We start from the raw sequence: 57,671 nt of genomic DNA, 5'->3' as shown, positions 1-57,671 counted from the left end.
GCGAGGTGGAATGGCGTGGGGGGAATTTGTACTTCAATCAGTGGCGGTACAATATGGAGGTAGAGTTTGTAGAAGAATGACTGTTGTCAGTGTTGAAATCTCTTCTGCTCATGATAGCTAAATTTTAAGGGTTTTATAAATTAAGCTGCCTGTCTAGTCATTTTGGGAACTCCATCACTATAATGCTGCCAAGTAATACAACTTCTGGCGTTTATTACTTGGTATTAGATTTGGATGGCGAGGTTATTGGTTCTATTCTAATAAAGCTGTAACGCATGAATATTCAAAAGTTTTTTCTGACGGTCATTGTGGTAACTTTGGTTATTACAGTCATCACTGCTACTACAGCCTATTGCCAACAAAATACAAGGTTTCAGGTCGCCTTATATTTTGAAGATGCTGCTGGGAATAACGATTCGCTATTAATCGGTTTCGATGCAAATGCTTCTAATGGCTTCGACCCTGAATTTGGAGAAATCATGGATGATTCTCCTATGAATGCTATATTCGATGTTCGGGCAGTTGACCCTGATAATTATTCTCCTTTTTCACAAGAGCCTTTATACCAAAGCTTAGTTACCCAATCAACAAATGGTGCCCCGGACGCTAATCATTGCCTAACCGGAGGTGGAGCATATATTTTCATACATGCCGTTCACCAGCCTGTCAGAGTATGGTGGGATCAAAGCCGATTCCTGGATACAATCTGCTACCGGGGAGCTTTCCTGACCAATCAAATAACTTGGGAACTTACGGAGGTATCTGCCGATGATTTCCCGGGCATCACCTACTGTATGGCCGAAACGCCCGAAGGTGTTTTTGAACTCACTACAGAAGCATTTAATGAGGACCCTGCGTTGACAAGGCTTCAAATAGAGCACGAAATAGAAGGGCAGGGGGTACAGCCTATTTATGGATTATCGATGGCTGTGGGTACCGCTGCTTTTCAGCAGGATCCCTGTTACTGGGTGACTGAAACCTCAGATGTTTCTTTCGTTTCTTCTGTGCGCCTTTATCCCAATCCATGCCGGGATTTTTTAACGCTTCATGGTCAGGGTGTGGAAAAAATAAATCGGGTTTTACTATTCAATAATACTGGGCAGCAGCTTGAAGCTCATGCCTTTGAGGCTAACCGTTATTTAGATTTTAGCCATCTGCCAGGAGGAAGTTATCACTTGTTTGGCGAGGTGGATAATAAGGCTATTGCCTACCTGGGGCTTTTTGTAAAAATATAATAGCTACTCTTTAAACCAGCTACTGTACATCACATAATTATTGGCAATCCGCTCTATGGAATCGCTGAAGGCTTCCGCACTTAGGGCTTTAACTTTGCGTGCCGGGACTCCAGCGTAGATGTAGCCGGATTCCAGGTGGCTATTTTCCAGGACCACCGCACCCGCCGCGATCAGCACGTTTTCTTCCACCACCGCGTGGTCCATGACGATAGCGCCCATGCCTACGAGCACATTGTCTTTGAGGGTGCAGCCGTGTACCAGCGCCCGGTGCCCGATGGAGACGTTGTTGCCGATTGTAGTTGGCGCTTTTTGGTAAGTGCAATGGATAACGGCGCCGTCCTGCACATTCACTTTGTTGCCCATGCGGATGCGGTGCACATCGCCCCGGATGACGGCCTGAAACCAAACGCTACAGTCGTCACCCATCTGCACATCGCCAACGATGGTGGCATTTTCAGCCAGGTAACAGTTGTCGCCAAATTGTGGAAGGATGCCTTTTACAGGTTTGATCAGTGCCATAAGGATTAGATTGCGGATTCGATAAGCTGCCCGAAGAAGAAAGCGTAGAACATCAGGAGCAAAACGCCTTCCCAGCGGGTGATTTTTTTATTGTTAGACATGATACCGAACAGGATCGTCATGGCCACCATAAGGGGCAGGAACAGCTCGTTGATATTGGTGGGGATGACCAGCTTCCCAAAGAAGGAAGAGACGCCCATCACGATATACGTATTGAAAATATTGGAGCCCAGCACATTGCCCACCGCGATAGAAGCTTTGCCCCGGCGGGCAGCATTGAGGCTCACGATGACTTCCGGCAGGGAAGTGCCCAGGGCTACAGCAGACAGCGCGATGATTTCCGGATCAATACCGGCAAAGGTAGATAGTTTGCGGATGGCCAGGATGGTGTAATCGGCACCGAGGTACACAAAAGCCCCGCCTATGGCCAGCATGGTGTAGGTTTTCCAGTTTACAGTAGGCCGCTCGATTTCTTCGGGTTCCTGCTCGCTTTTGAAGCTGTAGGCCAGAAAGACCACAATGCCCATGATGAAGAGAATGGCTTCAAAGAGCGAAAAATGGAGGTCCCTGAGCACAAACCATAGCAAAAAGGCGGAGCCCCAGAGGAAGGGCATATCCACGTGCCAGATGTTGTATTCCAGTTCGATTTTATCGACGACTAAAGCCGCCAGCCCCAGCACCAGGGCTATATTGGTGATATTGGAGCCCACGACATTGCCGGTAACGATTTCCGATTCCCCACTCAGCACAGAGGCGATAGAGGTGGCCAGTTCCGGCAGGGAAGTGCCAAAGGCCACAATGGTGACCCCGATGATAAAGGGTGAAACCCCCAGCGATAAGCCAATCTGCTCCGCGGAGTCAATAAACCAGTCTGATGCCTTCAACAACACACCCAGGCTAACAATAAACAGCCCGGCATACATTAATATCTCCATAATCTTTCTTCTGCGGCGGGGCACAGTTCTTTCCTGCGCCCCTTACGCTTATTTTTAAGCGTGCCGCAAAAGTAACAACTAGAATGGACTTTTGTGCTCTGGCCAACAAATATCAATAAGACCAAAGGTCATGCTCAAAATTGAAGATTTCCTGTTCCAGCTTTTGCGATTGCTGCAGGAGGTCCACACCGGTATAGGTGCCTTCCAGGCGCTCATCGTGTATGTTGGAGGCCTTCATGATGTAGCTGGAGAATTTGCGCATGTCAAAAATATCAGCCCAGCTCATGGGGCTGTGGGCGAGGCCATCGGTTGGCGCCTCTGCATGAGCGAGCAGTTCGCGCGCATCCGGGTAGTAAATCCAGAACAGGGGGCGCTCGTACCGGAAGTTGCCGTTGTCATCGTACTCCTCGATGAGGGGGGGCAATACCGAGGATGCGCACCTGAAGGGTAGAGGTCCGGGTATCAAAAAACCAGTGTTCTTTAATGCGGAAGCGCTTGACATCTTCTGGATTGAGCTCATCCTTAACCACCTGATAAATTTCCGTATCGGTGTCAAAGTCATAGACAGGAACGGTGTCAATACGGTAGAGCATGCCGGTGACTTCCTGTTGAGAAAGCGGCAGGCTGAACTCGTCGTTAGCGGTGCTAAACGCCTGCAGCCTGCCGGACTCCACTGCTTCGGTCAAAAGGGTCACAAAAGGTTGTTTGGGATAGCGGAAAGGCAGGTTGATTTTCTCCCGCGTGTCAATGACCCGCCACACGCGTTTTTCCCAGAGGATGTCGGCTTCCCGTATTGGCGGGTAGGGCAGCGGACGCTCTTCGTGGGTGAGGGTGCGGTGGGTGATGTCATTTAGCGGCAGCCGGGTGCTTTCGGTCTGCGCAAAGAGGGGCGCGAGCAGCAGGCTCAGCACCGGAATCAGATAATACTTCATTTTCCTTCAGTTTTGAGTTAACGAATTTTGAATATGAGGCTGTTCAGTTCGCGGGCCGGGCCGGTATCACCCGGGCAACGCACTTTTACTTCATTGAAGTAGTAGGTATCTCCATGCTCCGCCGCGTCGATGAGGCGCCGGGCAGTGCCGGCAAAGCGGGCGCCAGAATTGCGGGCTACTGCGATATCTGCCTGTTCGGGTTTGCGGACGACCTCAAAGCCGGTGATTTCACAACGCGCCTGGAAGTCGAAGTTGTCCAGCACCGGGATGATACCCTGTTGTGCCCGGAAAGTACCAGCAGGCAGGGTGCCGCCGCGCTTTTGAGCAATTTCCAGGACGGGGTCAGGTATTTTCTTAACCCGGTATTCGAAGTTAACTGGAGCCAGGCCTTCGCCGGATACCGTGATGACAGCTTTGCCAGGCTGATCAGGCCGGGCGATATAGGCACTACCACCGAGCGGCTGCAGGTCCGTGCCACTGGCATTGACCCTCATCGTCGCGCTTGGTATACCCGCTGCTGAGATGGTGACCGGATTGTCCACCCCGGCATAAAGCACATTCATTTTATCGGCAGCCACTGCCACCGCCTGTTCGCCTACCTGGAACCGGAACGGCCGCTCAAAACGCTGCACGGTGCCCGTCACAGGATCTTCCAGCTCGATCCGGGCGATGTGCTCATGTTGCCCGGGGCGGGCGGGCGAAGTGGTGAACGTGGCTTTCCCACCCTCTACCCGCAGCGGCTGCCCATCCACACTAATGCGGATATTGTCAGCGGTGCTGCTGTAGGCCGACAGGAAAATCTCACTTTGATAGGTGTCCCCGCGGATGATATAGCTCTCGGGGGCGGCGACCACGGCTTCGTAGGCATCCATGACGATCTGCGCGCCCATTTTGCTGAGGAAGTAGTTGAGGATAGCGGCTTCGGCCACTTCTGCATCGTTCTCAAACTTGCGCAGGATAGGCAGGACTGCAGCTACGGGCATTTGCTGAAAAGTATGCGCTTCCCAGGTAGGTTGAGTGGCATCTGAGGGCAGAGCGGGTATGCTTAGCGGAATACTAGCTTCCAGCCGGCGCCTTTGTTCTTCGTTTTCAATGAGGGAAAGGAGATCTTGCCGGGCCTGCAGGATAGCCGTTTTGAGTGCTTTGCCATGCCCCTCATTGATGAGAATGCGGGTGGGGATATCCTTGTCGGTTTCCCGTACGGGAATACCCTGCTGATCGAGCCCGCCGGCGGCCTTCACAATATCCGCCCTGACCTGCCGGAGCTGCTCTTGCAGCTGCCCGGTAATTTGACCCAGCTTTTCGGCCTTAGCCACATAGGGCCGGTACTGTTCGTAAGCCTCCGCTTCTTCCCGTATAGCCTGAAGCATCTGCTCATTGGAATACTGTACCACGGCGCTGCTCTCGCCCAGGCTGCGGTCAATAGTGAAAAAGGCCTCCAAAATTTCGGCAGATACATTGAGGGCCAGCAGAGCGGTCAGCACAATATACATCAGATTGATCATTAGCTGCCGCGGATCTTTAGGTATGGACATGATCGTTTGGTTGTGGGCAGACCAATACCAGGGCAAGCGCGGTGCAAGCCAAAAGCAGGCATAGGGCGGTCAGTCAGGTGCAGCGTGCCAAATAGCGGTGCTTACCAGGCCCGGTTAAATAATAAGACTAAACGATGATCCTAAAAAACTAGTTAATAATTTGACAGAGGAGCGAAGGTTTTACCCTTGGTTTTTCCGATGTTGTGCCCTCATAATGCTGTGGTTAGCATCCGTTACAGGGGCTAAATGTTAAAATTGCCGGGGACCGGTTTTTTGTTACTTTTGCAGATGAAAATTAGCAGACGCATATGCCACTCGACCAAATAGACGTAGACAAGCTCGGTACCGGGGAAGAGACTCAGGAAATGACCTTCCTGGAGCACCTCGAAGAGCTGCGCTGGCACATCATCCGGTCTCTTATAGCCGTGGTGGGCCTGGGTATTGTATTGTTCTTTTTTCAGGGGTGGCTGTTTGATACGGTCATCTTCGGGCCGACCAAAGCGGATTTCTTTTCCTACCGCGCCATTTGCAGCCTCTCGAACTCGGTAGGCCTGGGGGATATGATGTGCTTTGTGCCACCGGATTTCCCAAAAATTGCTACGGGATTCGGTGAGCCGTTCATCATGAGCATCAAGGTCTGCTTCGTCATGGGGCTGATTATAGCCTTCCCCTACGTGCTGTGGGAGTTTTGGAAATTCATTAAGCCCGGCTTGTATTCCAAAGAGCGGAGAGCGGCTCGTGGCATGGTGGGCATCTGCTCAGGCTTGTTTATGCTCGGTGTGCTGTTTGGGTACTACATCATTTCGCCATTCGCTGTGAATTTTCTCGCAGGCTACCAGATTCCGGGCGTGCAGAATACGCCTACGATGTCGTCCTTCATCAACTACATGATCATGTTTACGGCACCGGCCGGGCTGATCTTTGAGCTGCCCATCATTGTGTACTTCCTGTCTAAGGTAGGGCTGGTCACACCGGAGGGCATGAAAAAATACCGACGTCATTCCATCATCGGCACCCTGATGCTGGCCGCGATGATCACCCCGCCGGATGTGGTCACGCAGTTTCTGATCGGCATTCCACTCTATATCCTGTACGAGGTCAGTATTGTAGTTTCCGCCCGTGTTAACCGAGAAAACGAAGAATTTTAATGCACCGACTATCAAGTAATGCGACTTTACTGCTGAAGTTTTTCATTCCGGTTTTCTGGATTGTCTTTTTTGGGGCCAGCACCCTTGCTGCCCTGTTCTATCAATACGACTATGTGGGCAATACGCCTGCCATTTATTTCAAAGGGGGCATGGTCTTCTTCTATGTTACCGGTGTGCTCCTGTTTGTCTTCACCCTACTGCGCCTCAAGCGGGTGGAAGCGGATGGCGACTTCCTGTACGTCACTAACTACTTTAAAACAGCCCGCTACCCTTTCCACAACGTTTCCAGCTTCCGGTTGAGCCGGTTCCTGTTCCTGCAGCTCGCCACCGTTCAATTCCGGGAGTCCGGCATTTTCGGCAAGCGTATCTTTTTCCTGGCCAGCCGCCACCTTGTGGATGGCTACTTCGCTGCTTACCCTGAGCTTAAGGCGCAGCTATTAAATGAGGAGGAAAGGTAATCTTCCCCCGCAGGGTATCTGTGAGGATGTGCCCGGAGAGCAGCAGTACTATGCTTTTGGGTGGTAGCCTAAGCTTCTGAAGTACGCATCTTGCCTGCACCTATTGGATTGAGTCGTGATTTTTGACCGTTGAAGGCCAGGCAGCCATCAGGGCTTTAGCGTGAAAATATTATCAAATGATTCGGTCTGGTCTCATCAATGTTTCCATCGCCAAAGCCCACAAGTGCTCGTAGGGCATATTTTCCACCTCATGTGGCGTATCTGCAAACTGCAGCGGTTGCTGTCCCATTTCCCGGAGCAGGTCTGCTGCTGCTTGCTGTGCTGCCTCCGGGTTATAGTCAGCATCCGGGATTTTAGAGAGGGCTTTGATGAAACAGTAGGACCGGTAGTTGTCATCAGTCACTGTGAGGTGGCGGCCAGCGTATTTTTCCAGCGCCTGCATACGGTCGTGTGCCTCCTCGTACCGGCGCAGGTGGAGTAGGTAAATGGCGTGGACGATTAGAATGGGAATGTTCAGTCCCCGCTTGTCCTTAGAAAATAACGGCACCTGATTAAGCAACCGGGCGGGGCGGAGTTTCAAACGCTTTTCCTCGGCCTCTGACCGCTCAATCTTACCCATCGCAATCAGCAGGTGGACATAAGCTTCAAAGAGGTACCATTGCTCCTGATTGGATGCCGAAAGATGAGAGAACCGCTTGTGGTTCCGCGCTTGTTTGAAGACCCGGTAAGCCTCCTGATAATTTTGCTGGTGCAGGCGGAAGAAGACGAGCACCTCCATGCCTTTGTACCAGTTGTGAGAACCGGGTAAATTCAAGCCTTCGAGTTGGGCAGCAGCAGCTTCTGCTTTTTCAAATTGGCCGAGCATAGTGGCGGCAACTAGTGTAGGATGAAGGAATGCAGCAATAGCAGGAGGAGTAGCCGCTTTCCTTTTTTCCAAATCGGCGATTGCTTCTTTACAGACTTTCAAGGAGCCGCGGTAGTCATGACGGGTAGTGTAGGCTAGTTTGGCAATAGTAAAATAAAAAAACCTGAATCTATAAGACTCACTTTTCGGTAATTCCTTCTCAAGCTTTATTTTGTATTTTTCTGCAAGTGCCGCCACTTCTGGTTTTGTACTTCTTGAGGTATTATAATATCTGATTATATCATAATACAAGCTTTCTGCTTTTACCGAAAGGTTAAGGTCTAGAAGGCTCTTATCAATGATAGCTTTAGCTTCCAAAAGTTTTTTAGGATTATCGGTAAGTAGTATATATTTGGATTTGATAATCCTAGCCAGTTCCAGTATTTCTGAAGTCGCCTCATACTGTATTGCCGGTTTTATAGTCTTCTCTGCTAATTCAACGGCGGCATGTGTAGCACCTTTGGCAGCTAAGATTCTTGCGGCAACTGCATTCTTCCGAATATTATACATAGCAGTTTGCGATTCACTAAACATCGGCTTCTTGACATCCAGCAAAAAGACAGCGTTAACCAGTCTCCGAAAGAACTTATTGCGGAAGTTGCGGTATTGGGTAAAGGAAGCCGACTTGTCTTTTCCAAAGAAATACTGAGCCGCATCTCGCTCGGTGGGGAGTTGCTCGGCAACGAGCAGGTCATAGAATTCATCATAGCGGTTCGGGCTGTCTTTGTCCAGTCCGATCACTTCCATTTGCTTTTTCTTGTGCTTGGTGACGATGTCAACGAGTTCACGTAGCGCTTTCATATTGGTGTTAGTTGGGGCACACGGGGCACCGGGTTTAGAATATTGAGAGTTATGGAGTTTTGCGCAATTGTCGTTAAGATAGGTATAAATCTCAAATAACAGGAAAGTCGAAGTGTTTTTTATTGTAAAAATGAGGTGTTAGGAAATGAAAAGTTTGTCCTTGAGCGAAAAGGTCAATGGTGATAGTTTTGTTGTATTCAATTAACCATAAAACATTTTGAAACATGATGCCAGCAATTATCGCGCTCCTGTTGTCGCTCAATCTGATTACCTCCGCTGCTGAATGGGATACGCTTTCTGATGCGGAGCGGCAGGAATTACAAGAGATAGTCGATACGGACGTAAGTGGAATCTAAACCAAAATGGGGTGTTAGGAATGGGAGGTTTTGTCTTTGACTGGGAGGGGCAAAACCGGTAAATTTGGAAAGTGTACAAATTGTAATGAGCATTAGAGCTTGTTTGGATTTTACACTTTGGGCTGCTCTTGCCAAATTTTGTCCTGCTCTTCGTTATTCTTCGGTCACGTCCGTACGGATGTTCCCTCATCACGCCCCCGACGATGAATGTCGGGATCAAAGACTTGATCAGAACAAAATTTGGCTACTTTCGCTCCAAAAGCAAAATCCCAATAAGCTTTTAGCCACAGGCGCCTTGCTTTTCTGCTGTAGCTAAACTTAAAAAAACCTGGAATATGAAGTTGTTGCCACTATTTATGATCCTGATGGGCGTGCTCCTGTTTGCCGCTTGCGAGAAAGACTGCCTTGACCCTGCCAACCCGGAATGCGCCAACTATGACCCCTGTTTAGCCTACGAACCGGCAAATGCGAGTTTTAAGATGCTGATTATTCCAATATCGACGTACGACTGGGATTGTGATGGGGGCGAGCCCAGAGATCTTGAGTTTGAAGTTGACACGGTTTTTGCTACCGGTGGGGATATCTACTTCCGGGCAGATCAGACCGAGCTGCAAGCGAGTAATGTCTCTTATGAGTGGAGGGTAGGTGCAGACCCTCAGGTATGGACCACGCGACAGTTCAATCTGGGCTTTTTAGAGAATGCAGTCGGGGATGTACCCGTCACGCTAATCGTAGAGAAGATCAATCCTGATTTATGTGGTGGCACTGCCTATACCCGCGATACGGTCACAAAGGTGCTTCACGTCAAGGAAACCCCCGAAAACTTTTATACAGATGGCAACTGGTCGGCCGTATTTGGCAAATGGGAGGGTTATAATACAGATGATGAATCCAGGACTTTTCAAATTGAGTTCAAACCGGGCTGGCGTCTGGAGGGGCTGTTTGATGAGTGTACGGTTGGAATTCCAGATATAGGAATAAGCTTAAACTTCTTCTACATTACTGCCCTGGGCAAGCCTGACTGTAACCGGGTATGTGGCGTAGGAGCCCTGTCTCCAGACCGGCGGGAGCTCTCAATGGACTACAGTTATGATAGTGCCAACGGGGAGCGAGTGTCCAGGACCTTCAAGGGGGTGAAGGTGGAGTGAGAGATGTTAGAAGTTGGTACGATCAAAATCCTGCCCATCCTTATTTTGCTTAGCAGGCTAGCATTTAAGCATTGATGAGGGGTAAAGCTTTTTCTACATCTCATCGAAATGGATACACGTTTGAAAGACCTGGAGCAAGAGAACACCCGGCTTCGCAGGTTTATAGAGAAGAAAAAAGTAGCAACTAACCTCAAAAAAAGATAATACCATGCAAAAAGCAATCCATCCTGCCTTAATCCTGGCATTGGCCCTTCTGCTGGCAAACGGTTGTAGGAAGGAAGACGAAGAATGCTATGACCCTACAGATTCATCTTGTGCCAACTACGACCCCTGTTGGGAGAAAGAAGCGGTTTCTGCTGCCTTTGCTATGGAAGAGCGTGTTGCTCACTTTGATTCAGTATGGTATATCCCTACGGATACGATCCTGGAAGGCAGTATCTTACGCCTGCGCGCTTTGCAGTCTGCCGATTCTGTACGCTGGCAAATGAGCGGCGATGCGAGGACCTGGGATAGTGAAGAGTTTCGGATGCAATTTGGCAGTTCGGAATCCCTGGATATTAGCCTCACACTCTGGCGCGAGCCGGACACCCTCTGCTTTCCGGATGATGATGGGGTGGACTCCCTGACGAGACGCCTGACCGTTGTGCCTAAGCCGGAAGCTGCGATTATTGGGCGCTACCGGGGCTCCACAGATGCCAATCCAGATGAGCCTTATGAACTGGAAATATTCTGGAGAGAAAGTACCCCTTCAGATTCACACGCAACGATTCAAATTACAGGGATACACCCAGGCTGCAATAATACATTTGACTTTAATGTCATTACCGTTGTGGGCTCGGGCTATCTTGCCTATGCTTTTTGGCGTGATTCCTTCGAAACCACTACCGGCTGCTCTGCCCCTCAGGGAATTGCCCGTTTAAGCGAAAACCGTCAGGAAATTACAGTACGCTTCCGGATGCGCAATCTGGAAAATATCAGTGAGTTCCTGCCGGAGACGACCTTTCGGGGCGTCAGGCTTTGAGCAAGGGCGCTCATTAGAAATTATACTACTATTTCATTGTCTTTCAGAGATTAGGTTACCTATCTGAAAGATGATACTTCAATAGTTTTCATCAAAATGGGGTGTTAGGAATGGGAGGTTTTGTCTTTGACTGGGACGGGCAAAACTGGTAAATTTGGAAAGTGTACAAATTGTAATGAGCATTAGAGCTTGTTTGGATTTTACACTTTGGGCTGCTCTTGCCAAATTTTGTCCTGCTCTTCGTTATTCTTCGGTCACGTAGCTAAGGCTATGTTCCCTCATCACGCCCCCGACGATGAATGTCGGGATCAAAGACTTGATCAGAACAAAATTTGGCTACTTTCGCTCCAAAAGCAAAATCCCAACAAGCTCTTAGCCACAGGCGCCTTGCTTTTCTGCTGTAGCTAAACTTAAAAAAACCTGGAATATGAAGTTGTTGCCACTATTTATGATCCTGATGGGCGTGCTCCTGTTTGCCGCTTGCGAGAAAGACTGCCTTGACCCTGCCAACCCGGAATGCGCCAACTATGACCCCTGTTTAGCCTACGAACCGGCAAATGCAAGTTTTAAAATGCTGATTATTCCAATATCGACGTACGACTGGGATTGTGATGGGGGTGAGCCCAGAGACCTTGAGTTTGAAGTTGACACGGTTTTTGCTACCGGTGGGGATATCTACTTCCGGGCCGATCAGTCCGAGCTGAAAACGAGTAATGTATCTTATGAATGGAGGGTAGGTGCGGACCCTCAGGTATGGACCACGCGGCAGTTCAATCTGGGCTTTTTAGAGAATGCAGTTGGGGATGTACCCGTCACGCTGATCGTAGAGAAGATCAATCCTGATTTATGTGGTGGCACTGCCTATACCCGCGATACGGTCACAAAGATACTTCACGTGAGGGAACCGCTGGACAACACATACACAGATGGCAGTTGGTCAGCCGTATTTGGCAAATGGGAGGGTTATAATACAGATGATGAATCCAGGACTTTTCAAATTGAGTTCAAACCGGGCTGGCGTCTGGAGGGGCTGTTTGATGGGTGCATTGTTAAATCCCCAGACCTTTCTATTGGCCTGAAACAATTTTACATCGCTGCCCTGGGCAAGCCTGACTGCAACCGGGTATGTGGGGTAGGAGCCCTGTCTCCAGACCGGCGGGAGCTCTCAATGGACTACAGCTATGATGGTGCCAACGGGGAGCGTGTGTCCAGGACCTTCAAGGGAGTGAAGGTGGAGTGAGTGCAGGAACGATTATAGAGGGAGTAGGCGCTGTACTTAGCGGAGCTTGGAACAGGAGCATCAGCAGGAGCAATTGGAGGTTTCCCCGGCGTAGCTTTAGGTGTTTCTGCTGCTGCGATTTTCGGTGGCGTTCATGTGGGACACCAGCTGCATAAATGTTGGGAAACCTACATCCGTGATTGCCAGGAGATTTGTGATTGTCAATAAAAACAAAGTATCATGTCAAACATTATTCAAACTATCCGCCAATCCTTCAATCAGGTAGAAGTTTATGACTTTTTTGGTCAGAAAATGACCAATAAAAGGATTGGTACCTTTTTTGCCCTGCTTGCGGCAATTTCCTTTTTGCTACATGCGGTGGTCGGTTTACCAGAACCTTACCAGTACCTACAGCAGGAGGTCATAGCCCTTAATTTGGTTTTTGCGCTAATCAGTGTATTTGTATTTAGCCGCCCCACAGGTTTTGCTCTGCTCTCGCTATTCTTTATTGTAATTGCCATAGCAATGCTATATCAGTTGTGGATGTTTGGTGGTTAGAGTTACGCTAAGACGATAGGTATGGTGGGGCAGAAGTAGTTTCTCCCCCACCATTTTTTAAAGTACTTGAATTCGAGCGTAGACTCAAATGATAAATGTTGTTTCATTCACTATTTGAACTTAAGAAATCAGAACAAAATCTCATGCAAAACTCATTCTATTCTGTGGTATGTATTGTAACCCTACTTCTTACTTCAAACTGGAACTTAACTGCACAAAATCCATGCAATGAGATCCTGAAAAAAATCCGTTCAGCATACCCATGGATGGGGGTTACCCTGGAGCAAGAAGAACAAGATTGTACGACTCAGCTACAGTATTCGCTGGACTCTTTGTATACGGCACTGCTCAATACGCCGGATTTGACGAAAGAACAGCGGGAGTATGTGCGCAAGGAGGTGATCCGGATCAACAAGATGTACGGCACAGGCTTCAATTTAACTGAAGAAGATTGGAGAAAGGTTAAGTTCTATAAGGATGGAAATACGAAAGCCTTTATCCGTTATTTGGAAGACTATGCCATTAACTTCCAAAAGCAGCAGCACATTTTAGACAGTATTGCTGAATACCGGAGAAAGCTCTATGATGAGGTTATTTGGCCACAGCTCAAAGCTGCCAAAACGGATGATGAGAGAAGGGCAATTGCCGCGAAGTACCCCGAAATCGTGCGCTTTATTGAGAACTGCGGTAATGAAGAACGTATCGAATAAACAATCAGACACCTAAAAAGGCCATATCACTATGCTTCTACACATCACCTTAGGCAACCCCCGCAAAGGCTGCCGCCACTTCGGTATCTGCCACATTGCCCTTTGGAGGGGCGTCCCGTTGGGACCCCGGCAGTGCCTGGCTCAGGTGGAAGGGCTTCCGCCTGGCGAAGAGGGAATACCTTTCCGGTTTCTTAGGCCATCCCTGACTACAGAGCTGATCCTGCAGCATTTCACGCCTTGCTTTCGGGTGGAAGCGCCCTGCCCCTTGCCAAAGCAATTGGGCGGAGGCGTACTGCTACCGGGTGGAGTGGGACGCAACTGATGCCGTGGTGCATTTTGATGGCCACCCTGCGCTGACAGCCTGTGACATACAGTTGCTGTCCGGAGGCACCAAAATTGTGAATGGCCAAAAAAGGAAATTCAACCCCGGACCACTAACGCAGTGCTCTTTGAAATTCAAAACCGCTAAACAACAGCTTCCCACCGGGTAATACCGAAACCGTGTGGCCGGTGCTCCTGGCATAGGTATAGCCAACTGCATCCTGATCGTTCAGAGGGTGCAGGGGAAAGGACGTATTGAGCCTTTCTACGGGCGATTCCAGTGTAAAAAGAAGCACACCGTCTTTCAGGCGGAGCGTGGCGGTGGTCCCCTGCGTGCGGTAAGGAAACTCGGGTGGGACAGGAAACGGATCTCCGGTTAGCTCGTAAGTACCTAACGCCGCTTCCCAGGTGGCACTTACGGGCTGTGGGTCCACTCTTTTGCCGAGAATAACACTGGCTTGAGAGGAAGGAATGACCCCGCGCAGGTAGGTTTCATCCCCGATCCTGACGAAGGTGTACTCCCGGTCTTTCCTTTTTTTGGGGAAAATGCCATACCGCAGGATGGTCTCGGTAAAAGCGGGGCCTTCACCCTCGCGTTTCATGACAACTCTATACTTGCGCCATTTGAATTTGAACTTATCAGGCTGCTTCACCTTTACGGGCCCAAACCATGAATTGTAGGTGCCAAGCCTTTCTTCAGCCGTGGCCAGTTCCAATGGGGGATGAGGTGTCGTATCGTACCGGTGCAGGTCCAGCTGTTTTTCTGCTTCGGCATAAAGCTCGAGCAGTTTAGTTGCATTAGCTAAACTTTGGCCTTTATCGGTGTTCGTAAGGACTACTGCCCCAATGCCGAGTTCCGGAATGTACCCAAAGGAGGCGTGGTAGGCGTAGGTGTTTCCGGAATGCCCGCTGTAGGTTACCATCGTCGTGTCGCCCCGCTTTGCGTCTTTGGCCATCATAGGCTCCAGCAACAAGCCGTAGCCATACTGCCTCCGGGTTGGAATAGTGAGTGCTCCAAGCTGGTTTTGCTGCATGGCCTGGAACAATTCCCGGTCCAATACCTGCTGCCCGTTGAGTTCGCCCTGATTGAGGTGGAGCATCGTATAGCGTGCCAGGTCTATCGCATTGCTGTGCACCATGCTTGCCGCCACATCTCTGAGGGGCGGTTCATTCATAGCCATGTCGTTGATGTAAGCTCGTGCATACCCTTCTGGAAATGGAGCGCCGGGGGGCAGTATGCCGGTATGCCCCATGCCCAGGGGCTCGAAAGTATGCGCTTGCAAATAGTCGGCATAGGATTGACCGCTTTTCCGGGCAATTAATTCCCCCAGCAAGCCATAACCTATGTTGGAGTAAGCCATCAGGTGCTTCGCAGGCCCAATGGCGTACTGATGGCTCAGGGCCGCAGTAGCCCACGCCTGGTCCGGAGGATTGGTGGCGAAAAAGCCATTGAGCAGGTCGCTGGGCAAGCCCGCCGTGTGGCTAAGCACGTCTTTGATATACACGGGCTGAGGACGGCCATCTTCCCGGCTTTTTATGCTGAAATCGGTCAAATGGGTTCCCAGCCGGTCATTGATGTGCAATTGTCCTGCCTCCTGCAACTGCAGTACCGACAGAGCAGTAAACGACTTTGTAATGGAACCCACCCGGTATAGCGTGTGCTCATCAGCGGCGAGGTGGCGCTCGCGGTCGGCAAAGCCATAGCCGGTGGCGTACACAATCTGTCCATTATCAACGATGGCAATACTCGCACCAACCACTGCTCTGGCTTTCAGCATAGCCTTGAAGTGGTAGTCGATTCTCGATTTGGCGTATTTGCTGATTTGATCGTAGGGCTGTCCTGTAGCGGTAACCTGAAGGGCCAGGATAAACAGCAGAAAGCAAACATTTTTCAGGCGCGTCATCTCGGTAAGGGTTTGTTTTTTTTTAAGCACAGCAATCATCAGCATCAAAAATAAAGTAAAATTTGAAATACCCCAGTCTGCCAGCCAGCCAAACAAAATGCCCGCCCCGGCAGCAGCCAGAGGCGGGCAAGCGTCCATTAAAAAGACAGAGTGGTTTACATCATGTCATCGTACATGCCGGCACCAGCCATCGCTCCTTTGTCCTTAGGCTCAGGCGCATCATTGATGGTGCATTCGGTCATCAGGACCATACCGGCAATGGAAGCAGCGTTCTCAATCGCAATGCGGGAAACCTTGGCAGGATCGATCACGCCGGCCTGCTTGAGGTCTTCGTAGTTGCCGGTGCGGGCGTTGTACCCGAAAGCCCCTTCGCCATCGAGTACGCGCTGCAGCACCACACTGCCTTCCACCCCTGCATTCCCGGCAATCGTGCGGATCGGTGCCTCAAGGGCTTTGCTCACAATGCTTGCGCCGATAAACTCGTCCTCATTGTCGAACTTCACCTGCCGCAGGGCGCTAATGGCACGGACCAGAGATACGCCACCGCCAGGCACAATGCCTTCTTCAATGGCTGCCCGGGTCGCGTGCAGGGCGTCGTCTACGCGGTCTTTCTTCTCCTTCATTTCCACTTCTGTGGCAGCGCCTACGTGCAGGACAGCCACTCCGCCGGCCAGTTTCGCCAGGCGCTCCTGCAGCTTCTCGCGGTCGTAGTCGGATGTGGTTTGCTCAATTTGCTGCCGGATCTGATTGACGCGGGCCTGAATCAGATCTTCGGTACCGCTGCCGCCCACAATCGTGGTGTTGTCCTTGTCCACCTTGATCTTCTCGCACTGCCCGAGGAGATCTAGGGTGGTATTCTCCAGCTTGTAGCCGCGCTCCTCACTGATGACAGTACCACCGGTCAGCACGGCAATGTCCTCCAGCATAGCCTTGCGGCGGTCACCAAAGCCTGGCGCTTTCACCGCTACTACCTGAAGGGTGCCGCGCAGGCGGTTAACCACAAGGGTGCTCAGCGCTGTGCCCTCGATGTCTTCCGCAATGATCAGCAGTGGCTTGTTCTCTCTTGAAGCGGCTTCCAGCACCGGTACGATATCCTTGACATTGGAAATCTTCTTGTCGTGGATCAGGACGTAAGGGTGGTCGTACTCGGTCACCATCTGCTCCGTGTTGGTGGCGAAGTAAGGCGAAAGATAGCCGCGGTCAAACTGCATGCCCTGCACTTCGTCTACGTAGGTCTCTGTGCCTTTGGCTTCTTCTACGGTGATGACACCATCGGTGGTTACGCGCTCCATCGCGTCGGCGATCAACTTGCCGATCTCCTCGTCGTTATTGGCAGAGATGGTCGCTACCTGACGGATTTTCTCAAAATTGCCTTTGATCGGCTCGGCCTGCTTGTGGAGGTTGTCCACTACGATTTTTACCGCCTTGTCGATACCCCGCTTGAGGTCGATCGGGCTGGCGCCGGAAGTTACGTTCTTTAGCCCGGCGGTGATCATGGCCTGCGCCAAAACGGTAGCAGTAGTGGTACCGTCACCGGCGAGGTCGGCCGTTTTGCTGGCCACTTCCTTGGCCATTTGAGCGCCCATATTTTCGAGCGGGTGGGAAAGTTCAATCTCCTTGGCCACGCTTACCCCGTCTTTGGTGACGCGGGGCGCGCCGAAGCTTTTCTGCAGGACCACGTTGCGGCCTTTAGGGCCCAGGGTCACTTTAACAGCGTTGGCCAGCTTATCAATGCCGGCTTTGAGGTGTTCGCGGGCACCATTGCCCCAGTTCAATTCCTTAGCTGACATGTTTCAAAAGTTTTTGAGCGTTAACCAAATTGAAGATTAGTTGAGGACGACGAGGATGTCATCTTCGCGCATGATGAGGTACTCGGCCTCGGCGTACTTCAGCTCTTGTCCGGCGTACTTGCCGTAGAGTACCCGGTCGCCTACATTTACGGTTGGCTTGACGCCTTCCTTGCCCGGGCCTACTGCCACGATTTCTCCCTGCTGTGGCTTTTCCTTAGCCGTATCCGGGATGATGATACCTCCTGCGGTCTTGTCCTCTGCCGGTAGTGGCTTTACCACCACGCGGTCGTTGATCGGTTTGAAGTGTACTTCACTCATGTCAAACAAAATTTTGGTGATGAATTGCCTGACACCAGCATTCAGAAAGGGCGGTGTCTGAAAATTCGACAAGCAAATCAGATGCCAATTCCGTTTTCCATGCTGTAGCAAAAATGGTTGAGTGACAAAAAGTCAGAGGGAGGTACCAGAGGTTAGCAATTAATTTAGGCTGCCTGCGCTGTCAAAATGTCAAACCTGTCATTTTTTACGCTTGTCTTGAAGCCATGCGCAATGCCTGAGCAAGTGCGCAAACTGCTGCCGCTCGTGGAGTACCGCATTATGCCCCAGGTCCGTATGCCAGAAAACGGTACCGCTGTCCGGCAGAGCAGGCAGCGGTTGCCCGTTTCTGCTTTCCACTTCCGTAAATGGGAGCCCCCAGGCTTTGAGGCTGTCCCGGAAGCCAAGGGTAGTGGAGTAAGTACCCCCTTCATCGGTGTAGAGCAGGACAAGGCTGGGCCCGCCCCGTTCCAGCCACATCGCATATTTTTCCAGCTGCCCGTATAGCCCATCGAACAGCCACACCTCCCGGATGGGCTCCGGAAGCCCGCCCTGCTGCAGAATGTAACCCATGGCCCGGTAACCGCCGCTGTGACCGGAGAGGATGAGGTGCCGGTGCGGCAGCCTGCGGAGGTTCAGGTGGCGGGCGGCTACGCGGCTGACGTCTTTTAGGAAGGCAGCAAAGGCTCCGCTGTTTTCCAGCTTTCCGCCGTTGGAGTCCGGTGCGTTTTTGGGGCCCTGTGGGATCACCAAAATGGCATTTTTGCCGGAAGCATCGAGTTGCTCCGGGAGATTGAAGGTGGCCAGCACACTATCCACGCTATTCCACCATCCATGAAAGTGGACGATATAATCAGCCGAGTCACTCCGCTCAAACCCTGCCGGGATAAAAATGGCTACGGTGCTGTCCTGATAATGTTTTTCCCGTAGATAGTGCTGCCCGTTGTAGTCGTACCCGTCTGCCCGGGCAGCTGCCGGAAAGGGGGCGGTAGGTAAAGCTGTTATCAGAAGCGTACCTCCGGCATACGGCTGCATCTCCACCGGCTGCGACCAAAGATTAGCAGTGGTGATGGTTAGCAGCAGGTAGAGCAGGGTTATTCGGGGCATAGGGCGCAATTTTATTTACGTCAAACTACTTATGGTGTTGGCAGGGCAAAAATAAATTTTGTTTCTTCAGGTTACCAATTGCTAAACCAGAAATGACAGCCACAACAACGAAAAATCAACGCCTCATCTCCCTCGACATCTTCCGGGGGATGGCCATTGCCGGTATGATCCTGGTAAACAACCCGGGGTCCTGGTCTACGGTATACCCACCTTTGCTGCATGCCAAATGGCATGGCTGGACACCTACCGATTGGGTGTTTCCCTTCTTCCTTTTTGCGGTGGGGATGGCCATTCCGCTGGCATTGGGCAAGCGCCTGGGGCAGCCACAGGGACAGATTTTGCGCAAAATTGGCATCCGCAGCCTGCTCATTTTTGGGCTGGGGTTGCTGTTGGCGGCTTTTCCCCATTTCAAACTCACAGCCGCTGTACCCTCGGGGTTGCTCCTGTTGCACTATGTACTGGTCGCGGTCTTCGTGGTGAGCCTCTTCCTCCGGGGCGTCGCTCTGGGGCAAAAACCGGTAAAGGCCACCCTCGCGCAGCGGTCGTGGTACCTCGTCCTCGCTTCCGGGGCAGGCATTGCGCTCATCGGGCTGATTTATGCCGATTACAGCACCCTGCGCATTCCCGGGGTACTGCAGCGGATCGCCATCGTTTATGCCATTTGTGCCCTGCTTTTTCTCAATACTTCCTGGAAGGGGCAATTGGGCATTGCCGTGGCATTGCTGCTGGGCTACTGGGGCATCATGGCCCTCGTGCCGGTGCCGGGCGGCATTGCGCCCAATCTGGAGCCGGAAACCAATCTGGGCGCCTGGCTCGACCGAACGCTGCTGGGGACCGGGCACCTCTGGAGCCAATCCAAAACCTGGGACCCGGAAGGGCTGCTGAGCACCTTGCCGGCAATTGCCACAGGCATAAGCGGTATGCTGGCCACCTACTGGATGAAAAACGAAGCGGATGACCTACGGCGCTTTCTTGGGCTCCTTGGGGCTGGAGCCGTACTCATTGTGTTAAGCGAGCTCTGGAACCTGGGCTTTCCCATCAACAAAGCGCTGTGGACCAGCTCCTATGTCCTGCACAGCAGCGGCGTTGCCCTCGTCTTCCTGAGCCTCATCTACTGGCTGGCGGATGTGAAAGGTTACACTACCTGGGGAAAGCCATTCTATGTGTATGGGGCTAATGCCTTATTCGTGTTCGTCCTGTCAGGCTTCGTTGCAAAACTGAGCTATACCATCAGCTGGGAGGCGGGCGGACAGGCCGTGACACTCAAAACCTGGATTTACGATACCTTTTACACCTCGGTTCTCAGCCCCTACAATGCTTCCCTGGCGTTTGCCATCACGAATGTGCTGTTTTTCTGGGCGCTGGCGTGGTTGCTGTACCGCAATCGCATTTACATCAAAGTTTAGAAGTTAAAACCAAGCTATACCATGAGATTATCTTTTTCACTCCTGTGTTTTTTGTGGGCCAGTCTTTCCTTCGGGCAGGGCACGCCGGAGCGGCCCAATATCGTTTTTATGATGGCCGATGACCACGCTTATCAGGCCATCAGCGCCTACAACAATAAGCTGATTCAAACGCCAAATATTGACCGGCTGGCTAAGGAAGGGATGTTGTTCACCAACGCCTGCGTGACGAATTCCATCTGTGCGCCTTCCCGTGCTGTCATTCTTACCGGCAAGCACAGCCACATCAATGGCAAAATTGACAACCGTTTTCCTTTTGATACGACCAACGTGACCTTCCCGCAGCTGCTGCAGGATGCGGGCTACCAAACCGCCATGTTTGGCAAGCTCCATTTCGGGAACAGCCCCAAAGGGGTGGATGAATTTAAAATCCTGCCGGGACAGGGCAAATACTATGGCCCTCGCTTTATCACCAACACGGGAGACACGATCATCAAAGGCTACACCACGGATATCATCACTGATCTCACCCTCGATTGGATGGACAACCGCCGTGATCCGGACCGCCCCTTCATGCTGATGTACCTGCACAAGGCGCCCCACCGCGAGTGGCTGCCCCCACAGCGCTACTACGAAGAATACCTGAAGAAGACCTTCCCGGAGCCGGAAACCCTTTTTGACGATTATGAAGGCCGGGAAGCAGCCCAACAGGCGGAGATGAACCTCCTGGAGCACATGAACTGGTCGGGCGATTCCAAAATATACCCGGAAGTCATGGAGGAACTGGGCATTGAGCCCACCACCGACTGGGATATCAACGCCTTCAAGCACGAGGTGGAGCGCATGACGCCGGAGGAAAAAGCCGCCTGGCACGCCGCATACGGCAAAATGAATGAAGACTTTAAGGAGCGCTATCCCAATATGAGCGAAAAGGAGAAAATGCAGTGGCGCTACCAACGCTACATGCAGGACTACCTGGCCAGTATCGCGGCAGTAGATGAGAATGTTGGCCGCCTGCTTGATTACCTGGATGAGAACGGGCTGACTGAAAATACCATCGTCGTCTACACCTCCGATCAGGGCTTTTACCTGGGCGAGCACGGATGGTTCGATAAGCGCTTCATCTACGATGAGTCTTTCAAAACCCCGCTGCTGGTGCGCTGGCCCGGGCAGGTGGAGGCCGGCTCCGTAACGACCGAAATGGTACAAAACCTCGACTTCGCCCAAACGCTGCTGGAAGTAGCCGGTGTGGAAGCGCCCGATGACATGCAGGGCGAAAGCCTGGTGCCTCTGCTCAAAGGAGACACCTCAGCCTGGGACCGGGAGGCGGTGTACTACCACTACTATGAGTATCCGGCCGTACATATGGTAAAACGGCACTACGGCATCGTAACCGAGGACTACAAGCTCGTGCACTTCTACTATGACATCGACACCTGGGAGCTCTACGACCGCAAGCGTGACCCACTGGAAATGAACAACCTGATCAATGACTTTGCCTACTCAGAAATCCGGGCACAGCTGGAAAAAGAGCTACAGGCCCTGCGGGTGAAATACAAAGATTCTGAGGAATTGGATCAGCACTATATTGACCTGTACAAGCAGGCAGACCGATGATGACGCTGTGCTAAAGTGCTTCGATATTGATGACAATATCGGAGCCCAGGTAAGTGGTGTCTGCCAGATTGTACCAATGCCGCATGCGGGGCAGCTGCATATTGTTGAACGAGACAAGCCCGTCGAGTTCAAGGTATTCCGCAGCGCCCTCGCCGGCTGCCCGGTACCCTCTGAGCTGATAATCGGCCCGGTCGAAGTAAAACATCCACTGTTCGCTGATGATCGGGTTGTTGAGGCGGGCGGAGACGGCGTAGCAGGCATAGGGCCCAAAGTCTACGGCATCTACGCTTTCCCCAAGGGAGACTTCCGGAGTGAACAGGGTCATCGGCAACCCCGTTAGCAGCTGGTAAAAGCTTTGATAGCCCTGAGTGCGGTCACATTGCAACCGGTATTGATTTACGGTGGCAGAGTCGGCAGGGTCCACGGCCTGATCATCAATAAAGCTGTAGCAGCGCTCTGCATTAATACCCCTCCGTACAACCGTGCCTTCGTAATTCCGCGTCACCTCAAAGGTCTGTTCGGGCAAGTTGATCAGAATGGTGCTCTGCCGCTCCGGGAAGTTGGTCCGGGGCTCATCGATCACCATTCGAAACTGACTGGTGAGCCATCGCTCATCCGGGTCATGAAATTGCAGGCTTTGGCGGAGGACATCAGGTGCAGAAGGCAGTTCACTTACCGATTCTTCATTAGCCTCTGGAGAGGGGGTGCAGGCAGAAAATAAGAGCAGGAATAGCAGGAGTCGGTTCATCTATGGTCGCTTATCGTTTCTGGCTCACTAAAACAAAGGCAGGTGGCACATTGATGGGCACAAAATTGGTATCCACATTGCCAAAAATAGCATTGTACAGCGGACGCATAACAAGGGAGTAGTGGACTTGGATATACAAGCCTTTTTTCTTAAGGTATTGGTGCGCCTTGCCAACGATGAGGCGCCCAAGCTCTTTGGGCAGCGCTACGAAGGGAATGGCGGAAACGACAAAATCTATTTCCTCTGCACCGGCTTCTGCCAGGTATTTGCCAATATGCTCTGCAGAGTCTTCCACTACAATAAGGCGGTCATCCTGTATCGCCCGCATCAGTGCACAAAACTTGGGGTTCACCTCAAAAGCGATCAGCTTCGCGTCGGGGCGCATATTGCGAAGGATATGCTTAGTGATGACCCCGTCGCCGGCACCTAATTCAACAATGACCTTAGCCTGCTCAAAATCTATATGCTTGATCATGCCCTTGCAGAGCTGTTTGGAGCTGCGGGTCAGCGTGCCTACTGTTTGGAGGTTCCGAATGCCCTCTCTGAAAAATTCTATCGTTCCCATTCATTTTTTATTAAAGTCGCAAGATCTCTCTCATGCTTGCTTACTCCCATTCCTGCCGCAACCTGGCATTGCTCAACTTTTCATCAGGGCAGAGATTGGGGTCATGGAAGCGTGAAGCACAGACCGCTAAAGTACGAGGATTTTCGCAGAACAGGTAACGCCTATTAATCAGGCACGAGAAAACCGGAGGATTTGCGTACATCCACCAACTCCTTTTATTGAGGGGGCATGCAAAGTGCGCGAAGAGCCGGTAGTGCCGCTTTCTTCCCCTTTGTGTCCCCCCACCTTTTTACTACAATTCAAAAAACAAAGCCTGGTATTTCCCCAAAATAACCTTATCTTTACGGCACAAATCACAGAGGGCAGATTTCTCTTTCAGAAACGCACTCGTACAAATCACAAACTTAAGATTAGAATTTATCAAGCCGCTGACCGGTGTCAGATGCTTTGGTATTCATTGACCAGATGTTGCCGTGCCAGTGTGTGCGGCCAACGCCAAATCATTAATCTTATGAACGGTTTTGTACGCAACCTCTTCTTTTTTACCCTACAGCTTCGGTCCGGGCTGGTCCTGGCACTGCTCCTTAGCGGAGCCCTCGCGCAAGCTCAGATTTATCAGGGCACTACCGGGGATATCCCCGATGACGAGTGCCCGGACCTCACGCCCTTCACCGCTGAAGTACCCCTGACAGGTGAAATTGGCGATGAGCACGAACTGTATTACGTACAGATCAGTATTGATCATACCTGGTCCGGTGATCTTGATATTTACCTGACCTCTCCTTCCGGTACTTCTTTGGAACTGACAACCGACAACGGCTTCGGCGCCAATTACTACAATACCCGCTTCCAGGATGGTGAGCTGCCCATTACGAGCGGCATGTCGCCCTTCGAAGGGAAATTCCAGGCAGAAGGTGGGTCCATCGCTGCTGCTTTTGACGGGGAGCCCGTTAATGGTACCTGGAAGCTGGAAATCTGCGACGATGTGCGTACCGACAAAGGCACCGTTGTCGATTGGTCGCTGGGTTTCATCCCTCCCATGCGTAATGATGTTTGTCAGCGGGCAACTGAACTCCTCTGTGGTACAACGGTGAGCGCTTCCAATGAGCTGCTGACGATCGTAGATAGCCCACCGGCTTGCTTTGAAGAGGTCGGTCAGGGGGCATGGTATACCTTTCAGGGCAATGGCGAGATTGGCGTGCTTACTACAGACAACCCCGGGACAGATTTCGATACCCGTATTTCCGTATATGTCAGCCCGGATGGTTGTGAAGGTGACTTCACCTGTGTGTTGTCAGATGACGATGGCGGCACGGGCAATACGTCTTTCCTGCACGGCATCACACAATCTGGCGTAACTTACTATGTCTACGTGGATGGGGCCGATGGCGCCACCGGCAATTACGAACTAACCTACACCTGCCACCCCATACCGGAAGCGGTATGCCAGAGCTTTGACCTTATTCTGGGGCCGCTGGGACAGGGTACGGTCTACCCTTCTGATATTGACGGCGGCAGTACACCGGGTTACGAAGATATTGACCTGGCGACCTCCGGGCAGGCTACATTCTACTGTGATGATGTGGAAGTGCCGCAGTCCGTCCGCCTGGTCGTGACTGATGCACTAGGCTATATGGACAGCTGTGATGCCGATGTGACAGTGGCCATAGGTGACACCCTGCTGCCTGGCTGGACGGGTCTTAATGTAGGGTTTACTCCCGGCGGAAGTACTTTTGCCTACAATCCCTGTACTTCCGATAACCCGGAGCGTGGCGAGTTCACCATCACCACCACCGCTTTCAATCAGCCTGATCTGACCGAAGATAACTACGCCTATATTACCCGGACGCTGTGTGGCCGCACCGGCTTGCAAGTGGAAGTGGAATCCATAGATCCCAGCAGCAATATCGGGCTTATGATCCGTGCCAGTAATGATCCATCCGATGTTTATGCCTCTTTTACGACCAACCTGACCAGTATTTTCCGCTGGCAGGAGCGTTTCGTTTTCGAAGGAGACCGTAACGTACTCTTCTATGGTGATTTCCCTGGAGATAGCGAACGTGTATTCATGCGGCTCTGGCGAAAGCCTAATAACAACGTTGTAAGGGGCGCACTGCGCTTTGGCAACAGCCCTTTCGCGCCCATTCATGCCGTAGAGCTGGATCTGCCCGAATGTGTTGAAATAGGGATGGCTTTGTTTTCTGCCAACGACCAGGTCACAGCCGGTGGCGTAGTGAGTAATCTGCGCTTTATTGGCGAAGAACCGGAAGATACAGATGGAGGCCATTCGGAAGTCCTTGCACTCTCTCAGGAAACGCTCGATGCCTGGGATGCAGAGTGGGAGCGGGCGCGGGCGGCACAGATGCCTATGCCTCAGCAAGTGGTGGAAGGGACATCGGGCGGGGCATTCCGTGCATATCCAAATCCGGTGCAAGGCCTGCTTCAGGTACAGCTGGAGGTGCCGCTGCCGGCTTCTGCTCAGTTGGAGCTTGTTAACGCATTCGGGCAGCTGGTGCGGCAACAACAGCTTGGCGCCGGACAAGTGCATGTCGAACTCAACCTCGAAGGCCTGGCTAAAGGTATGTACTGGCTGAAACTTGGGGATCACCTGCAGCGCATTAGTGTGCAGTAAAATCCTGAACCCTAAAGCCCTGAAAAGCGCTGATTGCACTCGTTGCAGTCAGCGCTTTTTTAGACCGTGTTGGGAATTCGCTTTTGGAGCGAATGCAGTCAAATTTTATTCTGAACAAGTCTTTGATCCCGACATTCATCGTCGGGGGCGCGATGAAGGAGCCTAGCCTGAGCTAAGCGACTGACCTGCCCGCCGTACAAGACTATGGCAGGCGGGAGAGCAACGAAGTGCAGGATAAAATTTGGCAAATGCAGCCCAAAGGGTGAAATCCCAACACAGTCTTATTTGCTAACAACAGCTTAACGTTGTTTAAGAAGACTTTAACCGAAGCCGTGCACTTATCGCCTGTTTCAAGTGTTAATAAGATGGTTAAACTGCTGAACTCCAGTGGGGTAAGGCACTAGCTTATTTGCTTCAGATCCAAACAGGAAAGCTATGAAAATACAACATCTGATCTTACTGCTTGCTGCGGTATTGGGTGCTCAGACTTTGTCTGCACAGTACTTTGGTCGCAATAAAGCGAAGTACGAAACCTTCGACTTTGAGGTATATCAAAGTCCCAATTTCGACATTTACCACTATCTCGAAAACCCGGAACGTCTGCGCGAAATCACAGAGGAGGCGGAGCAATGGTACCGCATGCATCAGCATGTACTGCGGGATACCATCGCACAGCGCAATCCACTTATTTTCTACAATGACCATGCTGATTTTCAGCAGACTAATGCCATCTCCGGCAATGTGGGGGTGGGGACCGGTGGGGTGACAGAGGCCCTGAAAAACCGGGTCATTATGCCTTTTGCGATGTCGCATCAGCAGACCCACCACGTACTGGGGCACGAGCTGGTCCACGCCTTTCAGTACAATATGATCCTCAATGGGGATTCCACCAACCTGCAAAGCCTGAGCAACCTCCCACTTTGGATGGTGGAGGGTATGGCCGAATACCTGTCCATTGGCAGTATCGACGCACATACCGCGATGTGGATGCGCGATGCGGTGCTGAATGATGATATCCCAACACTCGACGACCTCAATAACCCTAAGTATTTTCCCTACCGGTACGGACAGGTCTTCTGGGCTTTTCTTACCGGCCTGAAGGGGGACGAAATCATTGAGCCTTTCTTTAAAGGTGTAGCTAAGTACGGTTTCGAGGAGGCTTCCATACGGGTACTGGGCATGACAAAAGATGACTTGTCTAAACTTTGGGTGGACGGATTCAGGCGTCATTTTGGTGCCGCATTTGATACCACGGCAACTACCGATCGCCTGGTAGGACGGGAGCTAATCGGTACCGAAAACGGCGGCCGCATGAATGTCGCCCCGGAAATCAGCCCCAACGGGCGGTACGTTATCTTCCTGTCTGAGAAAGACCTCTTTTCCATCGACCTTTTCCTGGCCGATGCCCGCACCGGAGAGATCATCCGTAAGGTAGCGAGCAGTACCCGCGCCGGGCATATCGATGACTTCAACTACATCGAAAGCTCCGGTACCTGGTCCGCCAACAGCCGCGAGTTTGCCTTTGTCGCTTTTAGTAAAGGGCGCAATATCCTGGTCGTGAAGGATGTGGAGAGTGGTAAAACAGTGCGGGAACTACGCCCTGATGGGCTGCAGGCCTTCAGCAATCCGGACTGGTCGCCCGATGGTAAGCACTTTGTCGTAACGGGGCTGGATCATGGCGAGACCGACCTCTACCTCATTGATGCCCGTTCTGGCGAAGTAGAGCAGCTCACCGACGATGCCTACTCGGAAATGCACCCCAAATGGGCGGAAAATGGGAATCAGATTGTATTCTCAACCGACCGCCTGGCCCGGGAACGAGGACGTACTAACGGCCGCTGGGCCTTCAACCTGGCTACCTTTGATATGGCAAGCCTGCGCGCTGAGGATATCGATGTTTTCCCCGGTGCCGATAACCTGAATCCGGTTTTTGACACTACCGGCAATATCATCTTTCTGTCCAACCGCGATGGTTTCCGCAATATCTACCGCTATGAGCCATACAGCCAAAAGGTCTTTCAGCTGACCGACCTGATTACCGGCGTGAGCGGCATTACCCACTATGCACCGGCGATCAGCATAGCACGGCGCAGAGACCGGGTGCTGTATACCTATTTTTCTCAGAATGGCTACCGCATCTACCGGGCCCGCCCTATCGATTTCCTGAATAAGGAGGTAGACCCTCTGGAAGTGGACTTCGAAGCGGCACAACTGCCCCGTTTCAATAAAATGGTGCAAAGCAAGGTAGACCGTATTCTCCAAAAACTCCCGCCTAAGGCAGAGCTGGCAGACTCCGCGTTGACCACGGTGCCCTACAAGCCTAAGTTTCAGCTTGATTATGTGGGCGGTAGTGCCGGCGTGGGCGTAGGCACAAGCAATACCTTTGGCGCACAGACCGGGCTGGCAGGTGGCGTAGATCTGCTATTCAGTGACATTCTGGGCGATAATCAACTGTTCACCAGCCTGGCGCTGAACGGGGAGATTACAGACTTCGGCGGGGCCCTGGCCTACATCAACCGGAAAAGTCAGCTCAACTGGGGCGCTTCCATCTCTCACATGCCATTTCGGAGTTTTGCCTTTGGAGGTAGAGGCATTGATCGCCTGCCAATTGATGATGACCTAACCATTCCCGTTCTGGCGGATACCTTCTTCGTGCAACGGATTTTTGAGGACAAAGCCACGGTATTTGCCGCTTTACCATTCTCCACTAAGCTTCGGGTGGAGGGGTCGGCTTCCTTTGCCCGTTACAGTTCCCGCCTCGATCAGTACGTCAATTTCTACGAGACCGATGGTACATTCGTAGGGCGGCAACTGGGGCAGGAACGGGAAAAGCTGGACAGCCCTGAGGGGTTCAATCTGTGGAATACCGGTGTGGCGCTGGTTGGCGACAACGCTCAGGGGGGGCTGGTTGGCCCGCTCAATGGCCACCGGTTCCGGTTTGGTGTGGACCGCTTCTTTGGAGAGTTTGATTACTTCCAGGCCACAGCAGACTATCGTAAATACAAATATTTTAATTGGTTTGGGCTGGCGATGCGGGCAATGCACATTGGCCGGTACGGGCAGGGCGCGAACGAACTTTTCCCCTACTATGCCGGTAGCAGCTGGTTTATCCGGGGCTATAGTACACGCGATGCAAGTGCCATTCTGAACCAAAACGGCCGCTCCATAGACGAGCTCTTTGGTAGTAAGCTGGCAGTGGCCAACTTTGAGGTACGTATCCCTTTCACCGGGCCGAAGCGACTGGCGCTGATTAAATCCGGGCTGCTTTTCTCTGAGCTGACGCTCTTTGCAGATGCCGCAGTAGCCTGGTATGATTTTGAACAGCTCAGCGGTCCTACCTACCGGACGGACAACGAAGGTAACCCCCTGATCGGGCCCACCGGCGAGCCTATTGTAGACCGGTTTGGCGCGCAACCGCTGATGAGCGTGGGCGCCTCTATGCGGGTAAACTTATTCGGTGCTCTGGTACTTGAGCCTTATTACGCCATTCCGCTTCAGCGGGAAACAAAAGGTACGTTTGGGCTGAACCTGATCCCCGCCTGGTAATCAACACTGGTTAGTTTAAATACGGCAGAGGCTGTGGTGAGCAATCCTTCGCCACAGCCTCTTCATTTTGGAGCAAAAAAAGAGGGCAACCGTGGTGGCTGCCCTCAGAAACTTGGATTAGTATGAAAAAACGCTCTTGGTAATCTTTCAGAAACCCAAAGGTTGCTGTGCAAAATGAGCACAGCAACGTAACTTGGATTAGTATGAAAAAACTCTATTCTTTAGCAGGCTTTGCTCAAGCCTGTTTAGTGTCTTCCATGCCCGTAATATGTAACGGGTATATAATACCAGACTTGAAATAGCAGGGGATAGCCACAATGCCTGTCGGCAACGGCAAAGGGTGATGTGCAGATAGCGCAGGACAATATGCCTGGCGTATATGTCTATTTCAGTCGGGTATTGAAAGGACGCAAGCCAATTGCATTTGGTTGCATTCTTCTGGTACGAAGATGAAGGAATATGTGTTAAAGTTCAAGTCGGTAATTCCGCTTTTCTATCAACAGGTACTTTTTTAAGACTAAAGGACACTTTTTTTTATGTGTGGCCTTTACTATTTTTGTGGAGCAAACACTGCTCTGACGACACACAACCCATAAATCTTCTCGTCTTAGCGCTCGTGTTCCCAAAGGTTCCCTTCATCATCTTCTGTCTGAAATGCCAGGCGGAGGGTCGGTCTTGTTGAAGACCGGGGTAAATACCGAAGAATGGAACACATGGAATCTTCTGGGATCATCATTACTGTTGTCTCGATTGCTATATTTATTAATACGGCACTGCTTCTGTTGCTTATGCTGCACTTCCGTCGCATGAGGAATAAATTTCATGCACGTTGGGAGGAGCTCACACAACAACTGGGGGCTCTGCATCGCAGGTCTTCCATCGGTGCAGAGAATAGTCCTGCGCGCTTCGAATCCACTTCACCTGGCAGTGAACCAGTATCCAAAGCTCCGAAGTTGCCTGGCACCCCTCCCTTCCTCTCCCTGTCCGAAATGCTGACCCCCCTCGCTGACCCCTCAGTGCCCAGGGAAATAAAAGCCACCGCCCTGGAAGACGCCAGGGAGGCTATCGATACATTGGAACAGGAAATCAATAGCGCAGCAAAAGCGGCGTCAAAAGAGCTTGCTGCATCATCCCTGTCAGAGATGGAGGAAGCGCGTGCAAAGGGTTCTGAACAATCAGATGTCTGGATTGCCCACCTCGAAGAAGTTGTTATTGCCCACCTCGGGCATCCTCAACTTAGTACGGAGTTATTGTCAGAGGAGATGGGTATCAGCCGGCGTCAGTTACTGCGGAAGGTCAAGAAGGTAACGGGGCTGAGCACGAGCACTTTTATCCGCCAATTACAAATGAAACAGAGTTACGCCCTGATTCAAAGCGGCGAATACGAGACGGTAAAAGATGTGGCGCGGGCAGTGGGCTTTTCGGATGCCGGTTACTTTTCAACACTCTTCAAAGCAGAATATGGTGTTTCTCCCTCGGTGGTTATTCAGGAAAACCGATCGACTGCCTGAGTGAAAATGGAATCGTGTCTCCTTTTTCATGTATGGGAAAGGGGGTATGTCTCATTTTTCAAACCACCAGGATAGCTTCAAAAGCGTTCAGGCACGTAATTTTGAGCATTCATAAATCAAGTGCTTTTGACCGGCTGGTGAAAAGCCCCCGTATGCACAACTCAAGGTTCCCACAAAAAATCAAGCAGTCAAAGCCACTGGTCCTAATAATTTGACGACCGACCTATTTCACCAGGACCTTTAACTAGTTAAGACTGCCTGACCCATCAACAACCCGATTTCCAGCAACCGATTTAGCTCATCCTGACAGGTGTATGCCCGGGCAGGATGGTGTTCGTATTGACACCTTTTTACAAATCATACTCATGAATGTGATGAAGCAAACTCTACTTCTACGCTCTTATTATGCACCAGAGCGGCTGTCTCAGGCGCTGCGCTGCTCGCTGCTGTTGGCCTTGCTGCTTGGAGCTGCCTGGCCTGCCCTGAATGCACAGTGTACCTATACCCGGGGTTCCAGTGGCTACCTGTCTCAATCCTACACCCAACCTGCCCCTATGGACCCGGCGGTGAGCTACAGTACCAGCTTTGGGGTCACTCCCACGCTCGTGGCTTCCAGTTTTGTCGCTACAGACGATATGGAAATCACCTTATGCTATTATGGTGATATGAATGATCCCAATGAGCGCTGGGATGTGCGCATCTCCGGGCAGACTTTTGCCAATCAGGGGGCTTTTGGCTCAACGACTTCCGCCGGCTCTCCCCGCTGTATCGACTATATCGTAAGTGCGGCCAACGTATCCAGTGACCTAAGCGATGGAGATATCGACATTCAGTACCTCAACTTTGAGGCCGGATGGGTGACCGGCGATGCCTTCAATGCCCGCATCGATGAGGCACGTTTTGAGTATGATCTGGACTTGTCAGTAGCTTCCATCAGCGACCGTTGCCAGGATGGAGCAGATTTTAACGTTACGGGCACTCCCTTTATCAACCCGGTCAATGCCATTTTTGCTGGTATTTCAGTAGGCTATTCCATCACACCCAATCCGGGCAGCGGGGTATTTAACACGGTGACCGGAGCCTTTGACGTATCACAAGCAGACCCTGGCAGCTACAACGCCAATTACCGGGTAAGCTATGGAGATTGCTTCTTTTCTGTTTCGGAACCCTTTGAGATTTTCCGGGCTCCACGGGCGAGTCTTAAAGATACGGATATTGATTGTGTGGCTGAGGGCAGAACTGTCGACCTGGGTATTATGTACGATGGCGCGATAACTGGTGGTGGAGATTTCTCCATCGTCTCCGGGCCCTCCGCAACCATTGACGGAAATCAAATGACAGTACCTCCGGGTGGGGGGACTTTTACCATTCGCTACCTGGCTCCTAACGATAATGGATGTGCGGGTACGCCTTATCAGGATGAAGCTACCCTGAACATCTCTATCGGGCCAAACCCCGATATAACAATTAGTGGGGCTACATCTCCGCTGTGTACTTCCAATACTACTTTTTCCATCAATGTCGGCCGCAACAGCTCCGGCCCTAATCCGGTCGTGACAATCGACAACGGAACAACGGTGATGACTGGTAACCTCGGCAGCAATACCCTCGCTGCACCCGTTGGTGCCGGTTCTATCACTTACGAGATCTGCCTGGAAGAATCGAATGCCACCTGTGATGCCACGGATTGTAAAATCTTCACGGTATTCAATGACGGGCTGGACTGTGGTGCCAACGCACCGTTCAGCTCCCAATGCCCACCCGATGAGGGGCTTCATGACCCCTGTGTAATCAATACACAGCCAGGACTGCTGATTGGGTGTTCGTTGATTTCTCTTGAAACGCCCCCTCTGCTTGGGGCGGAGGTCGACCCTGTCAACGGTGTGATCCAGTGTTCGGATGAATCCGTTGAGGTTGACTGGCAGGGTAGTTTAGGCGGAGCTATTGGCGATGCTGTGACAGGTGGGCCAACCTTGGGTAGTATTAACGACGCAGCTGAGGTGGTTTGTGATGTGATTACCTATGAATTCTGTGTTGATGTAGGTTTTGCAGAGCCCTGCTTTGACCCGCTTCCACTTGGATCCTTTGAAGATGCCTGTGATCAAACAATCGGGCAATTTGTGTTTGGTCTGCTTGGTGATGTTATCGGTGGCCCGGAAGCCGGTGGTGGCGGTATCATTGTAGCGGATACGGACGGTGATGGCGCTTTCGATTACCTGGCTGAAGAGTACGAATTTCCGGATAATGGACGGGTGACCATCCCGAACAACATCACCACTAAAAGTGGTACCATAACCGTTCGTAACGTGGTGGGCTTTCCGCTGTTCCCCGAATCGGCCTGTGGCGTCGTGCATGCCGATGATATCAACCTTATCGACCTGCTGCCTATTGGGTTTATTCCGGTGGTAGGCCCCATTATTGAGCAAGCTCTGGCTTCTGCTCAGTGTGGTGTCAACCTGCTGTTTAGTGACGAGGAAACGCGTGAAATTCAGGTCATCAATACCACACCGCCTACTTTTGCCAGCTGCAACGAAAGCGGCTATGTCTTCACCGAAGACCTGGCTTGCACGACCGAAGCCAACTGGTCCATCCCTCAGGTATACGATGGTTGCAATGGCGAGGTGCTGCCTTTCATTGGCGTAACCAACGGGGTAGACCTGACATTATTCAACGGTACGCCCCCTGCGCCTATCGTGCCCAACGGGCCGGGCGTCTATCAAACCGCTGGGCCACTGCCTGGCTCTGAGCTGCCGGCAGGCACCTATGAGGTCACCTACACGGCTTATTCCTGCGGGGGAGTGGAATCCACCTGCACCTTCCCCGTAGTGGTAGAGCCCGGCGACCCTGTGCTTGAATGCCCACCTGACCTTGTGCTCAAGAACGATGTGGATCAGTGCTCCGCTATCATCACCGGCCTTGCTCCGGTAAAAGGCGTGGGCTGTGCAAGTGTCATCAATTACGCTATCGACTATCCGGATGGCACTGGCTTCATTGATGTGGTGACCAATACCTTATATAGCGAAGCTAATCAGGGGACTTTCAATGACGCAAGTGGAGAAGAATTCCCGGTAGGCGTCTCTACTGTCACTTACACCATGATGGTCGACATCAACGGCGATGGCGATATCCTGGATGTGAACGAAATGCAGACCTGCAGCTTCCTGGTGGAAATCCTCGATGCACAGCGTCCGGTAGCCGAGTGTCAGGATGTGGAAGTGCAACTGGATAATACCGGTAATGTGACGGTATTTGCAATGAACCCTTTCACGGGCGAGTCTTACATCAATGCCGGCAGCTTTGACAACTGTGATCCAAGCCCGGAAATCCTGATTGCAAAGGCAGATCAGGTATTCGGCCCATCTGTATTCTTCGACTGTACGGAGGTAGGCGCCAACTACGTGAACCTTCGGGTGACCGACGAATTTGGCAACCGCTCCAACTGCCTGGCAGAAGTGACCGTCCGCGATTTCTTCGATGGCGTTCAGCTGAGCTTTGATGCCCCGGAAATCTGCTTTGAAGCGAATAACCCTTCTCAGCTGGACTTCCGCAATTACCTGACCATCACCCTGCCCAATGGTTCTGTGCTGACCCACGATCAGGTGGAAAACAGCCCCTTCTTTGGCGATGGAGTGGGTGCATTCGGCATCACGGCGTTCGCGCCAGCAGCCGGTTCTTCTTCTGTTGACCCGGGCGTGATCTCCTCAGATGGTATTTACGAGCCGGGCGAAGGCACGGGCTTTGTAACCGTATCTTACGCACTGGCATTGCCTGGGCTCGATATCCCGCAGAATGGCAACTTCGCCCTTGCGAACTGCCTCGAAATTGTGCACGAAACCTTTGAGCTCCGTCAGCCACTCGATATGCCGGAGCCGGACTGCGAATGTATCGTACAGAACGAGCGCATTGTAGACCTCGGTACCGTTACCGGGGGGCTTGAGCCTTACACCATTCAGTACGATGGGGGCCAAATCGATGTTAATAACGACGGTATTATTGACGATGTGGACGGAGAGTTCATCTACGATCCCGGCCGTGGCTTTGACATCAATGACTTTGAGCAGGACCTTGGCGAGCTGCACATTGTCTACACTCAGCCTACCTGGTCGATTGCGGTTGTGGACGCCCGTGGGTGTGAAATCTTCCGTTCCGGCTCCTGCGATAACGATGACGATACGGAAGGCCCCGAGCTGCTGTGCACCGGTGCCGCTGACCTCTTCACAGAGCCCCTGAATTGCGAAAGCCAGTACAGCTGGGACCATGTGCTCCCCACTGACAACTGCGATGTCATCTTATACACCTATACTATTACGAACCCGGATGGCTCCATCGAAGGGCCCTTCGACCTGACGACCCTGCTTAACCCCGATATTACGGAGCCGATCCCCAGCCAGTTTACAGCGGAGTATGAATTCGAACTGGGGACGACTACTGTATCCTACTATGTCGAAGATGCCGTAGGCAATTTTGATGAGTGCAGCTTTGAAGTCACCGTTTCCGACGATGACGCACCCTACTTTACCAACTGCCCCGAGCCGGTAGTGGAAGTAGAAACGCAGGAAGACCTCTGCCAGGGCTTTGCCAACTTCGCCCTGCCCGTAGCGGACGACAACTGCGATATCCCTACGGTTACCCAGATTGACGATACAGGCCTGACACCGGGCGACCTTTTCCCCATCGGGACCACCGTGCTGACCTACCGGGCGGAAGACCTGGCCGGCAACTTCACCGATTGTAGTGTAACGGTGATCGTGCACGATTTGGAAGATCCGGAAATCCTTTGTCAGGATATTACTGTACCGGTGGGTGCAAGTTGTGACTACCTCCTGACGCCGGACCGCCTCGATGCCGGGACGACCGATAACTGTACCACTGGCTCCGGCACAATCATGCTGTCCATTAGCCTCGATAACCAGAACTATGTGGACGAGATCGAATTTGGTCTTGACGACCTCATCAACAGCCCGGTAACGGTTTACCTGCAAGCTACTGATGAAGCGGGCAACAGCTCCTTCTGTACCGCAGAGGTTAACCTGGTAGACGAGACCGCTCCGACGATCATTTGCCCGGAAGACCGTATCATCTACGCGGAGCAGAATTTCTGTGCCGGTAAGGTACCCAACCTGGCTGCCGAGCTGACGATTGACAACTGTGCGCCGATTGATACCGTATATCAGGTGCCGAGCCCTAATACCTTGTTTGGCACCCACCATGGCGATTCCCTTTACGTGGTCCTCACCGTGGTGGATATAGAAGGCAATACCGACACCTGCGCTGTGGAACTGACCCTGCAGGACACCATCAGCCCTGTTTTTGTGAATTGCCCTGAGCCAGCCGTGATTGTGGATGCGCCTGATACCTGGTGCAGCGCCTATGCCAATTTCTCCCTCCCGCTGGCAGAAGATAACTGTGCAGTGGCTTCCGTTACCCAGATCGATGATACCGGGCTGACTTCCGGAGACCTCTTCCCCGTTGGCATCACCGTGATGACCTGGGAAGCTGTGGATAACGCTGGTAATTCGAGCCGCTGCGATGTGAAGGTAGTGGTCAACGACTACCATACACCACCAACCATTACCTGTACAGGTGATGTAACCACGAACAACGACCCGGGTGATGCCGGAGCCGTCGTAGACAATATCGCTCCTGCCGGCGTGACTGACAACTGCGGGGACAACCTAACGGTCATTTACCGCATACAAGATGGAACTGGCGAAGTGATCAACAGTGGCTTTGATGATGCAAGTGGCACCTTCTTCGACCTGGGCACTTATACCGTAAGTTATGCCGTACAGGATATGCCACTGCTTCTGATTACGGAGGTTACGCATGATATCAGCGATCCTGTAGCCGGCACACTGCCGCTGCCCGCTGCGGTCAGTAACCCAACAGGTGACTATGTGGAGATCGCCAACTTCAACTCCGCTGACCTTGACGTATCGCAACTGCAGATAGAGCGTATTCATAACGGCGGGCGCGATACCCTTGTGGTGCCTACAGGTATTGTACTTGAGCCCGGTGGAGTACTTGCTGTACACTTCGGAAGCGGTGCCGATGATTTGGCCAACCGCATCTTCAACGTGCCCGGAGCATCAGACCTGAGCACCACGACCGGGGCCGCCTATGTCGTTAGCCTAAGTGGAGCAATCCTGGATGCAGCTGTATTTGGCAGCTTCTCTACCGCAGCAACCCTGCCATTTGCTGACTGGAGTGGCTTCGTGCCCGGCAACGGTTCAGGCATCGTCCGCACGAGTGTTTGGGATACCAATACCGCGGCTGATTTTTCCTACGGCGAGCAGTGTATGCCTACGTCTGTCGGGCAGCCTAACCCTTTCCTTGCTACGCCAGTGCCAAATGGTACGCAAACGGCCATTCAGGCACAGTCTACTGTGCGGGTGGAATGTGGTTTCGACGTGACTGTAAATGATAACGAATTCCCGCTCTTCGGGCTGTACAGCGAGCCCTACATCTACACAGGCAGTGATATGCTGCTCGAAGCCGGGGAATGTATGACCTCGACCATTGACATCACAGACAGCTATACGATTGCAGATGTGAACCTGATTTTACAGGGCGAAATTCCGGAGTTTGGCAACCTGAGCCTCACCCTCATTAGCCCGGACGGACAGGAAGTCGTACTGGCTGATGCCATCTGTGGTGCTACTGCCGGCGCGCAATTCACATTTGATAGTGATATTGACAACATCCTGCCGTACTTCTGCATCCGTCTCAACAGCAATGAAAACCTGAATGCACTGGGCGACCTCGACCTGCTGAGCGGCAGAGATGTGCAAGGTACCTGGACCCTTCAGGCCGGGCATAATGCCGAGCTTTCCGACAACCCTATCCTCATCAACGGCTGGCGTCTGTCCATTCAGGAGTGGCTGACCTATGACCCACAGGGCAATACCTTCAGCAGTGCCCCTGTAGCCGCTTCCGCATTGGTGAATCAGCAGGATGTGACACTGAATGCAGGCACCGGGCTTTGCCAGGCACCCTTTACCTGGGTACACCCGGTGATGTTTGATAATGGCCCGGAAGGGGGAAGCCTCTCTATGGTTATCGAAAATGAGGACGGTGATGTGCTCACAACGCAGAGCCTGGACCCCGGTGCGCCGGTAAACGAGGAGGTGTCCTTTAACTTCCCGCTAGGCGTTTCTACGGTCATTTACACCCTTATCGATGAGGCAGGCAATGTCTCTGAGAATATCTTCACGGTACAAATCAATGACCTTGAAGCTCCGGAACTGATCTGCCCTGATGATGTGGTGGTGGAGCTTGGCCCTACTGAATGTGAGGGCCGCGCATTCCCGAACCCGCAAATCGACGAGGACAACTGTGGCGTGGTCTTCTTTACTTACGATCCACCCCTCAATGCGTTGCTGCCAATTGGCGAAACCGTGGTGACGATTACAGCAAGTGATGCCACTGGCAACGAAACCAGCTGTACCTACACCCAAACGATTGTAGAGTATACGCCAACGCATCCGGAACTGACCTGCAACGACACCATCAATGTGTCCCTTGGGCCGGATTGTGAGGCCCTGATCACTGCGGATATGTTGCTGGAGGGCAACGACTACCGCTGCTACGACAACTACAATATCACGCTTATACCGCAAAATCCATCCTACAACGGCCAAGCTTTGCCGGAGCCTGTTATTCCGCTTGATCTGGCGGGAGAATACATCATCGCAGAAATTTGTGATGCATCCACAGGAGAATGCTGTTGGGGTATCGTTCGGGCTGAGTTCAAGGAAGAACCGGAATTCATCTGCCCGGCTGATGCAACCGTCCTCTGTAGTGATGACGTGAGCCCTGCGGCCCTGGGCGAACCTGAAGTAACCTCCTGCGTGCCGGGCGGTGTGACAATTGCTTATACCGACGAGTTTATGGATAATGGCGAGTGCGCGTCCCCACGCGTCAACATTAACCGGACCTGGACGGTAACGGATGGGCAGGGCAATGCTGCGAGCTGTATACAAAGCATCGTGGTGCAGGAGTTGCAGCTCGATCAGGTCGTCTTCCCTCCTGATTACAATGGTGTGGAAGAAGCCCCGCTAAGCTGTCATGCCGTTGCTGCTGACCCGAACCTGCTATCACCGGACTCTTTGGGCTACCCAACCCTCGATGGCACGACCAATATCCTGGACAACAGTTTCTGTTCGGCAGCGGTATTCTACGAAGATGAAGTGTATGAGACTTGCGAGGGCAACTCCCTTATCCTGCGGACGTGGAAGGTGCGCAACTACTGCCTGCCCACAAGCGAGCCTGCCGTAGAGCATGTGCAAACGATACGGATTACTGATTTCACCGGGCCGGAAATCCTCTGCCCGGAAGATCAGGTCATCAGTACCTCCCCATTCGGTTGCTCGGCATTCCTTACCCTGCCTGAACCGAACCTCGTGGAAGGCTGTGCGGAAGCCACCTACCGGGTATCTGTGAGCGGCGGCGCCCTGTCCCTGCAACCCGATGGCACTTACCTGCTCAGCAATTTGTCGGTAGGCGTTTATGTGGTTGACTACCACGTTACCGATGCCTGCGGCCGGCGTACGGATTGCAGCATTACGGTAACGGTGGAAGATCAGATTGACCCGGCAGCGATTTGTAATGATCAGTTGAATGTCACCGTGGGTGGTGGTGGCTACGGCCGCGTCTTTGCCCACGATGTGGATGAGGGCAGCTGGGACGGTTGTGGCCTGGAGAGCATCTCGGTGCGCCGGCAGTACAACATCGACAGCGTCACCTGCTCGCCTTTGGCAACTCCTTACTTCTCAGCCTGGGGTGACTATATCGACTTCAACTGCTGTGATGTCAATGACTCCATCAAGGTAGAATTGCACGTGACCGATGTGCATGGCAATGAAAACCTATGCTGGATAACCGTAGTGCCGGAAGACAAACTCGCGCCTTACTGTGAGGCACCGGATAACGTGGTGGTCGATTGTGATGACCTGCCCTACGGATTTGATGCAGCAGATGCGGATCAGCTGGAAGAGCTCTTTGGGGCCCCCACTGCTACCGACAACTGTGGGGTGGATGCCGTGCAGCAAATTGCCTCCAATGCCGACCTGGAGTGTGGTTTTGGCAGCATCACCCGCATTTTCCGTGCAACGGACATCCACGGGCTGAGCAGTACCAACAGCTGCGTACAATCGATTACCATTAACGAAGTCCACAACTACGAAATTAAGTTCCCGGCAGATGCGGAGTCCAACTGCGGTACAGCCACACCGGATACAGTGAGCTACAATGAGCTGGCCTGTGACTTGCTTGCCGTTACCCATGAAGATGAGTTCTTCTCCGCTTCCGGGGACGAATGCTACAAAATCTTCCGGACCTGGAAGGTCATCAACTGGTGTCAGTACGATGGGGAGAGCGATCCTCACCTGGTTGGCCGGGACGAAGACTGCAACGGCACGCCGGGTGATGCGCATGTGTGGCTCCTGGCCCGCCCGAATGGTAAAATCTACTTTGACGAGGATACGGACGAAACACCAGATAACAACGTGCCGGGTGTGAACCTGTGCGGGGTGTCTGATGACTACTACAGCTTTGAATATGACGAAACCGGCTACTATCAGTACACGCAGATCATTAAGGTGTACGACGATCAGGCGCCGGTCATCAGCTTCGGTACGGCAGATCCGTTCTGCTCCCTCGATAGCGAGGACTGTGATGCAACGGTCACCTATGGCTTTACCGTAGCCGAAGACTGTACTCCGGATGCGCTGTCCATCACGGTCGCAGTTGATGCCTTCAATAATGGTAGCTTTGAGGTACTCACAGATGCGCTGTCAGGCGCTTACCCGAATTACACGATCGAAGGGGTCTTCCCAATTGGAGACCACACCTTCGAAGTAGTGGTGGAAGATGGTTGCGGCAATTCCGACCTGGTGACGATACCGTTTACAGTGGAAGACTGCAAGGCACCGGCACCAATCTGCCTCAATGGTATAGCCGTGGAGCTGATGCCGGTAGATCTGGATGGCGACAATCTGCCCGACCCGGGGCAGGGCATGGCCGAAATCTGGGCGAGCGACTATGTAAATGTAGCTTCTCAAAGCCCGGACTGCTCTGAGCCAATCAAGTACTCCATTAATCGTGTTGGTGAGCCAAATGATCCTGATCAGACAGGCCTGGTGCTCACCTGCGATGATGCGGGTACGCTGGTCATCGAAATCTGGGCCTATGATGCTGCCGGCAATGGCGACTTCTGCGAGACCTATATTCTGGTACAGGACAACATGTCGGTCTGCGGGGATGCAACACCAAGTATTGCCGGTTTGATTCATACCGAGGACGATGATCCGGTTGAAGGCGTAATGGTTGGCTTGTCTGGAGGGACCGGTGCAGACTTCATGACTGAAAACGATGGCACCTACAGTTTCTACGATATACAGCCTGGCCTGGATTATACCGTGACGCCGCAGCTCGACACGGACCCGCTCAACGGCGTGAGTACCTTCGATCTGCTGATGATTTCCCGCCACATACTGGGGATTTCCCCTATAGATGGCCCGTACAAGCGGATTGCTGCGGATGTCAATCAATCAGGGTCCATCACTACGCTCGATATGATTCAGCTCCGGAAAATGATCCTGGGCGTACAGATCGGATTCAGCAACAATACGAGCTGGCGGTTTGTGGAAGCAGGCTACGTTTTTGCCAATCCGCTGGAGCCCTGGGATGAAGCCTTCCCGGAACTCGTGAACCTAAATGACCTGCCAGCTACCGGCATCAATGGGCTGGACTTCGTCGCCGTAAAGGTGGGGGATGTGACCGGTGATGCCGTGGCTAACAGCTTCAGTAGTATTGAGAGCCGTAACTACAGCCACAGTTTTGTACTCCACACACCGGAGCAGGAAGTGTTGCCTGGCCAAACGGTGGAAATTCCGTTCCGGGTCAACGATGCGGTGCGCCTCCTTGGGCATCAGTTTACCCTGAAGCTCGAAGGGCTGCAACTGGAGCAGATTGAATACGCGGCTATGCAGGAAGGGCACTTCGGCCTGGCCCACCTCGATCAGGGGCTGCTGACGGGCAGCTGGAATATGGAAACGGAAGGGCTGAACGAAGGTGACCTGCTTTTCACGGTTCGTGCGAAAGCCATACAGGGCGGGCTGCTCAGCGAAATGTTGTCCCTCAATTCGGAAGTGACCCGGACGGAAGCCTATGATCTGGTCAGTGGCACATCCGGCCTCGTGCTTGGGTTTGTACAGCCGCAGGATGTGTCCCAGCCGTTTGCACTGCATCAGAATGAACCGAACCCCTTCCGGGAAACTACTGTGGTTCGCTATACCGTGCCACAGGCTGGCGATGTGACCTTCACACTGCGCGATGCGGCCGGCCGATTGCTGCTGCAGGAAACTCAGGATGCAGCTGCCGGTGACAATTTCTGGATGGTCAGCAAAGCCAAGCTGCCTTCCGGGCTGATTTACTACACGATAGAAACCGCCTTCGGCACCGATACCAAACGGATGCTGCTGACGGAGTAAGGATAAGTTTGTGATTTGTATGATTTGTAAGCCGGGTGCCTGGGGTACCCGGCTTTTTTGTTTCTATAGGGTGCCTTTTGACCGGTTTCCGGTCGTGTGTATAATCAACTGCACAAAACAGAAAGTGATACCGTAGATTATATACGCCATACCAAGTGGCTATTAGCCATCAATACAGGGGGGCAACCTTCTGCATTTAAGCGCTATGGCTGCTGGGGTAGAGCTTCCCGCTCTGCTCCAGCTTATCCAAAAGGCAAACAGCAAATGATGCCAAGCTATTCAAAAAGTACAATTTGTTACGCACACTTTCCGGCCCACGCATCTGCAAGTATCATACAAAAACCTTATCTTAGACCCACCTGCAAAGTGTCCATATCTCTGAACAAACCTGCGCGCAAACATTTGCTCAACCGGTGCTTTGTACCACTAATCCCATGAAATGACGACTCAAAAGACACTAAACCTATTCTATTGCTGCCTCTGCTGGCTGCTGTTCTTTACGCCGCTCCATCTGACTGCACAGGACGCTATAAGTATCACTTTTAATCCCCTTCCGGCACAATGCATAGACGATACGATCAACTGCACAGCCGCTGTAGCCTATGATTTCCAGGTGGGGGTGGACTGCCCTTTTGGTCAATTGCAGGTCGATGCCTTCCTCGATATCTTCAATGATGGAAGCCTTGTCCCAATTGCCAATGCGCTGAGTGGTTCTTACCCGGCTTACAGCCTGAGCGGCAGCTACCCCCTTGGGCAGCACAGCTTTGAGGTAGTGGTGGACGATGGCTGCGGGAATACTCAGACTGCCGTATTGCCCTTCGAAGTAACAGATTGTGGGATAAGCACCCCGGTATGCAACATTGGGGTCCTGGTCGAGTTAATGCTGGATTATGAAACTGGCTTAGAGACAGGCCCACAGGCTTACCTGTCCTATCAGGATGTTTTGGCACAGCCTGTGTTCGATTGCACCCCGCCGGTCACCTATTCCATCAACTTTGAAGGAGAGGCTGTTGACCCGGAACAGGACTCCATTCTGCTGGGCTGTGAGCGTGAAGGCACACAAGTGCTGGAGTTGCATGCACAGGATGCTTTAGGGAACAGCAGTAGCTGTGTAGCTTTCGTGTTGGTGCAGAATAACTCCGGTTATCTTTGTGAGGGCGACTTCTTTGGCAGCATCAACGGGCGGGTGATGACCGAGGATGGGGAGCCCGTTGCGGGTGTGCCTGTAGCCCTGTCAGGGCAGGCGTCCGAAGTACAAACGACCAATGAAAATGGAGCATACTCGCTGCCCAATGCCTCCGCCGGATTCGACTACACTGTGACCCCTCATTACGACGAGGCTCATTTAAATGGCGTCTCCACTTTGGATATGATCCTGATTAGCCAGCACATCCTCGGCTTGCAGCCCCTGGACAGCCCCTATAAGCGCATTGCTGCCGATACTAATGGTTCTGGTCATATCTCAACCCTCGACCTCATTCAGCTCCGCCGCATGATCCTTGGCATAGAATCCAGCTTTGACAACGTCAGCAGCTGGCGTTTCGTAGATGCCGCCTATGTTTTCCCTGATCCGGCTAACCCGTGGGAAGAGGCGTTTCCGGAAGTGATTAATATCAATGACTTAGCTACTGCTGTAAGCATTGGTAATGATTTCATCGCCATTAAAATTGGGGATGTGAACGGAGATGCAGAGACAAATTAGAAAAATTAAGGCTGGTTTCCGGTATAGCCTTACCGCAGAGGCCGGACCTTTCTACGTGTGTTTTACTTTTGGGCGCAGGAACGGAGCACACCGGGGGAAGGTAGAGCCCCCGGTGTTATCGCCCGGCGCACTCCTTTCGCCGGGCGTCCTAATTCTGTGCCTACATCGCTGCAATCGCCCAAAAGTGCCCTGCCGTGCCACCGATGACAAAGACGTGCCAAATAGCGTGGTGATAGGGCAACCGGTGCCAGGCATAAAAAACAACGCCCAGGGTATAGGAAACACCGCCGAGGATGACCCCATAAAAGGTAGGGGCGGACATCTCCTGCGCCATCTCCGGAATGGTGAGCGCACCCATCCATCCCATTACGAGGTAGAAAGCCACCGACAGCCATTCCCACCGTCCAAAGAAAAACAGCTTGTAGATCAGGCCGGAAAAGGCCATTGTCCAGATCACAATGAGGTAGAAGCGACCGCTCTCTCCAGGAAGGTAATGTACGAGCAGGGGCGTATGTGTGCCTGCAATGAGAAAGTAAATGCTGATGTGGTCGAGCACGCGCAGGCGGTACTTCCAACGCGCTCCGGTTACGGCATGATATATGGTTGACGTTGCGTAAACTTGTAACAGGGTGAATCCAAAGACCAGCATACTCAGCCATTCCCGAGCCGGTACAGCGCCGTATTGATTCACAAGAAGAGCCGGTACGGCGACGATCCCCAACAATAATCCGAAGGCATGTGTGAGGGTGTTGGCGCGTTCTTCCTGCAGGGGAGTGGCGGTCATGGTTATTTCTTTTTTAGGGTAACGCCTTATGAGTGGAGAGGGGTCTGTAAAATGAATGAATTTCTGGCGGTCTATGGCAAAGCAGTCGGGTTTTTGCCCCGTGTTGGACCTGATTAAGTACTACAGCTTGTCTACAAGAGGGCAACAAGTATATTACGGATGGATTTAAATTTTTGATAATCAGCTATTTAGTTGTTTTGTGTAATTTGTGATATTCCTTGTAGTCTAAATCCAGGCATACTATATTGCATTCGCAAGGACATGAACAACACTAAGCACCAACAAAAAGAAGAGATTGCTTTCTTCCTGATACCTCCCCCCAAATGAAAGCAATTCTTTTTCTCTTTTTTGTTCTCCCCACACATTAGGCTGTCCTTTTTAGGGCAGCCTTTTTTGATTAAAAAATTCCGCTTTACTTTCCACAGTCTCCTTCCAGCCCTTTAATCCATTCGCGTACCAGCGCAATACCTTCTTTATGAGGCACGGCACGACCGATTTCGGGCATCATCACCCCGGGGTCATCGGCTTCCATACGGTACAACAGAATAGAGGAGTCAGGTTGCCCCGGCTGAATGCCAAATTGCCGCCCACCGGAGCCTTTGCCAGCCGCTACAGGCGATTTGCAAATTCCCAGTTGTGCCGCATACCCCTGAAAGTCGGTGCCGAGATAAAGCCCGGTGGTGTGGGCAGGCCCTTCCGGATGATGGCAATGCCCGCAGTTGACCTCAAGATAGGCCAGTGCACGATCCGCTATATTACCCGTTTTGGGGTCGTCCCAGTCTGCCAGGGGGGTAAATTGCGCCGCCCAGTCTCCTGCCGTAAGCTTGCCGGCAGACTGCCAGCGTTCCAACTGATTGGCCGTTGTACCATCGGGGTAAGTCAGGGCTGCGTTCAGGTTACGCACCTTAGGGCCGATGGGCAGCAGCTTTTTATTCTGATTGTGGCAGCTCTTGCACTGGTTTTTATTAGGTACCGCATACTCCACGGTTCGGGCGAGGCCTTGTTCATCGGCCCAGCTGACAGGTTTGAAATCACCCACCAGATTGAGCTCCGCTTCTGTATCCTTGTCATTCCAGATGTAGGTGTAGGCATCCCATTCACCATCCCGCTTCATAAGCAGCCGGGTTTCGATCAGGTCCCAGTCCTGTTCCGGGCGGGCAAAATCAGCCGGGTAATAGAAGGTCTTGATCAGCACGGTATGGTCCGGGAAAAGAATGCGGCCATCGGCATCTACGGTGGCTTGTACACTGTCCGGCATCCACACATAGCGGGCCTTGTGGGCATAGTCGGTAAAGAGGGGCGTGATCGGCTCGTAAGGGAGCACACCGGCATTGGGCACGGCTCCATTCGGGCTCAATGCCTGGAAAAAGGCATAGTCAGACAGCTTGGGGTAGGGGGCAGCGGCCGGGTCAAACTTTACGGCTCCCACATTTCCGGGTGCGGTACGGCACTGCCATAACAGGGCTGTGAGCATCAGGCAGTACAGGCTGTAGCGAATAAGGCGCATCATTGATGTTTTTTATCCTTTAGGGGCACAAGTATAGGCCGAGACGTCGTGTTGTACCTCCTCGAAATCATTGGCAGCATCCACATTGGCAAACCGCAGATCAGCCCCCGGCTGATCAATGCAGAGGTTCATCGGGTTGGAGCCGCTGCGGGTATCATCCACAATGCCATCGTAGAGAATGTCCTGTGGCTTGCCGGGAAACAGGTAGTTGACCATCTTTCCAAAATCCTTGCTGAGGTCCGGCATGGCGCGTTTGCGCTCGTAGGTATTGCCGTGGATGCGGATGTCGTAAGAGTAAGGGTCATAGTTTTTGTCCTCCCAGGGGTTCTCTGTAATGTAGTAGCTGGCTACGGCCGTGCCAATGGTTTTATGCCCGATAATTCGGTTGTTGTACACCTCCACCTCCTTAGCTGCGAGTAGAATGATGCCGGTACCGGGCGGGACAATCCCTACAATATTGCCTTCGGGGGCAAAGTTGGCGTGGTTGTTCTCAATGATGTCGTTGTCATACACTTTGCAGTCCCTGCCATTGCCTGCTGGTAGCTCGGGCAGGTCGAAGACCAGGATGCCTCCGGTATTTTGCTCCGATCGGTTGTTATAGACTTCAGCGTGGGTACAATTTTCAATTTCTATGCCCGCTACGTTCTCATGGGCGTAGCAGTTGCGGACGACCACATTAGTACACTGACCTACGTAAATACCAGCATCAGAAGCATAGCTGGCTTCACAGCCTTCAATGAGTACATTCCGGCTTGAGACCGGGTAAAGCCCGTAACCGCCGTTGGATTCGTCAGCCCCGCCCCGCCAGGATGTTTTGATATTGCGGATGGTAATACCGTTGCAGTCCTGCAGCTTGATGGCATCTCCTTTCGTATCCAGAATCGTGAACCCTTCAAGCGTGACCGAATCTGCCGTTACACGCAGCCCTTCTGCTCCGGCTTTTTGGTACCGGAAGGAAAGCACCGTGGCGTCTATGCCCGCACCACGAATGGTGACATTGGGAATGCCATCGAGCGAAAGCGGGCGGTCAAATTCAAAAGTGCCGGCAGGGATTTCAACTACACTGCCCGGCTCAGCTGTGATCAGTTGTTCCTGCAGGGTTTGGTATAAATCGGTAGCGATTTCACCGGGCGCAGCCTCCTGTGGTGCCGGGCTGCAGGAGCCCAGCCACAAAAGGGCAGCAATGTAAAATATAGTATAGGGTTTCATGGCAGAACTGGGTTAGGGGAGGAGGGTTAGAACTTCATCATTTCTGATATAGGCTTTACGGTGTAGCCTTCCGGTTTTTCAAAGTGAGTGGCATCAACCGGTGCTTCATCCAATTTGATGACCTCCATGATTAGCCCCCCATCTACTCCGGGAGCGGCGATTTCAATCCGCATCGGGAGTCCCTCAATATTGGTGGACCCGAAGAAACCCGTTGCCGATACATTGCCCTGATTGGGCACGGATAGCTGGGGCGCCTTGAAAGCGTCTGTTGCCCAGATCACCTGTTCGGTTTTTCCGCCCTCGTCGTTAGCTATGGTAAGAACGTATTTGTGGCAGGTATAGCCAAGAATTTCCATGGTCTCGCCGTCTACCTTTTTGGCCTGATCCTGATTGGCAAATGCCTCCTGCCCTTCCTCCATGTCTTCTTCTGACATTTCGAAGATCGTTTTTTCACTATCCTTGACCACATAGGACTGACCATTGCTGACAATAATACGCCCCATCATGTTCGCCACCATACCGCCTACCATTTCGGTAGCCATTTGGTTGTCGCCATAGCGGGTAATCATCTTTTCGGGCATAAAGGCGGCCATCATGCCGGCGTCTTCTCCCTCTGCATTAAGCTTGTAGCTGTACTCCAGGGTTCCTTGAAAAGTTTTCTGTGCCTGGCTTAGTGTTAATGTGCTCACTGCGAGCAGTAGTACGAATAAAATACGCATGTTTCGGTTTTTGATTTTGCTTAAAGATACAAGAAATATGACGGTTTGGGAGTTGCATTTATTTGATAACGTGTGTATTTTGTTGTAAAAAATGCGCGCTTTACCTTTCGCTCTCCGCAATCAGCAGATTGTAAGTATTGATGAAGTCCCCCGTGGATTATCCTGTGGTTGCTCCTGCTTAGCCTGTGGTGCGCCTATGGTCGCCAAAAAAGGGAACAAACACGCCCACCATTTTGCGCACTACAGAGGGGCAGACTGTGGCCATGGGCTGGAAACGGGCCTGCATTTGCGCATCAAAGCCCTCTTCCGGGAAAGGCGCAGTATCGTAGTGCCGGCCCTGTACCTGCATCGGCAGTCGGTGGCTTACTTTCAGCCTTATTTGTTCAAGTACGACAGGGTGGAGGAAGAGCCTTATGTCGGGCAGCTTTACCCGGATCTTATCCTCCGCAAGGGGCAGCGAGCACTATTGCTGGAGATCGCCGTCACCCACCAAACACCTCCCCGGAAGCAGCAAAAACTTCGGAAATTAGGTATGCCTGCCCTGGAAATTGATGCGCTATCGTTGTACGAAGCGGTTCTGCAAGGCAGTGGGTCACCTGATATCCGCGCATTTGAGTACGAATTGCAGCAGGGGACGGGCTATAAAAAGTGGCTGTTCAATCCGGCGCAGCAGCGGGCTGAGTTCCGCTTGCGCAAAATGGCGATTGCCCGGCCGGTCAAACACCGGCTGTATAAAGGCTATCATCAGTATGTGACTACGGATTGTCCACTGGGCAAGCGAAGGTGGCGCTCCGGTTACCGGGAGGGGCAGGCTTTTGCCAACGTCACTCAGGATTGCATGCACTGTCCGCGTTGTGCCTTTCTGGAGTACGAGACGGAATACGTCGGCTATCAGGAGGTCCCGCTTCTACCTGCCAGGGTGCACTGCTGGGGGCATCTGACTAATCGTCCAAAGCCCAAGCCATGGCAGACACCGGTGTAAGGGGATTGAAGGCTAAAGGTTTTTAGATCAATGAAAAGACCCTGCCCCGAATAATCAGGGCAGGGTCTTTCGGCAAAAGGCAACTGCAGCTGGGCATTTAGACTATCCTTGGAGCGGGTTCGTCATGAAAATCAAGGAATCGTGGTTCCGGCTAAATCTTTTTTAGCGCGTTTGGCGGGTGTTTGCATCCAGACATTTATCGTCAGGGTCAAATAAGCTAAAAAAGATGACTCCAGAGAGCCTGCCCCGCACTTTTGCGGGGTTTAATGTCCTTAGTTTTCAGTAGGAGTAAGCTCCGGGCATAGTCTAAATCGCCTGCAGCAATTCAGCAGCCCGCTCTGAGCCATAGTTAGCGGCTTCCTCCCAGGCCTGTTGAAACCCCGATTCGCCCAGTTGCTGCAGGGTCATGCCCCGGTAGAGCAACAGTTCGGATTGTGGGACTTCCAGCCCGGTATTGATACTAAGGGCACCGTCGAATGCCTTTAGTGCGTCTTGGTACTTTTGCTGTTCGAAGAGGGCGATGCCGTAATTACACAGAGCCCGTTTGCGCCACTTGTAATTGGGATCATCTTCTGTGAATTGACGTTTGGTAACAAATTTAAGCTCAAATTCTGCTTTATCCCACTGCTTAAGCTTCAGGTGGCATTCCCCCTTGATGCGGCGGGACTGCCAGAACATCGGCTGTAAAGGGATGGAGCCTTTGATTGCCATGACAAGGTCAGCAGCCGCAGCTGCATAATCTTCCTTCACGATGTAGACTAATGCCCGGCCAAGGTAAGGCTCAGCCGCATTTGGGTTGATGTCGATACTCTTGGAGTAATCGTAGATCGCATCCTGGTAGTTGCGCAGCTGCTGATTCACAAAACCACGGCGTTCGTAGGCCTTGGCATGACGTTCATACTTGTCAATAGCCCGGCTAAGGGCCTTCATAGCTTCTTTTTCCCGGCCTTCTTCCTGAACCAGTTCCCGGCCCTTAAGAAAAGCCTGTACCGCTGCTTTGTCGCTGTTGGGCTCGATGAAGTGGTGTTTGACCACCTGCCCATCGTTGACCATCCATGCGCTGAAACTGCCGGCGATAGCATAATCCGCCACAAAGTTCAGAATGTTGATGGTATTGTTCCACTCTTTAGAAGTCGCCGCCTGAGCAATGTGCCGGGGCACATGCAAAGACTGAGACTTCTCATCGAAGACTTCTTCTCCGTTGAGCAGAATTGCGTTGCGGTAATAATTTTCAGAGCGGTGCTCGAACATGTCTACCATTTTTTGGTAGCTGCGTTCGGTGCCGAACTCGAAGTGACCGGAAAAAATAGCTTTGTAAGTCATTGCTGCTGCCTTTTGATATCCTCTGTTGTAGTTAATTCTTTAATATAGCACACCATCTTCTTCAGACCATGTATTTGTTCCCGGAGCGGCTCTGTTAATCCAGTTTTCCGGATACAGCCACTGCGGGTAAAATCGCTCAACCTGGATTACCCCGGTCACTCCATGCAGGAGCAATAGGGGGTAGTTTGGTTTGAGGTCGTACAGGCTGAAGTCTCTTTTAGACCCTTCAGCTGCAGGCTAAGTAGATCGTATTTGTGCACTTCTCCGTAGGGGAAATACATCCCGTAATGGAAGGTCGCCTTTCAAAGTAGCCCTCCGGATGTACGAAGGGAAGTCTTGACAAGCTTTAAGCAAATTGGGGTAAGCAGCTGTGGCCCACAGCTATGAATTGCTCCGGACTGGTGCTGCGCGTCTTCTCAATTCCACCGGAAGGGAGACTATTCCCCCAATCTGGATCGGGTTATGTTTCGGATGGGAAATTTTAGCAACGCCATCTAATATTCAAAGATGGTATTTTTTTGCCGGAAAGGCAAGCTTCTTTGGTAAATTTTGAATACCCGGCTTACAAGCTCAACGTACCTTAGCAGGTATTGGCGCTCAAAGCTTAATACATATGCTAGTACAAGCTGGGCACCTGGAAAAATATTTGACAGGGCCGCATCCCGGGCGAATAGAATTTTTTTCAGGCCTGAGTTTATTTGGCTTTTATAAATGTGGAAAACGTGTGGATAAGCCCTCTGCTTTCCACATTTTTCGCAAGCACCTTGTTAGGTCAGCTCTGGAAGTAAAAAATACCGCCGTTTTAGCGGTATTTGACACAGACATTTTTGGGCTCTGTAAAGAAACGCAGCGCTTCCTGCCCTCCTTCGCGCCCTACACCTGATTGCTTCATCCCGCCAAATGGGGTACGCAGATCGCGCAACATCCAGCAATTGACCCATACGATGCCTGCCTGCAAGTGTTCAGCCATGCGGTGTGCCCGGCTTACGTCCTGTGTCCATAGGGTGGCGGAAAGGCCGTACGGGGTGCCATTGGCGAGTTCCAAAGCCTCTGCTTCTGTGTCAAATGGGGCAATGCTGACTACGGGCCCAAAAATTTCTTCCTGATTGGTACGGCAGTCGATGGGCAGCCCTTCTATAACTGCCGGCCGCAGGTAGTACCCATTTTCATAGGTACTTCCCGGATTGGCCACGGTTCCGCCACAAAGGATTTTCCCGCCTTCCACTTCGGCCAGGCTAAGGTAAGACTGCACTTTTTCCATATGGGCTTTGGAAACCAGCGCGCCCAGGTCTGTGTCCTTGGCCAGGGGCGGCCCGACTTTCAGAAACTGGGTGCGTTTGACCAGCTCGTCCCGGAAGCGTTCGTAGATTGGCCGTTGTACGTAAATGCGGGAACCGCACAGGCAAATCTGCCCATTATTGGAAAACGAAGAGCGTAAAGTCTGCACCATCATCTCGTCGAAGTCACAGTCTGCAAAGATAATGTTGGGGTTTTTGCCGCCGAGCTCCAGAGAGAGCTTCTTGAACATAGGCGCGGCCGTACGTGCAATATGCTGCCCGGTCTTCGTCCCTCCGGTAAAGGAAATAGCCTTGGTTCCGGGGTGTTCTACAATGGCTTGCCCGGCTTTAGGGCCCAGCCCGTGCACAATATTTAGCACCCCTGCAGGCAGCCCGGCTTCAATGCAGGCCTGGGACAGAAGGAAGGCGGTCATGGGCGTCAGTTCGGAAGGTTTAGCTACAACTGTATTGCCGGCGGCCAGTGCCGGTGCGATTTTCCAGGTGAATAGGTAGAGCGGCAGGTTCCAGGGCGATATACAACCGACTACGCCAAGGGGCTGACGCAGGGTGTAGTTGATGGCACTACCGGCCATGTGGTGGCTTTCGGACCCAAATTGCAGGGCGGCTGTCGCAAAAAAGCGAAAATTGGACTGCGCTCTTGGGATATCCACCGTGCTCGACATGGTGAAAGGCTTGCCACTGTCCAGGGCTTCTGCTTTGGCATAAACCTCCAGATTTTGTTCTATAATGTCAGCGATGCGCATCATCAGCCGGAAACGGGTGCGGGGCTCCGCATTGGACCAGCCGGGAAAGGCTTCCTGAGCCGCTTTGACGGCCTGATCGACATCCGCCGGGCCAGAATCCGGAAGATAGCTGTACACTTCTCCTGTGGAGGGCGTTAGGTTCTCCAGGTAGTCACCGGCCACTGCGGGCACAAGGGCACCATTAATATAGTTCTTGATGTACTTTTCGGCAGACATGCGCTTGGTTTTAGTTGGTTTCGCTTCCCGAAAATAGGCAATTGTATTGGATTTTGGTGCCTTTCCCGCTGCGGGTTGGTGCTTTTGGGGGGTGTTTCACGCATCGTACGTGGCGGTTTTCGCAAAGACCGGTAAATTCACCGGGCATAGCTATGCCTTTTTTACCTTTGCGTGCACTTTACCTGAATTTTTCAGCCCCATAAGTGACCCCTTTTTACCCATTGATTGTTAGGGTTTTGTATGTTTGCAGATTGAATCGACACAAGTAAAAAAAACTGGTCATGCTAGACAATAGGCCCGTATCAGAGTGGCTGCCCATCACCCGGGCAGAAGTGGAAGCAAGAGGGTGGGATGAATTGGACGTGGTCATCATTTCCGGGGACGCTTACGTAGACCACCCGGCTTTCGGCACTGCCGTCATCGGCCGTATTTTGGAAAGCGAAGGCCTGCGTGTGGCTATTGTACCACAGCCCAACTGGCAGGACGACCTGCGCGACTTTAAGAAGATGGGCAAGCCCCGTTTGTTCTTTGGCGTCACCTCCGGCTGCATGGACAGTATGGTTAACCACTACACGGCTGCCCGCCGCCGCCGGTCTACGGATGCCTACACACCGGGCGGTGCTGCCGGTTTCCGGCCCGACTACGCCACCATGGTCTATACCAAAGCCCTCAAACAGGTCTATCCGGACGTGCCGGTGCTCATCGGTGGCATTGAGGCCTCTCTGCGCCGTGTTACGCACTACGACTATTGGTCCGATAAGCTTTTCCCTAATATTTTGGAAATGAGCGGGGCTGATATGCTCGTTTATGGCATGGGCGAACTGCCGCTGAGGGAGATCGTGCGCCTGCTGCAAAAAGGAGTGCCCTTCCATGCCATTGATACGGTAATGCAAACCGCCATACAGCGGGACCCGGAGCAGGTGCCGAAAAATAAAAACTGGGACGATCTGTGGCTCAATTCTCATGAGAAATGCCTGCGGGACAAGCTGGCCTTCGCTGCCAATTTCAAACACGTGGAGCAGCAGTCCAATAAGGTGCAGGCCAAGCGCATCCTTCAGGAGGTTAATGGGAAGACCCTCGTCATCAATCCGCCCTACCCACCTATGGAGGAAGAAGAGATCGACAAGTCCTTCGACCTGCCCTACACCCGCATGCCCCACCCCAAGTACAAAAAGCGCGGGACGCCCCCGGCCTACGAGATGATCCGGTTCTCAGTCAATATGCACCGCGGCTGCTTCGGGGGCTGTAGCTTCTGCACGATTTCTGCACATCAGGGCAAGTTCATCGCCAGCCGTTCTGAGGAGTCGATTCTCAAAGAGGTGGAACAAGTCACCAAAATGCCCGACTTCAAAGGCTATATCAGCGACCTTGGGGGCCCTTCCGCCAATATGTACAAAATGAAAGGTAAGGTGCAGGAGATTTGCGACCGCTGTGTGGCCCCTTCCTGCATCCATCCGGTCGTCTGTTCTAACCTGGACACGAGCCACAAGCCCATGACCGAGCTTTACCGCAAAGTGGACGCCCACCCTGAGGTAAAAAAAGCCTTTGTGGGCAGTGGTATCCGCTACGACCTGCTGGTGGATAGTTACAACAAGAATAACGATGGCAGCCTCGACGAATACATGGAGCAGGTGGTGACCTGCCACATCAGCGGCCGCCTCAAAGTAGCTCCCGAGCATACCTCAGACGATACCCTGCGGATCATGCGTAAGCCCTCCTTCAAGCACTTCCACGAGTTCAAGAAGAAATACGACGCGATCAATAAAAAGCACGGCCTTAATCAGCCGCTTATCCCTTACTTTATCTCCAGCCACCCGGGCTCCAAAGAGGAAAGCATGGCTAACCTGGCGGCTGAAACCAAAGACATGGGCTTCAAGCTGGAGCAGGTGCAGGATTTTACGCCCACCCCCATGACAGTTGCCACGGTCATCTATTACACCGGTGTACACCCTTACACCCTCAAGCCAGTCTACACAGCCAAGAGCAAAACGGAAAAACGGCAGCAACACATGTTTTTCTTCTGGCACAAGCGGGAGAACCATAAACAGATCCGTGAGAAGCTCATCAGCATCGGCCGGGAAGACCTCATTGAGAAGCTTATTGACGACCAAAAGAAGTTCCGGAAGAAAGAGTACGTCAAAAAGCGGGGCGAAGTAAAAAAGGGGAAGCGGAAGAAGCGGTACGGGCGGTAGTAATGGCGGAGTTGCAATTCTGAGCTAAATCAACGTCTTTTCAGCGAGAGTTCCTCATGTCGTATTTAGAATGTCTCCTCCCTCAGGGGGGGGCGTTGCGTTGCGCCCTTCGGATGTTTTTTTAGGGTCGATTCCTAAAATAAGTTGACAAATTATCGGATAAATCCCTGAAAAAGGTTGTCACATAATCTTATTCCTCGTGGATTCAAGCAATAAATGCAACAGCTTGCTGTTGCATTTATTGCTTGAATCCACGCTTTAAAAAACCAATTGTTATGCGAATAGTATTTGTTTTATTTACGTCAGCATTATTAGGCTTTGGGTGTACTAAAGATAGTCTGTCCCTTTCTAAACTGAAAGAAACCCTAACCCTAATCGATATTTACAGGGCAGTTACTAATGAAAGCCTTGATGCATCACTTACCATTGACAATTATCAGGCTAACTTCGGATTTTCAGAAGAAGACAGGGTTACCTTGGTATCCACTGCCTGTGTTCCCGGTAAAGATATCTGCAAATATTCTAGTATCGCAGTCGATGACCTTCAACTTAAATTTGAAGAAGGTACCAACCGGTATCCTCACGATCCGATTTATAATGACCTTTTTGGGAAAACGGTTTCCGTTAGTTTGTTAGAAGGTGAAGGCGTCATTGGAAGAAACGGAATTTTGACTCAATTATATATCCCTCATGCCTTAGAAGTCGATATCAATGAAGTGCCGCAGTTGTCAAATAGCTTTGTGCTAAATTGGAATGCTGATCAGATGAATGAGCTTGGGGTTTATATAATTGTCCAGTATGCAGCTGTAGAGAACCCTAACTTCGTAGATGACTTCCCAGAAGAAATTGTCAACTATATCCAAACGGAAGATGACGGTAGCTATGTTTTTCAAGTGAATGACTTCCCAGATATTCCTGAAGGCTCTTTGGTTACCCTCAAAATCATAAGGGGGGCTTTTGAACTGGCAGAAGAAGGTGAGGACCTCATTCGGGTATTTGCACTTTCTCATGTAACCGGTTATGCCCGGTTTTAAGTGCGAGCTGAAATCGTAAAATTTGATGCTGATGCCTTGTCTTTTAAGATGGGGCATCAGTATATTTTTGGACAAACCTGGACAAGTCAGGCCCGCAAACTATTGTTACCTTTGCAGGGACAGCTGTCTGACCTATGCCATTTTCATTACTTGATCTGACCATTTTTATCAGCCTTGCACAGGGTCTTGTGTTTGGGGGTATCCTCCTGAGTGCGCCGCAGTTCAAAGGCACCGACAGCCGTTACCTGGCCTATACCATTATGATGGTGTCGGTCATTGGGCTGAATGAATGGTTGAGCAGCTGGGGTTTTGATAACCAATACTACTTTATTGATTTTTTTGGGGATGATGTGCCTTGGATGCTGTTGTTCTACGTACCCGTTGTCTTGTATTTCCTCAAAGTAACCGGCCACCCCTGGCAACACATTCGGGCTTTACCCATTTTGCTGACCCTGCCGTTTGTGATTTTTCTATTCCTGAATATCCTTATTGACCTGGACGTGGACTTTGGCCTGTATGCGCTGCCTGATGCCGAAGCCTTCATGATGCAGGTATATGATTGGGAATTCAAAGTAGCTGCAGGGTATACCTTATTATTGTGCGCAGGTGTATTCGGGCTGCTTAGGCAGTCTTCCGTAATGGGGCAGCAAAAAGCCTGGCTCAACCGGCTGTACTACTCCACGGCCGTTTTGGTGGTACTATGGGCGGTCATGGAGTTTTTGCCGGTAGGGCAGACCCATGCACTTGGGCACTGGGACTATGCACTTTGGGGCGGTGTTTCCTGCTTTATTTACTGGTTGTTGCATCAGGGGCTGGTGCGCAGCAGGCTTGAAGAAACGCTAGTAGACGGGCTCGAAAATGTTGCGGAATCTGGTGCGCAGCTTGAAATAGCTTCATCAGATAGGGGCTCGAAAACAGCGGAAACCTATCAGGCTGCTCTTCAGGTCCTCTTTGAGAAAGAAGAATTGTACCGTGACCCCGACCTGAGCCGCGATAAAGTAGCTGCTGCTTTGGGCATCAGCCCGGGGTACTTGTCTCAGGTGATCCGTGAAGTCTCTGGCAGCAGTTTTACCACTTATGTCAATGCCCTACGTATAGCGGCGGTCAAACAGATGTTGGAAGACGAAGCCTACACATCCTACAGTTTGCTGGCGATAGGAGAGGAAGCCGGGTTTAGGTCGAAATCTGCATTCTATACTACCTTCAAAAAACATACAGGCATGACTCCAAGTGCCTACCAAAAGAGTGCGCATTCCTCAACTTCTGACAATTGAGCACTGCTAGCTGACAAAAAAAGTAGGGTTCTATCATTTGCGCAACGTCATTAGCGTAAACTAAAACGAATCAATGATGACGAAATGTGCGATTTACACCCTACTTGTCATGCTGGCCTTTAGCGGGCTGAATGCTCAGGAACCATCCAGGGGGCAATGGGGCTTACAGGCAGGCTGGACAGAGTCTTTCCTCTATGATGCCCACGCTTCTCCTTTGCTTTATCATGCCGATGTTGCCAATATCAGCGGGCTTTACCG

At 51.9% G+C, this 57,671-nt stretch carries 41 protein-coding genes (2 of these 41 running past the window's edge); 23 read left to right on the top strand and 18 right to left on the bottom strand.

Annotated elements, in window-relative coordinates:
- A protein-coding gene (locus ACO08I_RS14915; RefSeq protein ID WP_421946326.1) for a transglutaminase-like domain-containing protein crosses the window boundary here: on the top strand, nucleotides 1-80 show its end. Its footprint begins 1,351 nt before the window's first position; only the last 80 of its 1,431 coding nucleotides appear in the window; its start codon lies off the left edge, out of view; its stop codon occupies nucleotides 78-80.
- 195 nt (nucleotides 81-275) lie between these two features.
- Nucleotides 276-1,235, top strand: coding sequence for a T9SS type A sorting domain-containing protein (locus ACO08I_RS14910; RefSeq protein ID WP_421946325.1), 960 nt, complete (start codon nucleotides 276-278; stop codon nucleotides 1,233-1,235).
- A gap of 3 nt (nucleotides 1,236-1,238) precedes the next feature.
- Here the strand turns inward: ACO08I_RS14910 and ACO08I_RS14905 are convergent, their stop codons facing one another.
- From ACO08I_RS14905 to ACO08I_RS14885, 5 genes are all read right to left on the bottom strand, one after another.
- The gene (locus tag ACO08I_RS14905) at nucleotides 1,239-1,754 is read right to left on the bottom strand and encodes a gamma carbonic anhydrase family protein (protein WP_293568028.1); all 516 of its coding nucleotides are present in this window, start codon (nucleotides 1,752-1,754) and stop codon (nucleotides 1,239-1,241) included.
- 5 nt (nucleotides 1,755-1,759) lie between these two features.
- The gene (locus ACO08I_RS14900) at nucleotides 1,760-2,689 is read right to left on the bottom strand and encodes a calcium/sodium antiporter (protein WP_421946324.1); all 930 of its coding nucleotides are present in this window, start codon (nucleotides 2,687-2,689) and stop codon (nucleotides 1,760-1,762) included.
- 112 nt (nucleotides 2,690-2,801) lie between these two features.
- A complete protein-coding gene (locus ACO08I_RS14895) occupies nucleotides 2,802-3,113 on the bottom strand; it encodes a hypothetical protein (RefSeq protein WP_421946323.1) in 312 nt (103 codons plus the stop codon).
- A complete protein-coding gene (gene gldN, locus ACO08I_RS14890; RefSeq protein WP_421946322.1) occupies nucleotides 3,085-3,621 on the bottom strand; it encodes a gliding motility protein GldN in 537 nt (178 codons plus the stop codon). The genes ACO08I_RS14895 and gldN overlap by 29 nt, the downstream gene beginning before the upstream one ends.
- A 17-nt stretch (nucleotides 3,622-3,638) precedes the next feature.
- On the bottom strand, nucleotides 3,639-5,156 hold the full coding sequence (locus tag ACO08I_RS14885; protein ID WP_282781513.1) for a GldM family protein: 1,518 nt from the start codon (nucleotides 5,154-5,156) through the stop codon (nucleotides 3,639-3,641).
- A 308-nt stretch (nucleotides 5,157-5,464) separates the two neighbouring features.
- On the opposite strand from ACO08I_RS14885, the gene tatC reads away from it, so the two are divergent.
- Together tatC and ACO08I_RS14875 are read left to right on the top strand one after the other, a co-directional pair.
- Complete coding sequence (gene tatC / locus ACO08I_RS14880; RefSeq protein ID WP_282781515.1) at nucleotides 5,465-6,304, top strand: twin-arginine translocase subunit TatC; 840 nt, start codon at nucleotides 5,465-5,467, stop codon at nucleotides 6,302-6,304.
- Nucleotides 6,304-6,762, top strand: a complete 459-nt coding sequence (locus ACO08I_RS14875) for a hypothetical protein (protein WP_421946321.1) — start codon at nucleotides 6,304-6,306, stop codon at nucleotides 6,760-6,762. Before tatC ends, ACO08I_RS14875 begins: the two co-directional genes overlap by 1 nt.
- 172 nt (nucleotides 6,763-6,934) lie before the next feature.
- Here ACO08I_RS14875 and ACO08I_RS14870 read toward each other — a convergent pair whose 3' ends face one another.
- On the bottom strand, nucleotides 6,935-8,467 hold the full coding sequence (locus ACO08I_RS14870) for a hypothetical protein (protein WP_421946320.1): 1,533 nt from the start codon (nucleotides 8,465-8,467) through the stop codon (nucleotides 6,935-6,937).
- Between the two features lie 224 nt (nucleotides 8,468-8,691).
- On the opposite strand from ACO08I_RS14870, the gene ACO08I_RS14865 reads away from it, so the two are divergent.
- The 7 genes from ACO08I_RS14865 (at nucleotide 8,692) to ACO08I_RS14835 (ending at nucleotide 13,801) form a co-directional block, all read left to right on the top strand.
- The gene (locus tag ACO08I_RS14865; RefSeq protein WP_282781521.1) at nucleotides 8,692-8,823 is read left to right on the top strand and encodes a hypothetical protein; all 132 of its coding nucleotides are present in this window, start codon (nucleotides 8,692-8,694) and stop codon (nucleotides 8,821-8,823) included.
- Nucleotides 8,824-9,158: 335 nt separating this feature from the next.
- A complete protein-coding gene (locus ACO08I_RS14860; protein WP_421946319.1) occupies nucleotides 9,159-9,971 on the top strand; it encodes a hypothetical protein in 813 nt (270 codons plus the stop codon).
- A gap of 208 nt (nucleotides 9,972-10,179) precedes the next feature.
- Nucleotides 10,180-10,992, top strand: a complete 813-nt coding sequence (locus ACO08I_RS14855; protein WP_421946318.1) for a hypothetical protein — start codon at nucleotides 10,180-10,182, stop codon at nucleotides 10,990-10,992.
- Between the two features lie 427 nt (nucleotides 10,993-11,419).
- The gene (locus ACO08I_RS14850; RefSeq protein WP_421946317.1) at nucleotides 11,420-12,232 is read left to right on the top strand and encodes a hypothetical protein; all 813 of its coding nucleotides are present in this window, start codon (nucleotides 11,420-11,422) and stop codon (nucleotides 12,230-12,232) included.
- 219 nt (nucleotides 12,233-12,451) lie between these two features.
- Nucleotides 12,452-12,769 carry a hypothetical protein gene (locus tag ACO08I_RS14845; protein ID WP_282784350.1) on the top strand — a complete coding sequence of 106 codons (318 nt, stop codon included), beginning with the start codon at nucleotides 12,452-12,454 and terminating at the stop codon, nucleotides 12,767-12,769.
- A gap of 143 nt (nucleotides 12,770-12,912) precedes the next feature.
- The gene (locus ACO08I_RS14840) at nucleotides 12,913-13,479 is read left to right on the top strand and encodes a hypothetical protein (RefSeq protein WP_282784351.1); all 567 of its coding nucleotides are present in this window, start codon (nucleotides 12,913-12,915) and stop codon (nucleotides 13,477-13,479) included.
- Between the two features lie 31 nt (nucleotides 13,480-13,510).
- Nucleotides 13,511-13,801, top strand: a complete 291-nt coding sequence (locus ACO08I_RS14835) for a hypothetical protein (protein ID WP_421946316.1) — start codon at nucleotides 13,511-13,513, stop codon at nucleotides 13,799-13,801.
- Nucleotides 13,802-13,913: 112 nt separating this feature from the next.
- On the opposite strand, the gene ACO08I_RS14830 is transcribed toward ACO08I_RS14835, so the two are convergent.
- From ACO08I_RS14830 to ACO08I_RS14815, 4 genes are all read right to left on the bottom strand, one after another.
- Complete coding sequence (locus ACO08I_RS14830) at nucleotides 13,914-15,842, bottom strand: serine hydrolase domain-containing protein (protein WP_421946315.1); 1,929 nt, start codon at nucleotides 15,840-15,842, stop codon at nucleotides 13,914-13,916.
- 17 nt (nucleotides 15,843-15,859) lie between these two features.
- Nucleotides 15,860-17,494: a chaperonin GroEL gene (groL, locus tag ACO08I_RS14825; protein WP_282784357.1), complete on the bottom strand. Its 1,635-nt coding sequence runs from the start codon at nucleotides 17,492-17,494 to the stop codon at nucleotides 15,860-15,862.
- A 36-nt stretch (nucleotides 17,495-17,530) separates the two neighbouring features.
- Nucleotides 17,531-17,812, bottom strand: a complete 282-nt coding sequence (locus tag ACO08I_RS14820) for a co-chaperone GroES (RefSeq protein ID WP_282784359.1) — start codon at nucleotides 17,810-17,812, stop codon at nucleotides 17,531-17,533.
- 198 nt (nucleotides 17,813-18,010) lie between these two features.
- A complete protein-coding gene (locus ACO08I_RS14815) occupies nucleotides 18,011-18,916 on the bottom strand; it encodes a hypothetical protein (protein WP_421949707.1) in 906 nt (301 codons plus the stop codon).
- Nucleotides 18,917-19,008: 92 nt separating this feature from the next.
- On the opposite strand from ACO08I_RS14815, the gene ACO08I_RS14810 reads away from it, so the two are divergent.
- Nucleotides 19,009-20,322 carry an acyltransferase family protein gene (locus ACO08I_RS14810; RefSeq protein WP_282784363.1) on the top strand — a complete coding sequence of 438 codons (1,314 nt, stop codon included), beginning with the start codon at nucleotides 19,009-19,011 and terminating at the stop codon, nucleotides 20,320-20,322.
- A 21-nt stretch (nucleotides 20,323-20,343) separates the two neighbouring features.
- Nucleotides 20,344-21,936, top strand: a complete 1,593-nt coding sequence (locus ACO08I_RS14805; RefSeq protein ID WP_282784365.1) for a sulfatase family protein — start codon at nucleotides 20,344-20,346, stop codon at nucleotides 21,934-21,936.
- A 10-nt stretch (nucleotides 21,937-21,946) separates the two neighbouring features.
- On the opposite strand, the gene ACO08I_RS14800 is transcribed toward ACO08I_RS14805, so the two are convergent.
- Nucleotides 21,947-22,684, bottom strand: coding sequence for a DUF6503 family protein (locus tag ACO08I_RS14800; protein WP_421949706.1), 738 nt, complete (start codon nucleotides 22,682-22,684; stop codon nucleotides 21,947-21,949).
- Nucleotides 22,685-22,694: 10 nt separating this feature from the next.
- Nucleotides 22,695-23,249 (bottom strand): class I SAM-dependent methyltransferase, encoded by a 555-nt coding sequence (locus tag ACO08I_RS14795; protein WP_044217470.1) that lies wholly within the window; start codon nucleotides 23,247-23,249, stop codon nucleotides 22,695-22,697.
- Between the two features lie 511 nt (nucleotides 23,250-23,760).
- Between ACO08I_RS14795 and ACO08I_RS14790 the strand changes: the two genes are divergently transcribed.
- From ACO08I_RS14790 to ACO08I_RS14770, 5 genes are all read left to right on the top strand, one after another.
- On the top strand, nucleotides 23,761-25,881 hold the full coding sequence (locus tag ACO08I_RS14790; protein WP_421949705.1) for a proprotein convertase P-domain-containing protein: 2,121 nt from the start codon (nucleotides 23,761-23,763) through the stop codon (nucleotides 25,879-25,881).
- A gap of 435 nt (nucleotides 25,882-26,316) precedes the next feature.
- Nucleotides 26,317-29,427, top strand: a complete 3,111-nt coding sequence (locus ACO08I_RS14785) for a hypothetical protein (protein WP_421949704.1) — start codon at nucleotides 26,317-26,319, stop codon at nucleotides 29,425-29,427.
- A gap of 704 nt (nucleotides 29,428-30,131) precedes the next feature.
- Nucleotides 30,132-30,938: a helix-turn-helix domain-containing protein gene (locus tag ACO08I_RS14780; RefSeq protein ID WP_421949703.1), complete on the top strand. Its 807-nt coding sequence runs from the start codon at nucleotides 30,132-30,134 to the stop codon at nucleotides 30,936-30,938.
- Nucleotides 30,939-31,312: 374 nt separating this feature from the next.
- Complete coding sequence (locus tag ACO08I_RS14775; RefSeq protein WP_421949702.1) at nucleotides 31,313-42,430, top strand: HYR domain-containing protein; 11,118 nt, start codon at nucleotides 31,313-31,315, stop codon at nucleotides 42,428-42,430.
- A gap of 439 nt (nucleotides 42,431-42,869) precedes the next feature.
- Nucleotides 42,870-44,132 (top strand): dockerin type I domain-containing protein, encoded by a 1,263-nt coding sequence (locus ACO08I_RS14770; RefSeq protein ID WP_282777675.1) that lies wholly within the window; start codon nucleotides 42,870-42,872, stop codon nucleotides 44,130-44,132.
- A gap of 160 nt (nucleotides 44,133-44,292) precedes the next feature.
- Here the strand turns inward: ACO08I_RS14770 and trhA are convergent, their stop codons facing one another.
- From trhA to ACO08I_RS14750, 4 genes are all read right to left on the bottom strand, one after another.
- Nucleotides 44,293-44,916, bottom strand: coding sequence for a PAQR family membrane homeostasis protein TrhA (trhA, locus tag ACO08I_RS14765; protein ID WP_421949701.1), 624 nt, complete (start codon nucleotides 44,914-44,916; stop codon nucleotides 44,293-44,295).
- A gap of 412 nt (nucleotides 44,917-45,328) precedes the next feature.
- On the bottom strand, nucleotides 45,329-46,426 hold the full coding sequence (locus ACO08I_RS14760) for an SO2930 family diheme c-type cytochrome (protein ID WP_421949700.1): 1,098 nt from the start codon (nucleotides 46,424-46,426) through the stop codon (nucleotides 45,329-45,331).
- Between the two features lie 9 nt (nucleotides 46,427-46,435).
- A complete protein-coding gene (locus ACO08I_RS14755; protein WP_421949699.1) occupies nucleotides 46,436-47,632 on the bottom strand; it encodes a parallel beta-helix domain-containing protein in 1,197 nt (398 codons plus the stop codon).
- Nucleotides 47,633-47,658: 26 nt separating this feature from the next.
- On the bottom strand, nucleotides 47,659-48,351 hold the full coding sequence (locus tag ACO08I_RS14750) for a DUF4412 domain-containing protein (protein WP_282777669.1): 693 nt from the start codon (nucleotides 48,349-48,351) through the stop codon (nucleotides 47,659-47,661).
- 91 nt (nucleotides 48,352-48,442) lie between these two features.
- Here ACO08I_RS14750 and ACO08I_RS14745 point away from each other — a divergent pair, with 91 nt between their 5' ends.
- Entirely contained in the window at nucleotides 48,443-49,333 is an 891-nt protein-coding gene (locus ACO08I_RS14745) for a hypothetical protein (RefSeq protein WP_044217452.1), read from the top strand.
- 306 nt (nucleotides 49,334-49,639) lie between these two features.
- On the opposite strand, the gene ACO08I_RS14740 is transcribed toward ACO08I_RS14745, so the two are convergent.
- Nucleotides 49,640-50,656 (bottom strand): tetratricopeptide repeat protein, encoded by a 1,017-nt coding sequence (locus tag ACO08I_RS14740; RefSeq protein WP_282777667.1) that lies wholly within the window; start codon nucleotides 50,654-50,656, stop codon nucleotides 49,640-49,642.
- 802 nt (nucleotides 50,657-51,458) lie between these two features.
- Nucleotides 51,459-52,913 carry an aldehyde dehydrogenase gene (locus ACO08I_RS14735; protein ID WP_282777665.1) on the bottom strand — a complete coding sequence of 485 codons (1,455 nt, stop codon included), beginning with the start codon at nucleotides 52,911-52,913 and terminating at the stop codon, nucleotides 51,459-51,461.
- Between the two features lie 281 nt (nucleotides 52,914-53,194).
- Here ACO08I_RS14735 and ACO08I_RS14730 point away from each other — a divergent pair, with 281 nt between their 5' ends.
- The 4 genes from ACO08I_RS14730 to ACO08I_RS14715 all read left to right on the top strand — a co-directional run.
- On the top strand, nucleotides 53,195-55,105 hold the full coding sequence (locus tag ACO08I_RS14730; protein ID WP_282777663.1) for a YgiQ family radical SAM protein: 1,911 nt from the start codon (nucleotides 53,195-53,197) through the stop codon (nucleotides 55,103-55,105).
- Nucleotides 55,106-55,380: 275 nt separating this feature from the next.
- Nucleotides 55,381-56,139, top strand: coding sequence for a hypothetical protein (locus tag ACO08I_RS14725; RefSeq protein ID WP_421949698.1), 759 nt, complete (start codon nucleotides 55,381-55,383; stop codon nucleotides 56,137-56,139).
- A 134-nt stretch (nucleotides 56,140-56,273) separates the two neighbouring features.
- Nucleotides 56,274-57,413, top strand: a complete 1,140-nt coding sequence (locus ACO08I_RS14720; RefSeq protein WP_421949697.1) for a helix-turn-helix domain-containing protein — start codon at nucleotides 56,274-56,276, stop codon at nucleotides 57,411-57,413.
- Between the two features lie 73 nt (nucleotides 57,414-57,486).
- Nucleotides 57,487-57,671, top strand: partial view of a hypothetical protein gene (locus ACO08I_RS14715; RefSeq protein WP_421949696.1) — the start only. It continues 625 nt past the right edge of the window; only the first 185 of its 810 coding nucleotides appear in the window; the start codon lies at nucleotides 57,487-57,489; the stop codon falls past the right edge of the window.

The sequence above is a fragment of the Phaeodactylibacter xiamenensis genome, from assembly GCF_965229835.1.
GTDB classification, from domain to species: Bacteria; Bacteroidota; Bacteroidia; order Chitinophagales; family Saprospiraceae; genus Phaeodactylibacter; species Phaeodactylibacter xiamenensis.
Note: the sequence above shows the minus strand (reverse complement) of the source record. Positions and strands in the feature narration are given on the sequence as shown.

Bases quoted from the DNA above. Each gene is read 5' to 3' on its own strand.
- ACO08I_RS14830 (WP_421946315.1), bottom strand. From the start codon at position 15,842: ATGGACGCTTGCCCGCCTCTGGCTGCTGCCGGGGCGGGCATTTTGTTT.
- ACO08I_RS14735 (WP_282777665.1), bottom strand. From the start codon at position 52,913: ATGTCTGCCGAAAAGTACATCAAGAACTATATTAATGGTGCCCTTGTG.
- tatC (WP_282781515.1), top strand. From the start codon at position 5,465: ATGCCACTCGACCAAATAGACGTAGACAAGCTCGGTACCGGGGAAGAG.
- ACO08I_RS14840 (WP_282784351.1), top strand. From the start codon at position 12,913: ATGCAAAACTCATTCTATTCTGTGGTATGTATTGTAACCCTACTTCTT.
- ACO08I_RS14790 (WP_421949705.1), top strand. From the start codon at position 23,761: ATGAACGGTTTTGTACGCAACCTCTTCTTTTTTACCCTACAGCTTCGG.
- ACO08I_RS14750 (WP_282777669.1), bottom strand. From the start codon at position 48,351: ATGCGTATTTTATTCGTACTACTGCTCGCAGTGAGCACATTAACACTA.
- ACO08I_RS14815 (WP_421949707.1), bottom strand. From the start codon at position 18,916: ATGCCCCGAATAACCCTGCTCTACCTGCTGCTAACCATCACCACTGCT.
- ACO08I_RS14780 (WP_421949703.1), top strand. From the start codon at position 30,132: ATGGAACACATGGAATCTTCTGGGATCATCATTACTGTTGTCTCGATT.
- ACO08I_RS14755 (WP_421949699.1), bottom strand. From the start codon at position 47,632: ATGAAACCCTATACTATATTTTACATTGCTGCCCTTTTGTGGCTGGGC.
- gldN (WP_421946322.1), bottom strand. From the start codon at position 3,621: ATGAAGTATTATCTGATTCCGGTGCTGAGCCTGCTGCTCGCGCCCCTC.
- ACO08I_RS14760 (WP_421949700.1), bottom strand. From the start codon at position 46,426: ATGATGCGCCTTATTCGCTACAGCCTGTACTGCCTGATGCTCACAGCC.
- ACO08I_RS14900 (WP_421946324.1), bottom strand. From the start codon at position 2,689: ATGGAGATATTAATGTATGCCGGGCTGTTTATTGTTAGCCTGGGTGTG.
- ACO08I_RS14865 (WP_282781521.1), top strand. From the start codon at position 8,692: ATGATGCCAGCAATTATCGCGCTCCTGTTGTCGCTCAATCTGATTACC.
- ACO08I_RS14850 (WP_421946317.1), top strand. From the start codon at position 11,420: ATGAAGTTGTTGCCACTATTTATGATCCTGATGGGCGTGCTCCTGTTT.
- groL (WP_282784357.1), bottom strand. From the start codon at position 17,494: ATGTCAGCTAAGGAATTGAACTGGGGCAATGGTGCCCGCGAACACCTC.
- ACO08I_RS14720 (WP_421949697.1), top strand. From the start codon at position 56,274: ATGCCATTTTCATTACTTGATCTGACCATTTTTATCAGCCTTGCACAG.
- ACO08I_RS14870 (WP_421946320.1), bottom strand. From the start codon at position 8,467: ATGAAAGCGCTACGTGAACTCGTTGACATCGTCACCAAGCACAAGAAA.
- ACO08I_RS14845 (WP_282784350.1), top strand. From the start codon at position 12,452: ATGTCAAACATTATTCAAACTATCCGCCAATCCTTCAATCAGGTAGAA.
- ACO08I_RS14910 (WP_421946325.1), top strand. From the start codon at position 276: ATGAATATTCAAAAGTTTTTTCTGACGGTCATTGTGGTAACTTTGGTT.
- ACO08I_RS14835 (WP_421946316.1), top strand. From the start codon at position 13,511: ATGCTTCTACACATCACCTTAGGCAACCCCCGCAAAGGCTGCCGCCAC.
- ACO08I_RS14740 (WP_282777667.1), bottom strand. From the start codon at position 50,656: ATGACTTACAAAGCTATTTTTTCCGGTCACTTCGAGTTCGGCACCGAA.
- ACO08I_RS14770 (WP_282777675.1), top strand. From the start codon at position 42,870: ATGACGACTCAAAAGACACTAAACCTATTCTATTGCTGCCTCTGCTGG.
- ACO08I_RS14905 (WP_293568028.1), bottom strand. From the start codon at position 1,754: ATGGCACTGATCAAACCTGTAAAAGGCATCCTTCCACAATTTGGCGAC.
- trhA (WP_421949701.1), bottom strand. From the start codon at position 44,916: ATGACCGCCACTCCCCTGCAGGAAGAACGCGCCAACACCCTCACACAT.
- ACO08I_RS14875 (WP_421946321.1), top strand. From the start codon at position 6,304: ATGCACCGACTATCAAGTAATGCGACTTTACTGCTGAAGTTTTTCATT.
- ACO08I_RS14810 (WP_282784363.1), top strand. From the start codon at position 19,009: ATGACAGCCACAACAACGAAAAATCAACGCCTCATCTCCCTCGACATC.
- ACO08I_RS14820 (WP_282784359.1), bottom strand. From the start codon at position 17,812: ATGAGTGAAGTACACTTCAAACCGATCAACGACCGCGTGGTGGTAAAG.
- ACO08I_RS14785 (WP_421949704.1), top strand. From the start codon at position 26,317: ATGAAAATACAACATCTGATCTTACTGCTTGCTGCGGTATTGGGTGCT.
- ACO08I_RS14805 (WP_282784365.1), top strand. From the start codon at position 20,344: ATGAGATTATCTTTTTCACTCCTGTGTTTTTTGTGGGCCAGTCTTTCC.
- ACO08I_RS14795 (WP_044217470.1), bottom strand. From the start codon at position 23,249: ATGGGAACGATAGAATTTTTCAGAGAGGGCATTCGGAACCTCCAAACA.
- ACO08I_RS14800 (WP_421949706.1), bottom strand. From the start codon at position 22,684: ATGAACCGACTCCTGCTATTCCTGCTCTTATTTTCTGCCTGCACCCCC.
- ACO08I_RS14855 (WP_421946318.1), top strand. From the start codon at position 10,180: ATGCAAAAAGCAATCCATCCTGCCTTAATCCTGGCATTGGCCCTTCTG.
- ACO08I_RS14730 (WP_282777663.1), top strand. From the start codon at position 53,195: ATGCTAGACAATAGGCCCGTATCAGAGTGGCTGCCCATCACCCGGGCA.
- ACO08I_RS14745 (WP_044217452.1), top strand. From the start codon at position 48,443: ATGCGCGCTTTACCTTTCGCTCTCCGCAATCAGCAGATTGTAAGTATT.
- ACO08I_RS14860 (WP_421946319.1), top strand. From the start codon at position 9,159: ATGAAGTTGTTGCCACTATTTATGATCCTGATGGGCGTGCTCCTGTTT.
- ACO08I_RS14775 (WP_421949702.1), top strand. From the start codon at position 31,313: ATGAAGCAAACTCTACTTCTACGCTCTTATTATGCACCAGAGCGGCTG.
- ACO08I_RS14885 (WP_282781513.1), bottom strand. From the start codon at position 5,156: ATGTCCATACCTAAAGATCCGCGGCAGCTAATGATCAATCTGATGTAT.
- ACO08I_RS14725 (WP_421949698.1), top strand. From the start codon at position 55,381: ATGCGAATAGTATTTGTTTTATTTACGTCAGCATTATTAGGCTTTGGG.